The organism is Geotalea sp. SG265 (assembly GCF_022808985.1).
In the GTDB taxonomy this organism is placed as follows: Bacteria; Desulfobacterota; Desulfuromonadia; order Geobacterales; family Geobacteraceae; genus Geotalea.
Genome location: NZ_JAKZFT010000016.1, coordinates 1 through 56,262, shown reverse-complemented (window position 1 = coordinate 56,262; position 56,262 = coordinate 1). Strand labels below are relative to the sequence as shown.

General features: G+C 55.2%; 56 protein-coding genes (1 of these 56 only partly in view). 22 read left to right on the top strand and 34 right to left on the bottom strand.

Annotated features, from left to right (window positions below; genetic code table 11):
* The 6 genes from ML541_RS15900 to ML541_RS15875 all read right to left on the bottom strand — a co-directional run.
* Positions 1-1,799, bottom strand: the 5' portion of a protein-coding gene (locus tag ML541_RS15900; RefSeq protein ID WP_243374360.1) for a tetratricopeptide repeat protein. It extends 337 nt beyond the left edge of the window; 1,799 of the gene's 2,136 nt are visible here — the first part of the coding sequence; its start codon is at positions 1,797-1,799; its stop codon lies beyond the left edge, outside the window.
* Positions 1,800-1,973: 174 nt separating this feature from the next.
* Positions 1,974-3,002: a response regulator gene (locus ML541_RS15895; protein ID WP_243374357.1), complete on the bottom strand. Its 1,029-nt coding sequence runs from the start codon at positions 3,000-3,002 to the stop codon at positions 1,974-1,976.
* 11 nt (positions 3,003-3,013) lie between these two features.
* On the bottom strand, positions 3,014-3,520 hold the full coding sequence (locus ML541_RS15890) for a chemotaxis protein CheX (protein ID WP_243374355.1): 507 nt from the start codon (positions 3,518-3,520) through the stop codon (positions 3,014-3,016).
* Positions 3,517-3,882 (bottom strand): response regulator, encoded by a 366-nt coding sequence (locus tag ML541_RS15885; RefSeq protein WP_243374353.1) that lies wholly within the window; start codon positions 3,880-3,882, stop codon positions 3,517-3,519. Before ML541_RS15885 ends, ML541_RS15890 begins: the two co-directional genes overlap by 4 nt.
* 72 nt (positions 3,883-3,954) lie before the next feature.
* A complete protein-coding gene (locus ML541_RS15880) occupies positions 3,955-4,362 on the bottom strand; it encodes a bacteriohemerythrin (protein ID WP_243374350.1) in 408 nt (135 codons plus the stop codon).
* 91 nt (positions 4,363-4,453) lie between these two features.
* The gene (locus tag ML541_RS15875) at positions 4,454-5,485 is read right to left on the bottom strand and encodes an ATP-binding protein (protein WP_243374348.1); all 1,032 of its coding nucleotides are present in this window, start codon (positions 5,483-5,485) and stop codon (positions 4,454-4,456) included.
* Positions 5,486-5,651: 166 nt separating this feature from the next.
* Between ML541_RS15875 and ML541_RS15870 the strand changes: the two genes are divergently transcribed.
* Positions 5,652-7,349: a methyl-accepting chemotaxis protein gene (locus ML541_RS15870; RefSeq protein WP_243374346.1), complete on the top strand. Its 1,698-nt coding sequence runs from the start codon at positions 5,652-5,654 to the stop codon at positions 7,347-7,349.
* Here the strand turns inward: ML541_RS15870 and ML541_RS15865 are convergent.
* From ML541_RS15865 to ML541_RS15760, 22 genes are all read right to left on the bottom strand, one after another.
* Positions 7,285-7,590 carry a metalloregulator ArsR/SmtB family transcription factor gene (locus tag ML541_RS15865; RefSeq protein WP_243374344.1) on the bottom strand — a complete coding sequence of 102 codons (306 nt, stop codon included), beginning with the start codon at positions 7,588-7,590 and terminating at the stop codon, positions 7,285-7,287. The two genes, ML541_RS15870 and ML541_RS15865, sit on opposite strands and share 65 nt — an antisense overlap.
* A 29-nt stretch (positions 7,591-7,619) precedes the next feature.
* Positions 7,620-7,997 (bottom strand): rhodanese-like domain-containing protein, encoded by a 378-nt coding sequence (locus ML541_RS15860; protein WP_243374342.1) that lies wholly within the window; start codon positions 7,995-7,997, stop codon positions 7,620-7,622.
* A 23-nt stretch (positions 7,998-8,020) separates the two neighbouring features.
* The gene (locus ML541_RS15855) at positions 8,021-8,851 is read right to left on the bottom strand and encodes an MBL fold metallo-hydrolase (protein ID WP_243374340.1); all 831 of its coding nucleotides are present in this window, start codon (positions 8,849-8,851) and stop codon (positions 8,021-8,023) included.
* Positions 8,848-9,060 (bottom strand): DUF2892 domain-containing protein, encoded by a 213-nt coding sequence (locus tag ML541_RS15850; RefSeq protein ID WP_243374338.1) that lies wholly within the window; start codon positions 9,058-9,060, stop codon positions 8,848-8,850. Before ML541_RS15850 ends, ML541_RS15855 begins: the two co-directional genes overlap by 4 nt.
* A 41-nt stretch (positions 9,061-9,101) precedes the next feature.
* Positions 9,102-9,536, bottom strand: coding sequence for a C-GCAxxG-C-C family protein (locus ML541_RS15845; protein WP_243374335.1), 435 nt, complete (start codon positions 9,534-9,536; stop codon positions 9,102-9,104).
* Between the two features lie 34 nt (positions 9,537-9,570).
* Positions 9,571-12,777, bottom strand: a complete 3,207-nt coding sequence (locus ML541_RS15840; protein WP_243374332.1) for an efflux RND transporter permease subunit — start codon at positions 12,775-12,777, stop codon at positions 9,571-9,573.
* Positions 12,778-12,828: 51 nt separating this feature from the next.
* Entirely contained in the window at positions 12,829-13,959 is a 1,131-nt protein-coding gene (locus tag ML541_RS15835; protein ID WP_243374330.1) for an efflux RND transporter periplasmic adaptor subunit, read from the bottom strand.
* A complete protein-coding gene (locus ML541_RS15830) occupies positions 13,956-15,293 on the bottom strand; it encodes a TolC family protein (protein ID WP_243374328.1) in 1,338 nt (445 codons plus the stop codon). Before ML541_RS15830 ends, ML541_RS15835 begins: the two co-directional genes overlap by 4 nt.
* 383 nt (positions 15,294-15,676) lie before the next feature.
* Positions 15,677-17,140 (bottom strand): NADH-quinone oxidoreductase subunit N, encoded by a 1,464-nt coding sequence (locus ML541_RS15825; RefSeq protein ID WP_243374327.1) that lies wholly within the window; start codon positions 17,138-17,140, stop codon positions 15,677-15,679.
* Positions 17,141-17,172: 32 nt separating this feature from the next.
* Positions 17,173-18,759 (bottom strand): NADH-quinone oxidoreductase subunit M, encoded by a 1,587-nt coding sequence (locus ML541_RS15820; RefSeq protein WP_243374325.1) that lies wholly within the window; start codon positions 18,757-18,759, stop codon positions 17,173-17,175.
* Between the two features lie 45 nt (positions 18,760-18,804).
* Positions 18,805-20,811 (bottom strand): NADH-quinone oxidoreductase subunit L, encoded by a 2,007-nt coding sequence (gene nuoL, locus ML541_RS15815; protein ID WP_243374324.1) that lies wholly within the window; start codon positions 20,809-20,811, stop codon positions 18,805-18,807.
* Between the two features lie 45 nt (positions 20,812-20,856).
* The gene (gene nuoK, locus ML541_RS15810) at positions 20,857-21,159 is read right to left on the bottom strand and encodes an NADH-quinone oxidoreductase subunit NuoK (RefSeq protein WP_243374322.1); all 303 of its coding nucleotides are present in this window, start codon (positions 21,157-21,159) and stop codon (positions 20,857-20,859) included.
* Between the two features lie 18 nt (positions 21,160-21,177).
* A complete protein-coding gene (locus tag ML541_RS15805) occupies positions 21,178-21,684 on the bottom strand; it encodes an NADH-quinone oxidoreductase subunit J (RefSeq protein ID WP_243374320.1) in 507 nt (168 codons plus the stop codon).
* Positions 21,685-21,695: 11 nt separating this feature from the next.
* Positions 21,696-22,094, bottom strand: a complete 399-nt coding sequence (gene nuoI / locus ML541_RS15800) for an NADH-quinone oxidoreductase subunit NuoI (RefSeq protein ID WP_243374319.1) — start codon at positions 22,092-22,094, stop codon at positions 21,696-21,698.
* Positions 22,095-22,121: 27 nt separating this feature from the next.
* Complete coding sequence (gene nuoH / locus ML541_RS15795; protein ID WP_243374317.1) at positions 22,122-23,168, bottom strand: NADH-quinone oxidoreductase subunit NuoH; 1,047 nt, start codon at positions 23,166-23,168, stop codon at positions 22,122-22,124.
* Between the two features lie 43 nt (positions 23,169-23,211).
* Positions 23,212-25,689 (bottom strand): molybdopterin-dependent oxidoreductase, encoded by a 2,478-nt coding sequence (locus ML541_RS15790; protein ID WP_243374316.1) that lies wholly within the window; start codon positions 25,687-25,689, stop codon positions 23,212-23,214.
* A gap of 41 nt (positions 25,690-25,730) precedes the next feature.
* A complete protein-coding gene (nuoF, locus tag ML541_RS15785; protein ID WP_243374315.1) occupies positions 25,731-27,512 on the bottom strand; it encodes an NADH-quinone oxidoreductase subunit NuoF in 1,782 nt (593 codons plus the stop codon).
* Between the two features lie 36 nt (positions 27,513-27,548).
* Positions 27,549-28,055 (bottom strand): NAD(P)H-dependent oxidoreductase subunit E, encoded by a 507-nt coding sequence (locus tag ML541_RS15780; protein ID WP_243374314.1) that lies wholly within the window; start codon positions 28,053-28,055, stop codon positions 27,549-27,551.
* Positions 28,056-28,082: 27 nt separating this feature from the next.
* Entirely contained in the window at positions 28,083-29,255 is a 1,173-nt protein-coding gene (gene nuoD / locus ML541_RS15775) for an NADH dehydrogenase (quinone) subunit D (protein WP_243374313.1), read from the bottom strand.
* Positions 29,256-29,297: 42 nt separating this feature from the next.
* Positions 29,298-29,783: an NADH-quinone oxidoreductase subunit C gene (locus ML541_RS15770; RefSeq protein ID WP_243374393.1), complete on the bottom strand. Its 486-nt coding sequence runs from the start codon at positions 29,781-29,783 to the stop codon at positions 29,298-29,300.
* A 39-nt stretch (positions 29,784-29,822) separates the two neighbouring features.
* Positions 29,823-30,335 (bottom strand): NADH-quinone oxidoreductase subunit B, encoded by a 513-nt coding sequence (locus tag ML541_RS15765; RefSeq protein WP_243374311.1) that lies wholly within the window; start codon positions 30,333-30,335, stop codon positions 29,823-29,825.
* Positions 30,326-30,682, bottom strand: coding sequence for an NADH-quinone oxidoreductase subunit A (locus tag ML541_RS15760; protein ID WP_243374391.1), 357 nt, complete (start codon positions 30,680-30,682; stop codon positions 30,326-30,328). The genes ML541_RS15765 and ML541_RS15760 overlap by 10 nt, the downstream gene beginning before the upstream one ends.
* A gap of 297 nt (positions 30,683-30,979) precedes the next feature.
* Here ML541_RS15760 and hemL point away from each other — a divergent pair, with 297 nt between their 5' ends.
* The 6 genes from hemL (at position 30,980) to ML541_RS15730 (ending at position 34,916) form a co-directional block, all read left to right on the top strand.
* Complete coding sequence (gene hemL, locus ML541_RS15755; RefSeq protein ID WP_243374310.1) at positions 30,980-32,263, top strand: glutamate-1-semialdehyde 2,1-aminomutase; 1,284 nt, start codon at positions 30,980-30,982, stop codon at positions 32,261-32,263.
* A 119-nt stretch (positions 32,264-32,382) separates the two neighbouring features.
* Positions 32,383-32,622, top strand: coding sequence for an AtpZ/AtpI family protein (locus tag ML541_RS15750; protein ID WP_243374309.1), 240 nt, complete (start codon positions 32,383-32,385; stop codon positions 32,620-32,622).
* Positions 32,600-32,983, top strand: a complete 384-nt coding sequence (locus ML541_RS15745) for an ATP synthase subunit I (RefSeq protein ID WP_243374308.1) — start codon at positions 32,600-32,602, stop codon at positions 32,981-32,983. The genes ML541_RS15750 and ML541_RS15745 overlap by 23 nt, the downstream gene beginning before the upstream one ends.
* A gap of 5 nt (positions 32,984-32,988) precedes the next feature.
* Complete coding sequence (gene atpB, locus ML541_RS15740; RefSeq protein WP_243374305.1) at positions 32,989-33,678, top strand: F0F1 ATP synthase subunit A; 690 nt, start codon at positions 32,989-32,991, stop codon at positions 33,676-33,678.
* Positions 33,679-33,749: 71 nt separating this feature from the next.
* Positions 33,750-34,025 (top strand): ATP synthase F0 subunit C, encoded by a 276-nt coding sequence (gene atpE, locus ML541_RS15735; RefSeq protein WP_214173850.1) that lies wholly within the window; start codon positions 33,750-33,752, stop codon positions 34,023-34,025.
* 174 nt (positions 34,026-34,199) lie between these two features.
* Positions 34,200-34,916: a phosphatase gene (locus ML541_RS15730; protein ID WP_243374303.1), complete on the top strand. Its 717-nt coding sequence runs from the start codon at positions 34,200-34,202 to the stop codon at positions 34,914-34,916.
* 12 nt (positions 34,917-34,928) lie between these two features.
* Here the strand turns inward: ML541_RS15730 and ML541_RS15725 are convergent, their stop codons facing one another.
* Positions 34,929-36,146, bottom strand: coding sequence for a DUF3365 domain-containing protein (locus ML541_RS15725; RefSeq protein ID WP_243374301.1), 1,218 nt, complete (start codon positions 36,144-36,146; stop codon positions 34,929-34,931).
* A gap of 317 nt (positions 36,147-36,463) precedes the next feature.
* Here ML541_RS15725 and ML541_RS15720 point away from each other — a divergent pair, with 317 nt between their 5' ends.
* From ML541_RS15720 to ML541_RS15680, 9 genes are all read left to right on the top strand, one after another.
* On the top strand, positions 36,464-37,237 hold the full coding sequence (locus ML541_RS15720; protein WP_243374299.1) for an AAA family ATPase: 774 nt from the start codon (positions 36,464-36,466) through the stop codon (positions 37,235-37,237).
* Positions 37,230-38,066, top strand: coding sequence for a ParB/RepB/Spo0J family partition protein (locus ML541_RS15715; protein WP_243374297.1), 837 nt, complete (start codon positions 37,230-37,232; stop codon positions 38,064-38,066). The genes ML541_RS15720 and ML541_RS15715 overlap by 8 nt, the downstream gene beginning before the upstream one ends.
* A 159-nt stretch (positions 38,067-38,225) precedes the next feature.
* The gene (locus ML541_RS15710; RefSeq protein ID WP_243374294.1) at positions 38,226-38,651 is read left to right on the top strand and encodes an ATP synthase F0 subunit B; all 426 of its coding nucleotides are present in this window, start codon (positions 38,226-38,228) and stop codon (positions 38,649-38,651) included.
* The gene (locus ML541_RS15705; RefSeq protein ID WP_243374293.1) at positions 38,652-39,269 is read left to right on the top strand and encodes an ATP synthase F0 subunit B; all 618 of its coding nucleotides are present in this window, start codon (positions 38,652-38,654) and stop codon (positions 39,267-39,269) included. It begins immediately after the preceding gene.
* Positions 39,266-39,808 carry an ATP synthase F1 subunit delta gene (gene atpH / locus ML541_RS15700; RefSeq protein ID WP_243374290.1) on the top strand — a complete coding sequence of 181 codons (543 nt, stop codon included), beginning with the start codon at positions 39,266-39,268 and terminating at the stop codon, positions 39,806-39,808. The genes ML541_RS15705 and atpH overlap by 4 nt, the downstream gene beginning before the upstream one ends.
* 9 nt (positions 39,809-39,817) lie before the next feature.
* A complete protein-coding gene (atpA, locus tag ML541_RS15695) occupies positions 39,818-41,326 on the top strand; it encodes a F0F1 ATP synthase subunit alpha (RefSeq protein WP_243374288.1) in 1,509 nt (502 codons plus the stop codon).
* Between the two features lie 18 nt (positions 41,327-41,344).
* Positions 41,345-42,208: an ATP synthase F1 subunit gamma gene (atpG, locus tag ML541_RS15690; RefSeq protein WP_243374286.1), complete on the top strand. Its 864-nt coding sequence runs from the start codon at positions 41,345-41,347 to the stop codon at positions 42,206-42,208.
* A 54-nt stretch (positions 42,209-42,262) separates the two neighbouring features.
* Positions 42,263-43,675, top strand: a complete 1,413-nt coding sequence (atpD, locus tag ML541_RS15685; protein WP_243374285.1) for a F0F1 ATP synthase subunit beta — start codon at positions 42,263-42,265, stop codon at positions 43,673-43,675.
* Positions 43,676-43,715: 40 nt separating this feature from the next.
* Complete coding sequence (locus ML541_RS15680; protein ID WP_243374284.1) at positions 43,716-44,132, top strand: F0F1 ATP synthase subunit epsilon; 417 nt, start codon at positions 43,716-43,718, stop codon at positions 44,130-44,132.
* 109 nt (positions 44,133-44,241) lie between these two features.
* Here the strand turns inward: ML541_RS15680 and ML541_RS15675 are convergent, their stop codons facing one another.
* The gene (locus ML541_RS15675) at positions 44,242-44,763 is read right to left on the bottom strand and encodes a YkgJ family cysteine cluster protein (RefSeq protein ID WP_243374283.1); all 522 of its coding nucleotides are present in this window, start codon (positions 44,761-44,763) and stop codon (positions 44,242-44,244) included.
* 141 nt (positions 44,764-44,904) lie between these two features.
* Here ML541_RS15675 and ML541_RS15670 point away from each other — a divergent pair, with 141 nt between their 5' ends.
* Genes ML541_RS15670 through ML541_RS15660 form a run of 3 tightly spaced genes read left to right on the top strand, consistent with a single transcriptional unit; the run spans position 44,905 to position 47,323 of the window.
* Entirely contained in the window at positions 44,905-45,291 is a 387-nt protein-coding gene (locus ML541_RS15670; RefSeq protein WP_243374282.1) for a hypothetical protein, read from the top strand.
* Positions 45,292-45,332: 41 nt separating this feature from the next.
* Positions 45,333-46,349, top strand: a complete 1,017-nt coding sequence (pdxA, locus tag ML541_RS15665) for a 4-hydroxythreonine-4-phosphate dehydrogenase PdxA (RefSeq protein WP_243374281.1) — start codon at positions 45,333-45,335, stop codon at positions 46,347-46,349.
* Positions 46,346-47,323, top strand: coding sequence for a biosynthetic peptidoglycan transglycosylase (locus ML541_RS15660; protein ID WP_243374280.1), 978 nt, complete (start codon positions 46,346-46,348; stop codon positions 47,321-47,323). The genes pdxA and ML541_RS15660 overlap by 4 nt, the downstream gene beginning before the upstream one ends.
* 5 nt (positions 47,324-47,328) lie before the next feature.
* Here the strand turns inward: ML541_RS15660 and ML541_RS15655 are convergent, their stop codons facing one another.
* A complete protein-coding gene (locus ML541_RS15655) occupies positions 47,329-48,336 on the bottom strand; it encodes a hypothetical protein (RefSeq protein ID WP_243374279.1) in 1,008 nt (335 codons plus the stop codon).
* A 182-nt stretch (positions 48,337-48,518) separates the two neighbouring features.
* Here ML541_RS15655 and ML541_RS15650 point away from each other — a divergent pair, with 182 nt between their 5' ends.
* The gene (locus tag ML541_RS15650) at positions 48,519-50,174 is read left to right on the top strand and encodes a pilus assembly protein PilB (RefSeq protein WP_243374278.1); all 1,656 of its coding nucleotides are present in this window, start codon (positions 48,519-48,521) and stop codon (positions 50,172-50,174) included.
* A gap of 19 nt (positions 50,175-50,193) precedes the next feature.
* Positions 50,194-51,264, top strand: a complete 1,071-nt coding sequence (locus ML541_RS15645; protein WP_243374277.1) for a type IV pilus twitching motility protein PilT — start codon at positions 50,194-50,196, stop codon at positions 51,262-51,264.
* Between the two features lie 282 nt (positions 51,265-51,546).
* On the opposite strand, the gene ML541_RS15640 is transcribed toward ML541_RS15645, so the two are convergent.
* The 3 genes from ML541_RS15640 to ML541_RS15630 form a co-directional block, all read right to left on the bottom strand.
* The gene (locus ML541_RS15640; protein WP_243374276.1) at positions 51,547-51,975 is read right to left on the bottom strand and encodes an SseB family protein; all 429 of its coding nucleotides are present in this window, start codon (positions 51,973-51,975) and stop codon (positions 51,547-51,549) included.
* A 25-nt stretch (positions 51,976-52,000) separates the two neighbouring features.
* Positions 52,001-53,638, bottom strand: a complete 1,638-nt coding sequence (locus ML541_RS15635; RefSeq protein WP_243374275.1) for an ATP-binding cassette domain-containing protein — start codon at positions 53,636-53,638, stop codon at positions 52,001-52,003.
* Between the two features lie 150 nt (positions 53,639-53,788).
* Positions 53,789-55,726: a tetratricopeptide repeat protein gene (locus ML541_RS15630; RefSeq protein WP_243374274.1), complete on the bottom strand. Its 1,938-nt coding sequence runs from the start codon at positions 55,724-55,726 to the stop codon at positions 53,789-53,791.
* Positions 55,727-55,963: 237 nt separating this feature from the next.
* Between ML541_RS15630 and ML541_RS15625 the strand changes: the two genes are divergently transcribed.
* A partial coding sequence (locus ML541_RS15625; RefSeq protein WP_243374273.1) for a helix-turn-helix domain-containing protein occupies positions 55,964-56,262 on the top strand: 299 nt, incomplete at its 3' end.

Here is a 56,262-nt window from a genome sequence, read left to right as displayed (position 1 = left end):
ACATAGCGGCCCAGCGCCCAGGCGCCCCTTTTATAATCCTTCTGCCCCGTCAGCGCTTTGCCCAGGTAATAGTAACTGCTCAGCCTGCCCGCTTCTTCCCGGGGCTTCAGCAGCCAGGAGAGCTCCGCCACCGCCCCCGGCATATCCTTCTTCATAAAGGCGATCTCCCCCCGGTGTTCCAGCATATGTCGGCAATCGGGGTGGCGGGGAAACCGGCGCAGGAAATTGGCCGCGGTCAGATCCGCCATGGCCGGATTCCCCATGGCCAGAGAGGTATCGACAATTTCCCCGTAGAGAAACGGAGCCGCGGCGGCGGCCCAGTCGCGATCCACAAGCTGATTGAAGAGCTCCACCTTTCCCGCCGGCCGTCCTGTGGCAGAGAAGGCTGCGGCAAGCCGGTGGGCAAAGATCTCGTCGGAGAAACAGCGGGCCAGATAGTCCAGGTTCTGTTGGGCAATGGCGATCAGCCCTCCATTATCCCCGGCCTGGTACAGCTCACGGTAGACCAGCAGCAGCAGCTCCTGGTGAATGCTCCGGGCGATGGCAACGAAAATTCCCTGGGGATACTGCTTCTCATATTGGATCATCGCGGCCAGCGCCGCAGCAGGCTTTCCATAGAGGGATTCGGTCAGTGCCCCCTTGAAGGCGCTATCGTCGCGCAGGGATACTTCACCGGCGGTGCAGTATATGGCGCGGTACTGGTCGGCCAGCGGCAGATAGGTATCCGGGGTGAGGCTGAAGAGCCGCCGGTCGGCCAGCTTCAACTGGGCATGGACGGCAGCCTCGGTTCTCGGAAAATGTTCGACAACTGTCCGATAGATGGCCAGGGCCTCTTTTTCCCGCCCCTTCCGGGCCAGGACATCCGCTAACCGGTCAAGGAGCAGGGGTGCGTAGGTTTTGTCAGCCAGGCGGGCAATGAGGCCGGCGAGCATCTTGCGGCCGCCGTCCGGATCACCCGTCCGGGCAACGGTGTCGGCAAAATAAAAGGCAGTGGCCGGATTAAGAATCAGGTAGGCGGGCCAGCGCCGCTCCCCTTCGCGGAAGGCCTTGAGGGCGTCGTCATACTTGCCCAGGAGGTACAGGGCCTCCCCCTGGCGATACCAGGCGAGAGGGCGCAGCGGCGTTTCCCTGCCGGTAAACCAGGCAAAGATTTCCGCGGCCTCGGCCCCCATTTCCTTGTAGAGAAAGCTCTCTCCCCGCTGAAAAAGCCTCACCTCCCCGTCAACGGCCACCTTCTGCAGCTGCCCCGCATCGGTCGGGACAAAAGGAATCACGGCATTCAGGGGTGGATCGAAGTCGGCAACCACCCTAGCCGCCCCCGCCAGTATCGGCTCCCGCCCCGGGGCGATCTCCGGTGCCGCCTGGCTTCTCCCTCTGCCCACGGTTACGGTAAGGATGCCCGCCGCCGGCCCAATGACCCGCAGGGAAGGGGCTGCTTCCCTGGTGCCGATTACGACCTGCAGATCACTGCCCCGCTGTAAAAAGCGGATGCCGACGACATGAACATCGCCATACCTCGTAAGCCTTCTGTAGAGAGGACAGTCGGTATCCTTGAGGGTCAGTCGGAGCCCGCTGCCTGTTTGCAGCACCCTCCAGGCAACTTCCCGGTCCAGCTTCAGATCGATGCGGGTCGAGGCGGTCTGCTGCCGGACCTCCACCCGCTGCAGGCGGGCAAGGTCCCTGGCAGCTGCATCAGTTGGATTCATCAGGCAAAAAAGGATCAGGCCAACGCCTGCTGCGGCCAGGAAGCGGCAAAAGAGAGAAAGAGGAATATGTTCGAAGGGACCGGCTCGTTTCATCGGCAAGGTTACCCGGCTGGGAAGAATGAATGACAGCCAACACTGGCAAAAGGCATGCCGTCCGCGGACAGGCTGCCGGACGCTTGCCTGCAGCAGAACGGGAAGGGCTCCAGATGATGGATTTGGGACAGGAGGTCAAAAAAAACTACGACAGCAGGGATTTCTTGACGCCTTTCACGCCGCATGCAGGTATTTCTGCACCTTTGCCATGAGCTCCTCGGCATCGAACGGTTTCACGAGGATGTCGCTTGCCCCGTAGGTGAGGGCCTTGAGCACGGCGGTCCGGGTCCACTGCCCGGCACATACGATGATGGGAAGGGAAGTCTTGCTGCTCTGGGCACAGACCTTGTTGCATACGGCCAGGTCCCGCTCTCCCGTCTCGTTCACCTCGATTACCGCCATCCTCACTTCCTTTTCCTTGAGCAGATCATGGAGATCCGCCCCGAGCCGGGCATCGACCAGTTCCAGGCCGGTTGCAGCCAGATATTCCCTTACCGTCTGCCGCTCGCCGTCATCTTCGCAGAGGATGAGGATGGATGGGGAATGGGGGGAATCTCCTGCGCCGACATCCCCCCCTGCCGTCGCGGCAGCTTCCGCCGGAGCTGCTGACGATTCCTCCACCGGCTGGGGATCGAAGAGATTGGCCAGACCGGGAGGCACCATGATATCCAGGTAGTGCATCTCCTGCCCTTCGATCTCCAGGGGTGCCCGGTACATCAGGTAATCCCCCTCGGGAAGCGGCTCCTCATCGGAAATCAGGTCTACTTCGGGCACGTATTTCTTTGGTGGCGGCAGTAGCTTCAGGTGCACCTTCTGGGGCAGTTTTGGCTGAAAAATGGAATTGAATGAACCGATGAACTGATTGGCGATCTCACCAAAGGCGTCGATATCGTCCGCCTCCATGATGCACAGCCTGCGTTTTTCGGAAACACGGGGAGCGGGGATTCCCAATAGGACGCTGCTCATGACGATGGCATCCCCCAGGGAGAAGATCAGGTAGAAACGCCCCGGATATTCCTCCTTGGATTCCACCGCCACGACGAAGATGCCATCCTCCATGTCGGCAAAATAGCTTTTGCGGTTGGTGTTGAGTATGTCCGAACCGCCTGCGGAAAGGGTCGAACCTAAGAGCATGCTGCTCTCTTCCCCCGCCTGCTTCAATGCGGCATCTAGCATCTCCTGCAATTTCCCGAATCCTGCCATAGTAAACTGCCTTATCCTTCCTTGCGCAGCTTCAGCGCCACCAGGAACCGTTCCCCTTCGTTGGTGAAGGGGATGATGACGCAATTGTCGTCGGACATGGAATTGACCGTGTACTCTTCACCGGAAATAACCGTCGGAATGGAGAGATTGATGTCCAGCCCCCCCTTGGAGAGGATCTGCTTCACATATCCCCCCAGCATGTTGGCGATTTCACCCAGGGCATCGTTCACATCCGCACCCACTTCCGATATGTCCATCCCCAGCATGTTGGAGGTGATGCGCAAGGCAAAGGTCCGGGGGCAATGGATGGAGAGAATGCCGGTGTAGGTGCCGGCCAGGCCGACCATGCCGGTGACGCTGCAATGGAAGGTGGTAACCGGCTCCCGCAGGGGATAGGAGTCCTCCAGGTCAAGCATGACCATGGTGTTGAACACTTCCTTGGTGGCATGGATGACATAACCTGCCAGGTCTTCTTCCTGCATGTTGACCGCCTTGGACACAGCATTGTTCAATGTCATTGGAGCAGACCTCCCAGTTTTTCGTTGAGCTGTTCCGGAGTGAAGGGCTTCTTGATGCTGTCGCTGGCGCCGCTGGACATGGCATCCTTGAGCACATCCTCTCCCCCCTCGGTGGTGATCATGACGATCGGCACCTGCTTGCCGCTTGCCCGCACCTGCTTGATGAACTCCAGGCCGTCCATGTTCGGCATGTTGATATCGGAGAGGATCAGATCCACCTTCTTCTCTCCCAGTACGCTCAGCCCCTCGATGCCGTCACCCGCCTCGAAAATGTCATCGACCACCAGGCCAGCCTGTCGCAACGAACGGGAGATGATTTTCCTCATGGTTGAGGAATCGTCCACAATCAGTATATTTGCCATACCCCATCCTCCTCTGCTTGATACGATAAATGTTTCTGTCAATTTTTTGAAAACTAAAAGAACGCCCTATCGTCATGAAATACCTTTGCCGTTAAAAAAGGGGCTGTATTTCCGGTCTTCACCCTGGATATGCGTGGAAAGCCAATCCTTGAGGAACAGCATCACTGTCTGGGTCAGTACCGGTGCGCCTTCATTCAGCTTCTTCTGGATGTCGGCCACCTGCATGACCAGCAGATTGTGCTCCTTCTTGTGTTTTTCGTACCCTTCATAGCCATGGCGCTGCATGAGGAGCTCTTCCGCTGCGAAATGGCTCTTGGTGTAGCTCACCAGCGACTGCAGGATATCTCCCAGTACATCCTTTCCCTTGCCCGTTTTCATGGCGTCGTGGAGCGTATTGATGAGGTCGATCAGCTTTTTGTGCTGGTCGTCGAATTGTTTGACACTGACACTGAGGCCTTGATTCCAGGAAATAAGGGACATAATTCCTCCATCCATAGTTGATGATTGTTATATTCGGCGCCGATACGGCAAAACTTTAGTTAGGCAAAAAAGAACCGTTTCCGGATGGAAACTAGTTAGTGCACGGAAGAACGATGGTAAAGGTGCTCCCTTCGCCAAGGGTGCTCTCGACGGTAATCGATCCGCCGTGAGCTTCAACAATGGCCTTGCTGATGGTTAGGCCGAGTCCCGTTCCCTTGAAACCGTTGGCATTGCCGGAACGGAAATATTTATTGAAGATGCGCGGCAGGTCCTGCTCTGGAATGCCGATCCCCGTGTCCTTTACCGTTACGTGGAGCCGGCCGTCCCGTTGCCATGCATCGACCATAACTTCCCCCCTGCGCCGGGTAAACTTCACCCCATTGCCGATGAGGTTGGCAAATACACGGGACAGCTGCTTCCCATCCACATTCAGCGCCGGTATATCGCGATTCAGATGATAGGTTAACCGCACCCCTCGCAAGGAAGCCTCGCGGGCCATGTCCAGGCAGCATCCCTCCAGAATGGCAGCCAGATCGCACCAGCTGCGGGTCGTCTGCAACAAGCCCACTTCCAGGCGGTACGCATCCAGCACGTCATCGATCATGTCGAGCAGTTTCAGGGCGCTTCGTTCCATTTCATCCAGGCACGGCAGCAGCGAGACATGGACCTTCGCCTCCCCCTCGCTGCGTAGCGTTTGAATGTACCCCATGAGCACGGTCAGTGGCGACTTGAGGTCATGGGTCGTCATGGCGACGATTTCCTCCCGTTGGCGCTTCTCCTTCTTTTCTTCGGTCACGTCGAAAAGTTCGTATATTTCCCCCGACTGCTCTCCAGAGGCCTGCCGGCGCTCACGCGAGCGCACCCTCAAAACAGCCCCGTTGACACTGATTTCCACAGGCGCCTCGCGGCTGTTTTCGCTCAGTACCCGGTAGACCGGCGTGCGCAGCGGCAGCATGTCGATTCTTTTGCCGGTAACATGGCTCGCCGAGGTATGCAGCATTGCCTCTGCCCTGGTATTCATCAGGGCGATCCTGCCGCTGCCGTCCAGATAGATGATGCCGATGGCAAGGCCGGCAATGATATCTTCTGCAACAGAGATCGTATCCGGGACCGTCTTTTTCATGGTAGAACTTATCGGGATAAAGGGGGGGAGCTTGAATTTTTAATGGCAAGCGAGCAGAGGGAGGGTAATGGCCTCCGCTATTTCGTTTGACAGCCTTTCCCATGGTAGGTATCATTCTAGCTTCATATATTGCTGAAAAACCTTGATAAAAATACTGGTGGTCCTAATGTTCCTAAAGAAATATCTCTCCTCCATGAAAAGCACCTGCATTTTCATGCTCTGTTTCGGCCTCTTCATGGGCATTATCTTTCCGTTCTATTCCTTCATTTTCTTCGGCGGAAAGGCATTCACCCCCATGTATATCATCGGCTGCATGCTTGCCGGCATCGCCGTGGGCACATTCTGCTATTACATCATCAAGCAGGTGATGAAAATTCACGTGGAAAACCAGTGGCGCGTCCTCAGTGCCATTGCCGGCCGGGAGGAGCTGGAACGGATCGGTAAGGGGGGGGATGAGCTGAAGCTGCTCCTGGAGTGCCACGATCTGCTGATCGGCAAAGTGCTGAAGATGGTGGAAAAGGTGGCCGGGCTATCCCTGGATATCAATTCCTTTCACCGGGGGATCGGCGATCAGTCCAGGAGAATAGTCCAAAGCAGCGATAAGCAGGTGGCCAAAGAAAAGGAAACCCTGCAGGCGGTGCAGGACATGAACGGTTTTTTCAAGGATCTGCTGCTGGAGATCGAGGACATCTCCCGCAGAACGGATGAGCGTGCCTCCATCACCACGGAAATGAGTGCGACGACCGACATGATCGCCGGCAACATCCAGGATTTTTCCGCCTCGGTACTGGAAACATCCGCCTCCATAGAGGAAATGGCCGCCAGCATCAATCAGACGGCGACGAATATCGAGGCACTGGCGCTCTCCACGGAACAGACCTCCAGTTCCATCAATGAGATCAGCGCCGTAACCGCAAATGTCCGCGACAATGCCCAGAGGACCAGCGAGTGCGCCGAAGACATCCGCAAGAAGGCCACGGAGGGGATGCATTCCATGTCCGCCACCCTCAAGGCGATGAGGGAGATAGAAAAGAGCAATGCCGATTCATTTGCCGCCATCAACCGCCTCTCGGTCCATTCGGCGCGCATCGGCGAATTCCTCAACGTCATCAAGGAGGTGGTGGACCAGACCAATCTCCTCTCCCTCAATGCCTCCATCATCGCTGCCCAGGCCGGCGAACAGGGCAAATCGTTCAGTGTTGTCGCCGAAGAGGTACGGTCACTGGCCCAGAGAACCGCCCTTTCGGCAAAGGAAATCCAGGAGCTGGTCGGCAATATCCAGAAGGAAACGGCCGAAGTGCAGCTAACCATCTCCCAGGGGAAAGACCGGATCAGGGATGGGGTGAAGATCTCTGCACTGGCCAACACTGCCCTGGAAAAAATTACCCAGGGAACCGCCGAAGCATCCCAGATGGTGCAGAAAATAGCCACATCTACCGTCGAACAGGCAGCCGCCAGCAAACTGATTACGGAAGAAGCCGATAAAAACCTGGAACGGGTCAAGCAGTTTACCGGCGCCATCCACGAGCAGAAACAAGGAATCGGGCTGATCGTCAAGGCACTGGAGAAGATGCGTTCCTTCTCCAGCCTCATCTCCAATTCCACCCAGGAACAGTCCCGGGGCAATCGCCTCTATCTGAGAAGTGTCATGGAAGACAACGACCGGGTCAAGCAGCTTAAGGAAACGGCCGTGCGGCAGATTATGATGGGGGATGTCCTGCTGAACTACGTGACCGAGGCAGGGTCGCTCAATGAGACGAACAGCGCACTGGCCAAGGATATGATGCAGAAGATCGAGGTCATTGCCGGGCTGACGGATCGGCTGCACAGGGAGCTGGCCCCCTTTGCGGGGAAAGAAGGCTGACCAGCTCCGCCATCAGTTCCGTCTGTACTGAATAGCAGACACGGGTCCCCTCCCTTCGGGCGGTAACGATGCCGCAATCCTTCAGGATTTTCAGATGCTGGGATACGACTGCCTGGGGCAGGCAGAGATGCTGCCACATCTCCTTGACGCAGACACACCGGTCAGCCAGCCCGGTAACGATCCGCAGCCGCACCGGGTGGCCAAGTATTCTCAGCAGCAGGGCCTTTTCTTCTACTGTCATGGCGCACCTCACCCCTTCCGGCTCCACGCTCAGCGCTCGATGGAAAACCCGCTACGATACCAGCCGACAATGCCGTCGCTCATATTGTAGACATTGCCGTATCCTTTTCCCGCAAGATATCCCGCAACCGTTCCCGAACGAGAACCGACCGCGCAGTAAACCACCACCGGCCGGTTTTTCGGCACTTCGCGCAGGCGGCGCTCGATCTCGTTCATTGGAATCAGTACCGCCCCCCGGAGATGGGCCTGGCGATACTCATCCGGGGTCCGCACATCCAGGAGAAAGACGCTTTTAACACTGCCCAGCAGCGCCTTCGCCTCCCGTGCGCCGATGTTCCGGTATCCTGCGGCAAAAACCGCCGTTGCCAGAAAAATGATCATTACACCTGCCACTGCCGTTACTCTCATACCAATAACTCCTCGCTTTTTTGTCACACTTCCAGCGTATAGCCCACCTGTGCCGGATGGAACCGCCCCGGAAACTCCTTCATCAGCCGGGCCGAAGGGGCGAAACCGGCACAATGGCTGCCGCAGATCTTCTGAATGTCGTAGCCGCGCAGTTTTTTCACCGTCTCGTTGAGCTGCATCTGGGAGGAGAAGCCCAGGTGATTGCCGCCGACAACGGCGTAGATCCTGGTCTCGCCGGTCTGCTCCCTGGCCAGTTCCAGGGTATTGATCAGCCCTGCATGGCAGCAGCCCAGGACCAGCACCAGTCCCCGGGCCGTTTTCAGCACCAGCGACTGGTCGTCGGCAACGGGATCGGGGATACAGCCTGCGGCATCGCAGAAAAGCCCGCTATCACCCTCTTCGAAGGGCTGCCTGCGCGGCACCTCCCCTGAGAGGAAAATATCCGGCGCTATTTCCCTGAAGGAGCTGTCCAGATCGAAGCCGGCCCCCTGCCCTTCGAGAAACTCCCTGCTGTAGGGCATGCCTATGGAACGCCCCTTTTCCCCATCCCTGATGGCATAACGGCCGGCGAAGATGCCCGGATGTGCACAGACCCGTTTCGCCCCGCACCACTGGAGCAGCGGCCAAAGCCCTCCCGTATGGTCATAATGACCGTGGGAAAGGGCGACGATTCCCACCTTCCGCAGGTCCCTTTGCATGCGCTGGGCATTGTGGAGCAGGGTCGCCCCCTGCCCCGTATCGAAAAGGAGGGAACCGGCAGCGGTCTCCACCAGGGCGGCAAAGCCGTGCTCCCCCAGTGTGCCGGCCAAGGGGCCGACGCCGTTATCGCAGAGGACGGTAATGCGCCCTTTCATTTACAGCCACAGCCGGGAGGCAGTTTGGGTACCCCCGCCTTTGCCAGAATGGTCATCATTGGGCACCAGTTGGTGAATGCCGATTGGAAGAGGTTGAGCCCGACAAAGGCGGTGAACCATAGCCAGTTGGGGCTGTGGAAATGGGCCAGCGCCACCGAAAGCATGACGAAAAAACCGGCTATGAGCCTGAGCATTCGATCGATATACATTTTCTGTTCTCCTTCTTGTCCGGTCCATACCACCGGACTTTTTATTTCAGGGTGACGGTGAGCATTTCCGCTACCTTGCCCGCCACATTGCCGGTCAAAAGCGGGCAACCCTCTTTCCCCTTCTGGGTCACCACTTTGCAGCAGGTTGCCCGGTACTGATCCTTGAACCACTTGTGCAGCTCCTTGGTCAGGGCAGCGATCTGCTTCTTATCCTCCTGCAGCACGAGGGCAAGGGCAATGGTCCCCCCGGCAACAGCGCCGCAGACACAACCGGAACCGGAACCGCCGCCGAAGCCAGAAGCCATCCTTACTACTTCTGCCGGGACCTGGGGGGCGAAATTATTGCGGATTGCTGCCAATACTGCCTCGGCGCAATGCATCTTCCCGGACCGGTACAATCCCTCGGCTTCTGCAGCCACCTTACCCGCCATACCCTCAATCTCCGCTTCATCTTTCTTTTGCTTTGTCCAGAACATCGCTCCTCCAGCATCTTTGGTTATGATTTTTTCTTCAGGCCGCTGAACGTTGCTGCCTTTTCTCCTTCCACGACTGCACCATGAAGTACAGGATGGGGATCGTCACCCGGGACAGGGCGGTGGAGGCAATCTCACCGCACATCATGGCCAGGGCCAACCCCTGGAAGATGGGATCGAAGACAATGACGAAGCTGCCGATAACCACCGCCGCCGCAGTCAGCAGCATCGGCCGGAAACGCACCGCTCCCGCATCGATGATCGCCTCGTCGAGGGCCATCCCCTCCCGCCGCCGCAGTTCCGCGAAGTCGATGAGGATGATTGAATTTCTGACGATGATCCCCGCCAGGGCAATGAAGCCGATCATGCTGGTGGCGGTGAAAAAAGCCCCCATTATGGCGTGTCCCGGCAAAATACCGATCAGGGTCAGGGGTATCGGGGCCATGATGACCAGCGGGGTGGTGAAGTCCCGGAACCAGGCCACCACCAGCACATAAATGAGGATCATCACCGCGGCAAAGGCCAACCCCAGATCACGGAACACTTCGTAGGTAATGTGCCACTCCCCGTCCCACTTGAGCCCCGGCCTGAGCTCGCTCCAGGGCTGGCTCGCCGCCCGCTGCTCAATCTTGTAGCCCCCGGGAAGCTGTATTTTATCGATTTCCTTCTGCATCTTCAAGATGGCGTAAACCGGCGCCTCAATTACCCCTGCCACATCGCCGGTCACATAGACGACATTTTTCAGGTTCTTGCGGTAACGGGATTTTTCCTCCTGCCCCTTTTTCACCCGGATCAGTTCCGTAAGAGGCACGTTGCTCCGTGGGCCGGCAACATGGACCGAAGAAAGGTCTGCTACTGAACTGCGCTGAGCTACGGGGAGCCTCAGATTGATGCCGACCGGCTCCTTTTCGTTGGGCAGGTGGGCGATCCCTGCGTTCATGCCGTCAAGGGCAATCTGCAGAGTCTTTGCCACGTCTTCGGTGGCAATGCCTGAGAGGGCGGCCTTCTCCTTGTCCACCTCGAAATTGACCTTCTCCTGGTCATCCTCCACGTACCAGTCCGTATCGACGACACCGGCGGTCCCGGCAAAGATCCTCTTGACCTGGGCAGCAATCTTTAGCCGGGTCTCCTGGTCCGGCCCATAGATTTCCGCTACCAGCGTGGAAATCACCGGTGGACCGGGGGGGATCTCGGCCACCTTCAGGCGTGCCGAATAGCGGTCGGCAATCTTCTTCAGCATCGGCCTGATCCGCTTGGCAATATCGTGCGACTGCTCGCTCCGTTCCGATTTCGGCAGCAGGTTGACCTGAATGTCCCCCACGTTCGGTCCTTTGCGCAGGTAGTAATGGCGCACCAGGCCGTTGAAATTGAAGGGAGAGTTGACCCCGGCATAGGTCTGAAAATTGACCACCTCAGGGACGGTGCGCAGGACATCCCCCATCTCCGCCAGCATGCGCGCCGTTTCCTCCAGGGCCGTGCCGTCGGGTGCATCGATGATCACCTGCAGCTCGTTCTTGTTGTCGAACGGCAGCATCTTGACTGTCACCAGCCTGAAATAGATCAGCGAGCAGGAAGCAAGCAGCAGTACGACCACGCCGACAAGAAAGCCGTATCGCACAGGTTTCCTGTGGAGCAGTGCTCCCATGAACCGCCGGTAAAACCGAGTCAGGCGGGACTCTTGTGCCTCCTCCTCACTGCCGAAGTGTGACTCACCCTTCATGAAGCGGTAGGCAAAATAGGGGGTGACGATGAAGGCGATGAGCAGCGAAAAAAGCATGGCCATGCTGGCGCCCACCGGGATGGGACGCATGTAGGGGCCCATCAGCCCGCCGACGAACCCCATGGGGAGAATGGAGGCAATGACGGCGAAGGTGGCCAGGATGGTCGGGTTGCCGATCTCGTCAACGGCCTTGATGGCCGCTTCCAGGGGGGCGAACCTGGTGGTGGTGAAGTAGCGATGGATATTTTCCACGACAACGATGGCATCGTCCACCAGAATTCCGATGGAAAAGATCAGGGCAAAAAGGGTAATGCGGTTCAGAGTATAGCCGATCAAGTTGAAGATCAGCATGGTCAACGCCAGGGTCACCGGTATGGCGATGGCCGCCACAGCTCCCGCCCGCCAGCCCATGAAGACGGCAATGAGGATCGTCACCGAAAACGCCGCCAGGAACATATGGAAGAGCAGCTCGTTGTTTTTCTCGCTGGCCGTTTCGCCGTAATTGCGCGTCACCGTCACCTGTACATCGGAAGGGATCAGTTTCCCCTTGAGCAGCTCCGTTTTCTTGAGCAGGTCTTCCGCCACCCATGTGGCATTTGCCCCCTTGCGTTTGGCAAAGGAAATGGTCACCGCCGGGTAGCGCCCGGCAGCAACGATCCCCTTGACCGCCGCCCCGTTTCCCAATCCATGAAAGACATAGTCCCGAGCCTCCTCCGGACCGTCCTCCACCGTGGCCACATCTTCCACATAAACCGGTCTTCCGTTGACGACGGCGACAACGACCCGCCGCACCGTATCCGCCCCGTCGAGGAAAGTACCGGTCTCAACGAGAAAATCCCGGTTCATGCCGGAGAACGCCCCCGACCGGATGCTGCTGTTTTCCTTCTGCAGCGCGCCCATCACCTGCAATGGCGACAGTCCCAAGGCCGCCATCTTGCCACCATCCAGCCGGACCTTTATCTGCCGCGATTGCCCCCCCTTGATATCGCTTTCCGCCACGTTCGCCGACTTTTTCAGCTCATCGCACAATTCACGGGCAACCCTGCGCAGGGTATAATGATCATAACGCTCCGACCAGAGCGTCAGTGTCAAAATGGGAACGTCGTCGATGGATTTCGGCGCCACCTGCGGCTCACCGGCACCGGGGGGAAGCGTGGCCCTGCTGCCCATGACCTTGTTGTAGAGCTTCACCAGGGAGTTTTCCATATCCTCGCCGACCTTATACCTGACGGTGACGATGCCCATCCCCGGCCTGCTGGTGCTGTATATGTACTCGACCCCCTTGATCTCCCACATGCGGGCTTCCATCGGTTTGACGACCCGCTCTTCCACCTCCCGGGGGGTCGCACCCGGCATGGGGAGATAGATGTCGATCATGGGCACGACAATCTGCGGCTCTTCCTCACGGGGAGTGACAAGTACCGCATACAAACCCAGCAGGAGCGAGGCGCCGACGATCAGCGGCGTCAGCTTCGAATCGATAAAGGCACGGGCTATTCTGCCGGCAAAGCCAAGACCGCTCATCAATCAGTTCCCCCATTATTGAGATGTTCTCCACCGTTTGCCGCTTGTACCTTACTGCTGACCAGATTTATCTGCAACGCGCGCCCCCTCCACAATCTTTTCCACCCCCGATGTCACAACCGCTTCGCCCGGTGCCAGCCCAGCCAGTATTTCCACCTTGTCTCCGACCTGCTTGCCTGTTTTGACAATGCGCATCCGGACGACGGCATCCCGGCCGACGACCCAGACCGAGGTCAAGGCCCCTTGCGTGATCACCGCATTTCTGGCAACGAGAAGCCCTTCACGGCTCCCCAGCGTGAAGCGCGCATTCCCGTAAGAACCGGAACGAAGCCCCTTGTCGGCAACCCCGATCTTGACGATAAAGGTCCGGGTCGCCCGGTCCACTGCAGGTACCACTTCTTCCACCACACCGCTTTTCACTGCCGGGGCACCTTCCAAGGTAACGGGAATTCTGTCTCCGGCCTTTATTTTGCCCAGTAACGATTCCGGAGCGGCAACCTCCAGGCGATATGCGCCCTGCTCTTCAATGGTCAGGAGCTGCATGCCGGGGAAAACCGTCATCCCCACATCGGCGGCCTTATTGACAACGACGCCGCTGATGGGGGCCTGTATCCGCCCGTAACCGGCCAGGCTTGATGCCCCTCGCGCCCCTTCCCGTGCTGCGACAAGCGCAGCTTCGGCCCGAGCCAGAGAACGTCCGGCCACTTCCTTTTCAGCCAGCCGGCCGTCGTATTCCTGGCGGGTTACCGCCTCTTCCTGCAACAACTTCCGGTATCTGTCAAAGGTCACGTCGGCAAACTGCTTCCGCGAGCGCGCTTCTTCCACCCCCTGCAGCGCCTGTTCGACAGCAGCCCGTGCGCCGGCTGCATTTGCCGCTGTTTCCGCCGATGCCAACGTCACGAGGAGCATTCCCTTGCTGACCCGATCACCCTCCCGTATCTTCATTGAAGTCACCGTACCCGCTATGCGCGCGGCGATCTGAGCGGTATTCCTCGGGCGAACTGCGCCGACCGCCTCCAGCTGATCCGGGACTACCGTCGTGACTATTTTTTCAACGGTAAGCCCTGAGACAACCGGACCCGGTCCCTCTTTCGCGGCTTCCTTCTCCTTGCTGCATCCCGAAGCAAGCATCATCACCAGTGCGGTGCAGGCAGCAAAACGGCCTGCTATCCCTGTCATCATTTAAGAACCTCCTTGAGAAACACTCCTGCAGACTGCCAGATCCTCGCCACTGCCAGGGCCTGGCCGTTCTCCATTTCCACCTGTACAGCGCGGGCCCTATTAAGGGCAGTCTGGGCATCAAGCAGCTCGACCATGGTGGAAAGAGAATTCTGATAGCGTTTGCCGATCAGGCGGACGCTTTCCTCGGCATCGGCAACCGCCTGCCGGGCAAGGTCAAGCTTCTTCCCAGCCTCTTCATAGCGTAGATAGCTTTCGCTGACCTGGTAGCCTATGGTGTTGCGATAATCCTGCTGATATTCCTTTGCCGCATGTTCCATGGCTTGGGATTTGGCTACTTCATTTGCCGTTTTCATCCCTGAAAAAAGATCCCAGCGCAGACTGAGACCTGCCTGCCAGGAATCATTATCGTGGCCGAAGGGAACACTGTAGTCATTCATCTGGAAGGAGGCATTGGCATAGAGCGTGGGATAATAGGCCGCTCGCGCCAGAGCAATGGCAGCCGCCGCTTTTTCAGTCTCCTTGCCTATGGCTTTCAAATCCTGACGGTTTTCCACCGCCAACTGCTGCAGCTCTTTCAAGTTCAAGGGCATCCCGTCAACCGTAATGCCGTCATCGATATCCAGTTCCTCACCGGAACTGCCGCCAGTAACCAGAGACAACTGCATTCTGGCCAGCGTAACGTTGTTCTTTGCAGAGATCAGCTGCTGTTCAACGTCGAAGAGAAAGGTTCGTGCCCGTAAATCCTCAGATTTCAAGCCGGTGCCGACTCCGACCCGCACCCCAGCCAGCCGCAAATGCTCCCGGGCTTCCGCCATCGCCTGCTCGGCTATCCCCAGATATGCCTTGGCCCGTCTGACCTCAAGCCATGCTGCATAGACCTGCAGCGCCACAACCTGGCGTTTTTGCCCCATGGCAAGCCTCCTGCTTTCGGCAACGGTCTCGGCCATCGCCGACGACCGGGTGATTACCAGATCGAACAGCGGCTGTTCCAGATTCAAGGCGGTCTTGAAATCGTGATAAGAGCTGGGATTATTAAGCCGAGCCGGTTCGAAATCGCTTGCAGCAAATCTGCCCTGATCCAGCTTCATCATGAAGACGCGCGTCGGAGAATTGGAAGCGGCTGCGTTTTCCTCCAGGGAAATCCTCGGGAAGTACCGGCTACGGCTGATGATTGCCTCTTTTTCAACGGCGGTTAGCTCATGGCCGGTCGCCTGCAGCTGATGGTTCTTTGCCAATGCCATGACGATGGCCTGTCGGGGGCTGACTTTCTCGGCGGCAACACCAGCAAGGGGAAAGGCCAGCAAAAAGCAGAAGACAAAGTATAGGGTTCGCACGTGAACCTCCGACTTATTACCACACCAATATATAGTATTTTTTATATATATGATGGCCACAGTATTGTCAAGCCAATTATAACGTTGTAAATACTGTTGGCAAAAATAGGGAACCGATTTGCTTGTGAGGCTGAGCCAAGTTGCAGAGTACGGTTGAATTCGTAACGGCCGGAACCGTCGACGGGATTGTGGAGACGGAACAATCAGGAGAGATTGCAGGCGCAGTACCTGCAGCATGAAAACAACACCTGCGATGCGGCCAGATTATCTCCTGGATAGCGGCCTCGGCACCAGGAGCGCTTGACTGAATTGCACAATCGGAATGAAAAAGCCCCGCCGGAGATCCAGGCGGGGCTTGGGAATTGACACGAATGGGAGCAGCTTTAGAAAAGCACCGCCTTCTGGGCCAGTTGCAGCAGGTAACCGGGGACAACACCGGGAATCATGACTCCGGCAACTGAAATAAGCAGACTCAGGGCAATGGCAGGGGTAACCTTGACCCAGTCGAATTCCTCGACGGGATCCTTCATGTACATGTAAACCATCACCCGCAGATAATAATAGACGGAAGCGGCACTGTTCAGCACGCCGATAATGGCAAGCCAGATGAAGCCCGACTTTATGGCGGCGGAGAAGAGGTAGAATTTACCGACAAAGCCGACCATGGGAGGAATCCCAGCCAGGGAGAAGAGGAAGATAGCCATCAAAAGGGCAAGTACAGGCCGTCTGAAACCAAGACCTGCGAAATCGGCGATGTTGTTGTTGGCTTCCCCCTTCTTGCCGATGAGAACGATGATAGCGAAGGCACCGATGTTCATGAAGGCATAGGAGAGCATGTAGAAGAGAATACCAGCGGCGCCTTCCGCATTGCCGGCGGCAAAACCGACCAGCGCATAGCCTGCGTGGGCAATGGAAGAGTAGGCAAGCATTCTTTTTATATTGTCCTGGCTCAGCGCAATGATGTTACCGACGGTCATGGTGAGCACAGCGAGGATCCAGAGAAGATCGGACCAATCTGCTTTGAGGGTGGGGAAGGCAAAGATCATCACCCGGATAAAGGCGGCAAAACCGGCTGCCTTGGGCCCGGCAGACATGAAAGCAGTGATCGGCGTGGGAGCACCCTCATAGACATCAGGAGTCCACATATGGAACGGCGCTGCAGCAATTTTGAAGGAGAAGCCAACTGCCATGAGCAGCATGCCCACAAGGAACAGAGGATTAGCGGTAACGGCAGCATTCTGTGCTACGAAGGAGGCAATACTGCCAATTTTGGTCGATCCAGTCGCACCGTAGGTGAGGGCCATGCCGTAGAGAAGGAAGCCGGTGGAAAAAGCACCGAGCAGAAAGTATTTCAGACCTGCTTCGTTCGACTTGACGTTATCCCTGTTGAAGCCTGCCAGAACGTAGAGTGATACGGACAGCACTTCAAGGCCGAGGAAAATTGTCATCAGGTCTGTTCCTGATGCCATAAGCATCATGCCGGCGGTTGAGAGCAGAATCAGCGGGTATATCTCGCCGTGGTTGCAGTTTTCCCGATTCAGGTACTGGTCGCTGATAAGCAGGGTCAGGGCCGCGGAAACGAGGAAGATCCCTTTGAAGAAGAGGGAGAAGTTATCCTGCAGAACTGAACCATTGAACCCTTCCCTGAGTGCAAGCGGGGCATCCCAGGCATTGAATACGCTGACACCGGCAGCAATGATGCCGATAAGACTCAGATAGGCGAGGTAAGCCTTCTGTTTGCCAGGGACAAAGACATTGACCAGCAGAAGCACCATGGCGAATACCGATAGTATCGTTTCAGGCATCACCGCAGCGAAGTTTATGGCTGGCATAGGGATTGTTTCCATCTAATTTCCTCCGGTAACTATTCTAAACTTGTCTATTTCACTTCTGCTGGGGTTGCTGCCTGGGGCAATGGGACCGGTGCGGCTTGGACGGCCTGGGCGGGCACGCTTTGTGCCACAGGCTGGTTGGCTGCCGCCTGCTTGGTCTTGACATGCTGCACCAAATTTTCGATGGAAGGAGTCATCTTGTCGATGAACGGACGGGGATAGACGCCCATGAAGAATATCAGCACCAGCAGAGGCAGCATGATGGCAACTTCCCTGGCATTGAGGTCCTTGAGCACCTGGTTCTTCGGATTGCTGAGTTCACCGAACATGACCCGTTGAAACATCCACAGCATGTAAACTGCCGAAAGGATGACACCACTGGTGGCAATCACCGAGTACCATCTGATGGAGCTCTCAAAGGAGCCGATCAGAACCAGGAATTCACCAACGAAGCCATTGGTGCCGGGAAGGCCGATGGAAGACAGGGTGACGATCATGAAAATGGTGGCGAAGACGGGCATCTGTTTGGAGAGACCGCCGAAATCGGTAATGAGCCGCGTATGGCGACGTTCATAGATAAAGCCGACGATAAGGAACAGTGCGCCGGTGGAAACGCCGTGGTTGAGCATCTGCAACATACCACCGGCAATGCCCTGCTGGTTGATGGCAAAGACCCCGAGCATGACGAAACCCAGGTGGGCCACTGAGGAGTAGGCAACAAGCTTCTTGACGTCTTCCTGGACCATGGCAACCAATGCGGCATAGATGATGCCGATGACCGACAGAGTGGCGATAAGTGGCGTGAACTGTGCGGTTGCCAGAGGGAAGAGCGGCATGGCAAAGCGCACGAAACCATATGTACCCATCTTCAGAAGCACTGCCGCGAGTATTACCGAACCGGCTGTCGGCGCTTCGGTGTGGGCATCGGGCAACCAGGTATGCAGGGGGAACATGGGCACCTTGATGGCAAAGGCCAAGGCAAATGCCAGGAACATCCAGGTCTGGGTGCCCGGATCAAGGGACAGCTGGTAGAATTTGAGCAGGTTGAAATCCCCGCCGCCGGCCTTGAAATAGAGGGCAATCAGTGCAACCAGCATGAGCAGCGAACCGACCATGGTGTAGATGAAGAACTTCATTGCAGCATACAGCTTGTTTTTGCCCCCCCAGATACCGATGATGAAGTACATGGGGATGAGCATTACTTCCCAGAAGATGTAGAAGAGGAAAAGATCGAGGGCAATGAAGGCACCGATCATCCCCACTTCCAGGAGCAGGAGGCAGATCATGTATTCCTTGACCTTCTCTTCCACCGCAGTCCAAGTGGAGAGAATGGCAATTGGCATGATGAAGGTGGTAAGAATAACAAGCCAGAGACTGATGCCGTCAATACCTACGTGATAGTTCATCTGGAAAGGGCCTGCTGTTATCCAGGGCACCAATTCAACGAACTGGAACTCGGCGTTGTTCTGAAAACCGGTGATCAGCGGGATCGATACGAGAAAGACTATCAGAGAAACGCCAAGGGCGATACCTCTCGCCACTGCATGACTGTTTTTGTTGACAAACAGCAGGAGTATGGCTCCCAACAGCGGCAGGAATGTTATTATGCTCAGTAACGCAGGCATCTGGTTCATTTACTCTGCTCCTTTAAATCTGGCAAAAATTATCTGAATTAATTCTTAACGGAAGAGGTAGAAACCGACGATAACGACCATACCCAGTGCCATGGTCAGTGCATAGTTGTGCACAAACCCCGACTGAACGTGCCTGAGCACGCCGCTGAAGCCCATGGTAACCTTGGCTACGCCGTTGACGATGCCGTCGACTATGACCACATCGAAGCCTTTCCAGAGGAAGCGGCCCAATGCCTTGCAAGGATTAACGAAGAGCAGGTCGTAGAGCTCGTCGATATACCATTTGTTGTATACTGCCCGGTGCAGCCCAGGGAAAGCAGCAGTGAATTTTGCAGGAATCGACGGTGACACAATATAGAGCGCATAGGCGATGCTGATGCCGACGACAGCAATCAGTACCGAGGTCCCCATCAGGCCCCACTCCAGGGCAGCGCTATGGTGAGCCGTCACCTGGACATGCTCCTTGGCGAATTCTTCAGAGATTCTGAAAACCGGCTCAAGATAGTGCTCGAAGAGATTGGGAATACCACCGAAGACCTCGCCAATCACCTTGGGGATGCCCACGTAACCGCCGACCACGGCCAGGAAGCCGAGCACCATCAGCGGCAGGGTGATGACGAAAGGTGACTCGTGAAGATGGTCCTTTGCCTTGGGGGTAATGCGGCACTCGCCAAAGAAAGTCATGAAAACCAGGCGGAACATGTAGAATGCGGTAAAGCCAGCTGCAACTGCACCGATACCCCAGAGAACATAGTTGAGGCTACCGTGGTAAGGGTTGGCAAACGCCTGCCAGAGGATTTCGTCCTTGGAGAAGAATCCGGAAAAACCAGGTATACCGGCAATGGCGATGGTTGAAACGAGGAAAGTAATGAAGGTGATCGGCATCTTTGATTTCAAGCCGCCCATGTGACGCATGTCCTGCGGATCGTCGTGGGAGTGGGCATGGTGCAGCGCATGATGCATGGAGTGGATAACGGAACCGGACCCAAGGAACAGACAGGCCTTGAAGAACGCGTGGGTCATGAGGTGGAAAACGCCGGCCGCAAAGGCGCCGACCCCCATGGCCAGGAACATGAAGCCGAGCTGGGAAACCGTCGAATAGGCAAGAACCCTCTTGATGTCGTTCTGGGCGGTACCGATCGTCGCAGCGAAAATAGCGGTTGCCGCACCGATGCAGGCGATGACCAGCATGGTTTCGGGAGCCTTGATGAAGATGAAGTTCATGCGGCCTATCATGTAAACACCGGCGGTAACCATGGTAGCGGCATGGATGAGGGCGGATACCGGTGTCGGGCCCTCCATGGCATCAGGAAGCCAGGTATAGAGCGGTATCTGTGCCGATTTACCGGTTGCTCCCAGGAAGAAACAGAGGGTAATGATGGTAACGATGCCACCCACCGGTAAAAGGTGGGATGCCTTGCTCAATTCAACAAAGTTGATGGTCCAGATGTTGTAGTTCTGGCCAAGGAACCAAAACAGGGTGAACACGCCCAGGAGGAAACCAAAGTCCCCCACCCGGTTCATGACGAATGCTTTTTTGCCTGCATCGCCGGCGGACTTCTTGTGGAAATAGTAGCCGATGAGAAGATAGGAGCAGAGGCCGACACCTTCCCAACCGACGAACATAAGCAGCAGGTTGTTGCCGAGAACCAGCAGCAGCATGGAAAAAGTAAAGAGGTTCAGGTAGGTGAAGTAGCGGTAGAAGCCCTCCTCACCATGCATATAGCCGATGGAGTACAGATGAATCAGAAAGCCGACGCCGGTAACGACCATGATCATGAGTGCCGAGAGGGGATCAATGAGGAAACCGATATCGGCCTTGAAAGTACCCGATTGAATCCAGGTGAAGACGTTCAGTTCGTAAAGACGTTCCTCACTGGGAAGAGACAGCAGTCTGAACAGTATGCTGCAGGCAACCAGGAAAGAACCAAAGACCATTAACGATCCGATCCCGCCTATAATCTTCTCATTCTTTATTGATTTGCCGAATAGGCCGTTGATTACCACCCCGATGAGTGGGAACAGTGGGATCAACCATACGTATTCAAACATTCCTGACTCCTTTATCTGATAATTTCCGTAAGTTTACTTGACCGACTACCACTTCATGACATTGATGTCTTCAACGTCGATTGATTCCCTGTTCTTGAAGAAAGCGATCATCAGTGCGAGACCGACGGCCGCCTCGGCAGCTGCAACGGTCATGACGAAAAAGACGAAGATCTGCCCGTCGATATTGCCCAGATATTTGGAGAAGGCGATAAAGGTGAGGTTGACCGCATTCAGCATCATCTCCACGCACATGAATATTACGATGGCGTTTCTTCTGACGAGCACCCCGATGGTGCCTATCGAAAACAGAATTGCGCTTATTATGAGATAGTTGTTTAAGGCCAGCATGTCTTCACCCCGATAAGTTTAAATTTTTCTTTTAGAAAGGATGACCGCCCCAATGATCGCGACCAGCAAGAGAAGAGAGGTGATCTCAAAGGGAAGCAGGAAGTCGGTATACAACGCCTTGCCAATCAGCTCAACATGGCCGACCTTCTCGACCAGCGCTGTATCCATAGCCCCCTTGGTACCAGTAAGAGTGCCTTTGGTAAGAAAATAGCAGGTCTGAAAAAGGACGAAGAGGCCGATAATGCTGCCCGCCAATATCGCATGGGTTGTCTTCCTGCCGGTCTCGGTTCTGATATTGAGCAGCATAATGACGAATACGATCAAAACCATGATTGCACCGGCGTAGACGATTACCTGTATGGCCGCCATAAAGGGAGCATCAAGCATCACATAGAAGGTGGCAAGACAGAAGAACGTCATGACCAGTGAAAGGGCACTGTTGATCGGGTTCTTGCAGGTAATCACCAGAATGCTGGATATGACAGCCACCGCTGCCACTATGAGGAAGAATAACGACTCTAGCATTGACTGCTCCTTTATTTCTTTTCTAAAAGTCTGTCTTTGGTGAACACGAAATCCGCGCGCTTGTAGTTGGCAAGCTCAAAAGTCTGGGTCATGCGGACAGCATCCACGGGACACGCTTCAACGCAGTAGCCGCAGAAAATGCAGCGCAGCATATCGATTTCATATTCTGCAGCATATTTATTGTGATTCTCGTCTTCTCCCGCCTCCACCTTGATGCATTTGGCCGGGCAGACAGTGGGACATAAGTAGCAGGCAACACATTTAGCCTTGTCATGGGAGATGTTCAGGGCATGCAGCCCCCTGAAACGGGGCGCGACTTCAGGCATCTCGTCCGGGTACTGAAGGGTGACCGGCTTCTTGAAAAGATGTGAGAGGGTAATTCCTAAACCTTTAAGCAACGGCATTATCATTGGTGATACCTCGCCTGTAAATTTGAACTATTTTAAAAGCGTGACGACGATTCCCGTAGCTACCACGTTGAGCAGGGTAAGCGGCAGGAAGAACTTCCAGCCCAAGCGCATCAACTGGTCGTAGCGATATCGTGGATAGGTGGCCCTGATCCACATACAGACGAAGATCAGGAAGTAAACCTTGATGATGAACCATATCCAACCGGGCAGGAATGCGGGGCCATGCCATCCGCCAAGGAACAGGGTAGTCGTCACGGCACATACGGTGACCATATTGGCATATTCAGCCATGAAGAACATGGCGTATTTCATACTTGAATATTCGGTGCAGAAGCCGGATACGAGTTCCGTCTCGGCTTCGGGAAGGTCGAAAGGGGTACGGTTGATCTCGGCCAAGGAACAGATGAAGAAGACAATGAAGGCAACGGGCTGCTTGAAGGCATACCATGCAAAGCCGGCCTGATCGGCGACGATCTTCTGCAGGGAGAGGGATTCGGAAAGCATGAATACGGAAACGATGGCCAGTCCAGCTGCAAGCTCGTAGGAGACCATCTGCGCGGAAGACCTGAGACCTCCCAGGAGGGAATATTTGCTGTTGGACGACCAGCCTGCCAGAACGATGCCGTATACGCCAAGGGAAGCCATACCCAGGATGTAGAGCACGCCTACATTCACGTCCAGCACCCTGTCTCCGGCGGGATCATAAACTGCGGCAATCTGCAGGGGAATCTGGTAACCGCCGATGGTAATCGTCTCACCGAAAGGTATTACAGCGAAAGAGATGAAAGCAGGGATCAAGGCAACCAGCGGAGCAACCAGGAAAGCGAACTTGCTCGACTGGGCCGGAATGATCTCTTCCTTGAAAAAGAGTTTCAGACCGTCAGCGATGGGCTGCAGCAGTCCGTGCCAGCCGGTCCTCATGGGTCCGAGCCGTACCTGCATGTGACCGATGATCTTCCTTTCGGCGTAAGTGGCATAGGCAACAGTCAATAATACAAAGACAAAGGCCACGAGCACCTTGGCAATCATTGCTATGTAGTACGCAACTGGCAGTCCTAAGATTAGCGTATCCATCTGATTGTCTTCCCCTCTTTAGTTAAATTAGCTCTGATGCGAATTATTTGCTGACGGCGACCCAGGTGACCGGTGAGCCGTCGGTTATGTTATTGATGGACTCTTCGCCGAAGTGGTAGGGTGCAAAAACCACCCCTTTCGGCATCCTCATGTTGACTTTTGCCTTGAGGTTGATTTCGGCGCCGGCAGAAGTGAGCTTGACCAGGTCGTTATCCTGGATTTTCAGTACTGCGGCATCCTCACGGCTGAATTCCGCATACCCCTCGGGACAGACATGCATCGGCCCTTGGCCGAAACGGGACATGGTGCCGCAGTGGTACAAGGCGCTTCCGGTAACCAGTGCATATTTACCCGCCTCTGCCTTGACAGGCGACGCAGCAACGGGAACGAACCTGCCTTTGACGGCAACTGGAACAAGTGCCCCCTCATCGCCAAGCTTGTCATAGGTCAGACCGTTGTAGCCGGCAACTTCCCGGGCGATTTCCACAAAAACCTGGCTGGAGTCTGCAAAAGAGGCTCCTCCCAGTCTGCTGCTCAGTTCGTTCAGAATGTCGAAGTCGCTGCGGCTAGCTCCGATGGGTTTGATGGCCTTCCTGACCCGCTGCACCATTCTTCCGACACTGGTAAAGGTTCCGTCCTTTTCGGCAAAGGAACATGCCGGCAGAACGACATGAGCCTTTTCGGCGGTCTCGGTCAGGAAAAGATCCTGCACCACGAGGAAGCCGACTTTGTCTAGGGCATCGGCGACTTTCTTCCGGTTGGGGTAGGAAACAACCGGGTTCTCGCCCACCACGTACAATGCTTTTGTGGCACCCGCAGCGCAGGAAGCGATGATATCCGTTGCACCCTTTCCGTTGCCGGCAGGATAAACGCCCATATCGACGGCACCCTGGCTGTTGTTCTTCTCTCCCATGATCAGGACGCCCGACCCTTCCTTGCCGATCTTTCCGGCAACGAGTGCCAGATTGATCAACGCCTGAGCAAGGGCCTTGTCATGCCCGGGATAGCCGAGACCCAGGGGAAGCAGGATCAGGGCCTTGTCAGCCTTGGCATAATCCGTAGCCAAGCCGATTATCTCTTCGGCGGCGATGCCGCATACCTCAGCAGCCTGCGCCGGACTGTAGCCCTCCAGGGATTTATTGTACTCTTCAAGACCGGCGACGCCCATTGCTGAGGGGTCCGTCAGGTTGTTATCCACAATGACCTTTGCAAGGGCATTTACCAGGAGTATCTCGTTCCCAGGCTTGTAGACGTAAGTCTTTGCCTTGGGCAGCCGGGAGAGTTTGCCTTTTTTATCGGAAATGACTCGCAGATCGACCCCTTTGCGTTTGACGCCGAGATTGATCTCAAAACCGAGTACCGGGTGAGTCTCGTAGGCATCGGTCTTCACCACCAGCAGCAGGTCGCTTTTCTGAATGTCGGTCACGGTGGAAGGGGAAGCAGCAAAACCCAGGCTCTCCATGGCTCCGTGACTGAGAGCGCTGTGGGCATACCCTGCGGAGTGGTCAAGGTTGTTCGACCCGAGAACGTCTTTGAAGAGCTTTCGTGCCAGGTAGAGTTCCTCATTGGTGAGACGCGGAGATACCAAGCCAGCCACAGCATCGCTACCTGCCGACTTCAGCCCTTCAGCAACGGCAGCCAGAGCCTCATCCCATGTTGCCGGCTCCAACCTGCCATTCTTTCTCACCAGAGGAGTCGAAAGACGTTTGTCGCTGTTGACGAACTGGTAACCGAAGCGGCCACGGGTGCAAAGCTGGCCGTTGTGAAAACCCTGATTTTCATCGTAAACGGTTGTGAGGACCTTGTTGCCTTTAACACCCAAGGTGAGCTGGCAGCCGGTCCCGCAGTATGAGCAAACGGATTTGACTTTGTTAAGGGACCACCAGCGGGCCTTGAATTTGAAGGGACGCGACACTAGAGCACCAACGGGACAGACTGAAACACAGGAACCGCAGAACTCACAGTTAAGGGGACCGTCAAATTCGGTGCCCATCTTGGCTTCGATACCTCGGTTTATAAAGGTATAAGCGCCAAAGGAAACGATTTCGTCGCAGATTCGGGCACATTTACCGCAATGGATACAGCGGTTCATGTCACGTTCGATAAGCGGATTTTCGTAATCTATCTTGTGATTGAACTTTTCATCCGTGAACTGGTTGGTGTTGACCTTGTATTCATAGGTAAGATTCTGCAGATCACAGTCACCTGCGGCATCACAAACCGGACAGTCCACCGGATGTTTAAGCAGGAGCAGCTCCAGGACTAGCTTTCTGGCGTTGATGATCTCAGGTGTGGTGGTTTTGACGATCATCCCTTCCGTAACCGGCGTGGTGCAGGCAGGTATGAGCCTACCTTTCATCTGCTCTACTTCGACAAGACACATCCTGCAGCCGCCGAACGGATGCAGCTTCTTATCGTGACAAAGTATCGGAATTCTTATACCGGCTGATTTGGCCGCATCATAAATGGTAGCGTCTTTAGGTACAGTTACCTTTTTATCATCGATTGTAAGATTAACCATCTCGACCCTCTGTTCTCCCTCGGATGTATACTGATGATCAGCTACTCAATGGCCATGAAACGGCAGGCGTCATAGCAGGACTTGCACTTGGTGCACTTTTCCTTGTCAAGGAAAGCGATCTGGCCTTTTTCCCAGACAATGGCATTGGAAGGACAGGCTTTGAAACACGCTCCACATTTAACGCATTTTTCTTCAACCACCTGCCACAGGAGAAGTTCCTTGCAGCAGTTGGACGGGCACCGTTTGTCATTGATGTGGGCTTCATACTCATGGCGGAAGTATTTGATCGTGGACAGAATCGGGTTTGGCGCCGTCTGCCCCAGGCCGCACAGCGAAGCTTTCTTGATGGTGGCTCCCATCTCAAGGAGCGTGTCGATGTCTGAAGCCTGGCCACGTCCCTCAGTGATACGCTCCAAAATGTCAAGCATTGCCTTCAGTCCGATACGGCAAGGCACGCATTTACCGCAGGATTCCATCCTGGTGAAGGTCAGGAAGAAACGGGCAACGTCTACCATGCAGGTCGTTTCGTCCATGACGACCAGACCACCGGAGCCCATCATGGCGCCTGCCTTTATGAGCGAGTCGTAGTCAACGGGTGTATCCAGCACCTCGGCAGGGATGCAGCCGCCGGAAGGCCCACCGGCCTGAACGGCTTTGAATTTCCTGTTGTTGGCAATACCGCCGCAGACATCGTAGATAACCTGGCGTACGCTCATACCGGCGGGAACTTCCACAAGACCGGTGTGCTTCACTTTACCGGTTACGGCAAAGATCTTGGTGCCCTTGGTGGTATCGGTGCCGAGGGAAGCATACCAATCGGCCCCTTTGTTGATGATATGACGGACGTTGGCAAAGGTCTCGACGTTGTTGATGTTGGTCGGTTTGCCCCAAAGTCCCTTGACTGCGGGGAAGGGAGGACGGGGGCGGGGCATGCCGCGCTCGCCTTCGATGGAGGCCATGAGTGCCGTTTCCTCGCCGCAGACGAAAGCACCGGCTCCCATCTTGATGCGCATGTCGAAATCGAAGCCCCAGCCTTGGATATTTTTCCCGAGCCAGCCTTTTTCGTAACAGATATCGATGGCATGCTGCAGGCGCTGGATGGCGAGAGGATACTCAGCACGGACGTAGACATAACCGTAGTAGCAGCCAATGGCGTAGGCGGCAACCATCATGCCCTCGATGATGCAGAATGGGTCACCTTCCAGAACGGAACGGTCCATGAACGCGCCTGGGTCGCCCTCGTCGGCGTTGCAAATGAGGTATTTTTTGTCACCCGGAGAAGCGGCACAAAAGGACCATTTCATTCCGGTGGGAAAGCCCCCGCCCCCACGGCCACGCAGACCGGCTTTCTTGACTTCGTCGATAACCTCGGCCGGCTTCATGGTCTTGATACATTTCTCAATGGCCTTGAAACCGTCTTCGTCAAGGTAGGCCTGCAGGCTGTCAGGGTCGATCTGGCCGCAACCGGACATGACGATACGCATCTGCTGGTCAACGAAGGTGTTGTAATAGGGCTTGGCTTTTTTCTTTTCTATGGGGGTGCGATTGACGATGTGCTCGTCGATAATGGCCGCCACATCCTCTGGAACGACGAAGTCATAGGTGACCCTGCCGTTTTCGGGAGTGATGACGTCCACAAGGACATCGTTGGCGCAGAGGCCGCGACAGCCGGTTTTGATGATGTCGCACCGCTTGCCGATGACGGCATTGATCCCCTTTTCTTCTATTAATCGGGTAAATTCCGCCTCTACCTTTTTTGCACCGGCCGAGATACCGCCGGTACCTTGACAGATCAGAATCTTTATTGCTTCATTTTCGCTCATAAAAAATGATCCCCTGCTGGAAATTATAGAGCTACTCTATTTCATTGGCCTTTGGCCGTAGTCGGCGACTATCTCTTCAACCTTTTGCACGGTCATCTTGCCGAAGGTATCATCGTTGACCATGGCAAGAGGCGCCATACCGCAGGCACCCAGGCAGGCAACCTTTTCAAAGGTGAAGCGAAGATCCGGGGTAGTCTCGGCATGGCCGATGTGAAGCTTGTCGAAAAAGGTCTCGACAATACGCTCAGCCCCCTGGACGTGACAGGCGGTCCCGACGCAAACCCTGATAATGAACTTGCCGCGGGGTTTCAAATGGAACTGGGCGTAGAAGGTAAGAACGCCGTATATCTGGCTTGGGTAGACATTCAGCCGCTCGGCCACAAGGTCTATGGTCGGCTTCGGCACATAGCCGTATTCTTCCTGTATCCCCTGCAGCACGGGCATAAGATTCCCTGGCAGGGTAAGGAATTTGTCGATCACCTGATTGGCGGCGGTCAGGTCTATTTCTTGCGTTTGCAGTTCTTCGGCTGGAGCGTTACTCATTTACTCCATCTCCTTTATTAGTGGGAGTTACCTGTCGATTTCACCAAGGACTATGTCGAGAGTTCCGATAATGGCAACCAGGTCAGCGATCATGGCGCCTTTTGCCATTTTTTCGATAGCCCCGAGATTGACGAATGATGGCGGACGGATTCTCATACGGTAAGGCCGGGTGCCCCCATCGCTGACGATGTAGTAGCCCAGCTCGCCCTTGGGAGCCTCCACCGATTGGTAGACCTCGCCTTCAGGGACAGGAAAGCCCTCGCTGGCAATCTTGAAGTGATGGATCAGCCCCTCGATGGTGTTGTAGACGTTTTCCTTCGGGGGATAGCAGACCTGCGGTGCATCGGCCAGGATCGGCCCGGGCTTAAGCGAATCCAGCGCCTGCTTGATGATCTTGACCGCCTCGCGCATTTCGGTCATGCGCACCTTGTAACGGTCAAAGGTGTCGCAATTCTGCCCAACCGGCACCTGAAACTTATATTTTTCATAGCCACTGTATGGATTGTCCCTTCTCAAGTCCCAATCCACGCCGGATCCGCGCAGAGCCGGACCGGTTATCCCGTAGTCGATGGCATCTTCAGCGGAAATGACGCCGTTGCCGATGGTACGCTGCAGCCAGATGGTGTTCTTGGTCAACAGTCCTTCGTAGGTATCGAAGTGTCCGGGAAAGGTGTCGACAATCTCCCTGACATCCTTCTCAAAGCCGTCATACACCTCCCTGGAGAGGCCGCCGACCCGGAAATAACTGGAAGTCATACGGGCACCGGAAATTTTCTCGTAAAGATCCATGACCTTTTCACGCTCGCGAAAGGCATAGAGAAATACGGTCATTGCACCGATATCGAGAGCGTGGGTAGCAATCCATACCAAATGGGATTTCAGCCTGGTCAGTTCCGCCAGGATCACCCTAATGGTCTGTGCCCTCTCGGGAACCTCGATACCCAGAAGCTTTTCCACAGCAAGGACATAGCCCAGGTTGTTGCTAAGCGGAGCCAGGTAGTCAAGCCGGTCTGTAAGCGGAATGGTCTGATGATAGGTACGATGCTCCGAAAGCTTTTCCACACCGCGGTGCAGATAGCCTATATGGGGTGTCACTTTCTGCACAATTTCACCGTCTAGTTCGACAACCAGCCGCAAAACCCCGTGGGTACTCGGATGCTGCGGACCCATGTTTACTGTCATTATCTCTGTACTAGCCATTGTTCGCCTCTATGATGAGATAGATACTGATCTTGTGTTAAACTAGGACAGCCGACCCTTGTAAGGTTCACGGTCAGGCCCTTGCAGTGGATAGTCCTTGCGCAGCGGGTGCCCAACCCAGTCATCCGTCATCAAAATTCTGCGAAGATCAGGGTGATTGTTAAAGGTGATGCCCATGAGATCGTAGACTTCCCGCTCAAGCCAGTTGGCGGTACTCCAGACACCGCATACGGTGTCGATCGTGCAGTCGCCGTCGGCAACCGGTGCCTTGACCCTGAGGCGATCCTTATTGGGGATGGAATAAAGATTATAGACAACCATGAAGCGGGGCTCGGCGCCGAGATAGTCAACCGCCGTCACATCGGTCAGCAGATTGTAGCGCTGGTCCTGTTTCAGAAAATTGCAGATGGCAACGATATCCTCTTTCTTTACCGTAACGGTCACTTCACCCCTGAATTCCTTGACATCCAGAATGGAGGAAGCAAATTTTTCCCGTAGCTTGATTACTGCTCGATTGTTTTCTGCCATATCAGACATACCTTTTCCTTTGGTATTGTGATAATTACCTTAAGCGGCAGGCTCCAGTCTTTCACCGAGCCCGATTGCAGAACCGAAGGTGTTCCGCTCCTTGCCGATTTTCTCCTGAAGCTTCATGATCCCGTAGAGCAGCGCTTCAGGCCGCGGCGGACAGCCGGGAACATAGACATCTACGGGCAGCGCCTCATCTATACCCTGAACGACACTGTAGGTATCGAAGACCCCACCCGAGCAGGCACAGGCGCCCATGGCGATAACCCATTTCGGCTCAGGCATCTGCTCATAGACCGTCTTGATGACGGGCAGCATCTTTTTGGTTACCGTGCCGGCAATAATGATACAGTCGGACTGCCGCGGCGAAGCGCGGAAGATTATGCCGAAGCGGTCCAGGTCATGCTTTGCCGCACCAGCAGCCATCATTTCGATGGCGCAGCAGGCAAGTCCAAAGGTCATAGGCCAGATGGAGGACTTTCTTGCCCAGTTGACGAGGCCGTCCAAGGAAGCGGTAACAATATTATCTCCCAATGGTTGATCTACTCCCATTCCAAGGCTCCTTTTTTCCAGACATAAATATAACCGACAAAGAGAATTACTATAAAGACTCCCATCTCCATAAGGCCGAACATCCCCAGCCTCTTGAACAGCACCGCCCAGGGATAAAGAAATACAGCCTCTATATCGAACAGGATGAACAGCATCGCTATAATATAGAATTTGATGGAGAAGCGCTCCCGCGCGCTGCCGACCGGATCACAACCACATTCATACGGCGACATCTTTACATCAGAAGGCTTTTTTTGCCCAATGAGCGACGACAGGATTATGGACCCCAGACCAAAGGCCGCCGCCACAGCAACCAGAACAATTATCGGTAGATAGGCACCTAGCATTTTCAACTATCCTCCTGGATTGACGTTATTCTCATTAAGAAGGCTACAACACCCTATCGGCTGCAGATAGGCTTCTTTCTTAGCTGTACAGTGTTTACAAAGGTATACTGTATACAGCACGCGGAATTTAAGGTATTTCCCATTCTTTGTCAAGGAAAAAAATGTGCCGGTCTCCCCATCTTTTTTGCCTCTTCCGCCTATATAAACCGGCAATTAATTCCCTTGACACGGCGTGGACATTCATGGTACGAACCTCAGCGATTAAGCATTAAAAACCAATATGTTAGGGGATTTCACATGAATTTCGGCCAGTCTTCCAAACTATTCAATGAAGCACAGAACGCCATTCCCGGCGGGGTAAACAGTCCGGTTCGCGCCTTTAAGTCAGTCGGCACCGACCCTCTTTTCATTAGAAAAGCATCAGGATGTTTCATCGAAGATGTAGACGGCAACAGCTTCATCGATTATGTTGGCTCATGGGGCCCGATGATTCTCGGTCACTGCCACCCCCAGGTCGTTTGTGCCGTCAAGGCCGCTGTAGATCATGGCTGCAGCTTCGGCGCCCCCACCGAGCTGGAAATAACCCTCGCAGAAATGGTGATCAAGGCCGTACCGTCAATCGAGATGGTCAGAATGGTCAGCTCCGGCACCGAGGCCACCATGAGCGCCATACGCCTGGCACGTGGTTATACCGGCCGCGACAAGATCCTCAAGTTCTCCGGATGCTACCACGGCCATTCCGACTCCCTTCTTGTGAAGGCTGGCTCCGGTGCAGCAACCTTCGGAGTGCCCGACTCTCCGGGCGTGCCCCAGGATTTCGCCCGCCATACGCTCACCGCCGAATATAATAATCTTGAGTCGGTAAAGACTCTCATCTCAGAAAACAAGGGACAGGTCGCGTGCATTATCGTGGAGCCGGTTGCCGGAAACATGGGCACGGTACCGCCGCGGGAAGGCTTTCTTGAGGGATTGCGCAGCCTCTGCACCGAGGAAGGGATCGTTCTCATTTTTGACGAGGTGATGTCCGGCTTCAGGGTCGCTTACGGCGGCGCCCAGGAGCTTTACGGCATTACCCCAGATATGACCACGTTGGGCAAGATTATCGGTGGCGGATTGCCAGTAGGTGCCTTCGGCGGCAAGAAGGAAATCATGGCCCTGCTTTCACCCGCCGGTGGAGTCTATCAGGCAGGAACGCTGTCGGGCAACCCGTTGGCGATGACAGCAGGCATTGAAACGCTGAAACTGCTGCAGACACCGGATTTTTACAGGAAGCTTGAGGAGAAGAGTTCTTATGTCGCGGCCGGCATCGCAAAGGCTGCCGAAAAAGCAGGATTCCCCATCTACTCCACCAGAGTCGGCAGCATGTTCTGTGCCTTCTTCTCCAGGGAACCGGTTTACGACTGGACAACTGCAGCCAAATGCGACACCAAGGCGTTCGCCAGATACTTCCGCCTGATGCTCGAAGAAGGCATTTACCTGGCACCGTCGCAATTTGAAACCGCCTTCGTCTCCATGGCCCATGGGGCCGAGGAGCTGGACCGGACCATTGCTGCTGCAGAGAAATCTTTCAAGGCCCTTTAGGTTGTCGCACCCTGTTCCGCGGCCCATAACAAATGCCGCTAAATGTGATTGACAACTTCGTCTTCAATGTGCTATCAAGCCTTGTTTTGATGTAGCCCGGAAAAACGGCACCGGTCAATATGGACGAAGAAAAGAAAAGGCTGATCAAAACCCTGGGGATGATTTCCACCATGGGTATCTCCATGGCAGTGGCAATTGCCCTTGGTGTGTACATCGGCCGGGCACTGGACAACTGGCTGCACACCACGCCATGGTTCTTCTTTATCTTCCTGTTTTTTGGCATCGTCGCCGGGTTTCGTAATATATTTATCATTGCCGGAAGAGAAATAAAAAAAGATGACGTGGGTAAAGATAAGTGAAAATAATTTCTTTACCCTGCTTACCCGCGCCAGCATCGCCCTGACCATTCTGTTGGCGCTCATCGCATCTTCGTTCTCCACACTTCGTTTTACCGCCGGCGTTCTGGCTGGCGGCCTGTTGGCCGTCGCCAATTTCTACTGGCTGCGAAGCATTCTGCAAAGGGCCCTTCAGTTACGGGTCCAGGAGGCGCCGCGGTTTGCGGTCCTGCGCTATATGGTCAGGCTGGCGCTTTTTGCCGGCGCGGTCTACGTGTTAGTAGTATGTGCCAGTATCGACGTTTTTGGCCTGCTGATCGGCCTGTCGGTACTTGTCATAAATATTGTCGCTTTATCCATCTATCAGTCCCTCAAAGGAGGCTAGCATCAATGGTTCATCCGTTTCTTTTCCTGCAGTTCTTTAGACATCTCCTGGCTCCGCTAGGCATAGCGGAAGGAGGAGCCGATGCCATTGCCTATACTTGGCTCATCATTGCGCTTCTGCTCATTGTCTCCATACTGGCGACAAAAGGTTTGAAAGCAGTTCCTGGCAAATTGCAGAATTTCATGGAAGTCATTATCGGCGGCATCGAAAACATGGTGGTCGAAACCATGGGAGAACACGGCAAACCATTCTTTCCCCTGATTGCGACCCTCGCCCTGTTCATCCTGGTGTCCAACCTCATCGGCCTCATTCCCGGCTTCTTCCCGCCGACGGCCAACATCAACACCACTGCGGCATGTGCAGTGATCGTTTTCGTCACCACCCACATCGTCGGCATCAAGGAACACGGGGTAAAGTACATCAAGCATTTCCTCGGCCCCATCCTTTGGCTGGCTCCCATGATGTTCTTCATCGAAGTCATCGGCCACTTCAGCCGCGTCATCTCCCTTACCCTCCGTCTCTTCGGCAACATGAACGGTCATGAGCTGGTGCTTATGATCTTCTTCGGCCTCGCTCCATTCCTGGTGCCCCTGCCGATGATGCTGATGGGGGTGCTGGTATCTTTCATCCAGGCATTCGTTTTCATGCTGTTGGCCATGATCTACATCCAGGGTTCCCTGGAAGAAGGGCACTGATTCACGAGATAAACATTTAAGCATTATTCCTATACTATTTAGGAAATATTCAAAACAAAGGAGAAGGAAAAATGAGCTTTTTTACAATGTGTGTTCTCGCAGCAGGTATTGGTATGGCACTCGGCACCCTCGGGACCGGTATCGGCCAGGGTCTGGCAGTCAAGAGTGCTGTTGAAGGCGTTTCCAGAAACCCCGGCGCTTCCGGCAAAATCCTCACCACCATGATGATCGGTCTGGCCATGATCGAGTCTCTGGCCATCTACGCCCTGGTTGTCTGCTTGATCATCCTCTTCGCCAACCCCTACAAGGATATCGCCCTCAAGCTGGCTGAGACCGTTGCCAAGTAATTGAACTCACCAAGAGACAAAAAAAGGGTGTGCCGCCGGCACACCCTTTTTTTGTTCATCTCCAACAGTGCTGAATGCTTGAAAGCTTTCTTCCTCTGATAATGCAGCCCGTGCACCTGGATCGACCTCGCCGCGCCGGTTGACTTTCATGGATGGGTATGGAATAGTCTGGCTATGAAACTGATTGCCGACATGCACACCCACACCATCGCGTCCGGTCACGCGTATTCCACCGTGAATGAGCTCGCCGAAGCGGCCGCGCGCAAGGGGCTCAAGGCTCTCGCCTTAACCGATCACGGGCCGGCAATGCCTGGTGGACCACATCTTTACCACTTCGGCGCAATACGGTTCATCCCCAGGGGAATAGCCGGTGTACGCATTCTGTGCGGCGTTGAAGCGAATATTCTCAATACACGGGGTGAGATAGATCTGCCTGATCGTTACCAGGAGCGCCTTGATTTCATCATGGCAGGACTGCACGAAGGGTGCGGCTTTGATGACCAAGGATTACGAAACAACACTCAGGCTGTGATCAACGCCATGGCTAATCCCCACATTCACGCCGTGTCGCATCCGGGAAATCCACTTTTCCCGACTGATTATGAAGAAGTAGTCAAAGCGGCACTGCATACAGGTACCGCTTTGGAAATAAACAATGCATCCCTAGGGATCAGTCGTGAGGGGAGCAGACCCAACTGCAGGAAACTCGCCGACCTTATTGCCCGCTACGGAGCCCCTGTTGTAGTCGGCAGCGATGCCCATATCTCCCAAGGAGTCGGCGTTTTCGACGATGCACTGCAGCTTTTAGCTGAAACCGGCATTAACGAGACCCAGGTCGTTAATTCCTCCCTGGAGAGGCTTCTCATCTTCCTCCGGCTGCAACCGCTCTGAGTGTGGGGTTGTTCATCGCTGCTCACCGTTATGCAGGATTGCGGTTATCATTGGCTGCTGATCGGTCTGCGTTGCTGAAAGACCCACTTCGACCCGGTGTTCGCCACCGTCGGCACTACGCACCACATGAAAGGTCGTCGCGGCCGGACGTCTCCCTTTCCTGATCTCTTCCAGGAAAGCATTCACCTCCACTTTCAGCCGTTCCCCTTCCAGAAAAAAATCATAGATATTTTCGCCCAGGAGTTCCAGCCTGGTAGCCCCGATTAATTCCTCCGCCTTCTGATTGGTAATGACGATCTTGCCGTCTGTCATGAAGGTGATGACGGCCGACCTGGCAACCTCGATGAATTCCCGGTAGCGTTGCTCGGATTCACGGCTTTGCGCCCTCTTGCGCCCTAATTCATCCATCATGTCGTTAAAGGCGGCGATCAGCTTGCCTATTTCGTCATCCGATGTCCTTGGCAAAGGGGTGAAGGTGTCCGTCCTGGTGACATTGCTGATGCTTTCGGAAAGCATTCTTACCGGATGAATGATGATCCGCCGTACCAGTGCCGCCATGATCGCGATGATGATGAAGAAAACCACTCCCCGGTAGGCGAGGTCCAGCTTCAGGTTAGTGCCGATGTCCCGGTAGAGTTCCGCCATGGGTACGGTAACTGAAACGGCACCAATCACCTCGCCGAGCTTGTAGTCATAGGAATAATGGCCTCGGGGAAAGCGCTGACGAATAAACAGCGGGGCATTATCGTAGCTGCCGTGACAGGCTAGACAGGACTTTTCGGCAACCATTGACTGCATGTACCTGAATGCATCCCCTCCTTCCGATTGCACGACCCGATAATTCTCCCGAACCACCCTACCCGAGAAACGCTGCAGTTGTTCCGTTTCATATTCATCGGGACGGTTGCCTGGATTCCGATAACGCAGCGATACCTGCCTGACGTAAAATTTCGTATCCCTTGTCATGCGGGCGGCAATTTGCGTGGCGACCACCTGGGGGACCAGGGCATAATTGTGTGCTGCTTCACCGTGTTCCACCGAGGAGATGTAATCCCGCGTCTCGATGATCTGGCGGGCGATGTTGCGGGCGTTGTCCACAGCCACTTTAAGGATCAGGTTGCGCTGGCGCTGGTATATGAGAAAAGAGGCGGAAATAAACAGAACGATCAACAGGCAGGACATGATCAGGTTGAACTTGGTATTGATACTCATGGAACTGAAGCGTGCCATGGTCCCTCCCTGGCGAAAAGTCTCAACCAAGTATACCCTGCACATTAAAGGAAGCAAGCAGGGGCAGCATGACGCAAATGCTCACCCACAGGGTTCTGCCTGACGCAGCTTGACCGGGCAGACATGCGCTGCAATGATCGTCGGATGCGCACCAATCATGGACCATGACGAAGCGGGCTCTTCACTGGCCAGAATGGGTACTATTTAAAAAAAACTTTGCATCCAGGCATCGATGTGATAGTTTTCTTCCGCTTCAGCGGCTTCCATCCTCCACATCCCCGTTGACTTGTTCACACAACACCATTGGAAAACTTACTATGGGAAAGATCATCTGCATAGCCAACCAAAAAGGTGGCGTCGGCAAAACGACGACCTCGGTAAACCTCGCCGCCTCACTGGCGGTTGCCGAAAAACGTACCCTCCTCGTGGATATGGATCCACAAGGCAATGCCGGAAGCGGCGTGGGTATCGACAAGGCCAAACTGCAGGCATCGGTCTACGATGTGCTCATCGATGATGTGGAGCCGGAAAAAGCGATCCTGAAAACCAGCTTCCCCTTTCTGGACATCCTGCCATCTAACGGCGACCTTGCAGGAGCCGAACTGGAGCTTGTCTCCATCATCGGCAGGGAACTTAAACTCAAGCATGCCCTTGCCCCCCTTGCAGAAGCCTATGATTATATTCTTATCGATTGCCCTCCCTCGCTGGGACTTTTGACCGTCAATTCCATGACCGCGGCAGAATCGGTGCTGATACCCCTCCAGTGTGAGTTTTATGCCATGGAAGGGCTCTCCCACATTCTGAAAACCATAACCCTCGTACAAAAAGGGCTCAATCCCGCCCTCAGGATCGAGGGAATTCTCCTGACCATGTTCGATGCCAGGAATAATCTCTCCCATCAGGTAAGGGAAGAAATACAGAACCACTTCAAAAAGGAAACGTTCCAGACTATCGTGCCCCGTAACGTCCGGCTCTCCGAGGCACCAAGCCACGGCAAGCCCATCATTCTCTACGATATCACGTCACGGGGAGCTACCAGCTACATGGACCTTGCCAAGGAAATAATCAGCCGGGAGGCGCATCATGGTTAAAAAAACCGGCCTGGGCAGAGGAATGGCGGCACTGCTTCCCGTAGTAGAGGAAGAAGGCCGGCGGTTCTTCAGCTGCCCCATAGAGGAAATTCGTCCCAACAAAGACCAGCCCCGAAAGACATTTGCCCATGACAAGCTTGAGGAACTGGCGGCATCCATCCGCGAAAAAGGAATCATTCAGCCGCTGGTAGTGGTGGCAAAGGGAAGCCACTACGAGCTGATCGCCGGCGAACGGCGTTGGCGTGCCGCACAGAAAGCGGGACTCCGCGAAGTCCCTGTCGTCATCCAGGATGTATCCGAGGATACCGCCCTGGAGATGGCACTCATAGAAAACATCCAGCGTGAAGATCTCAATGCCGTGGAAGAGGCCGAGGCTTATCATTCGCTACTGGAACGGTTCGCACTCTCCCAGGAGGAACTGGCAAAGAGGGTGGGCAAGGATCGTTCCACTGTGGCCAACTCCATACGGCTTCTGCGGCTCCCTGCCGAAATAAAGCTCGACGTCATTGAAGAGCGACTTTCCATGGGGCACGCCAGGGCACTGCTGACCCTCGATACCGTTGATCAGATGAAAGAAGCGAGAGAGACGGTGATCAGAAAGAAACTGACGGTGCGGGCTACGGAAGCCCTGGTGAAGAACCTCAAAGCTAACAAGCAGCCAAAAGCCAAGAAACAACCAGACCCGCACCTGGCCGATCTCGTTGAGCGCATGCAACGTCACTTCAAAACTAAAATCAACTTCCGCCCGAGCGGTAAGGGGGGAAAGATCGAGATCAGCTATCACGACCAGAAGGAACTTATCCGCCTCATCGAACTGCTCAATCTCTAGGGCATTCTCATTTTTCGAAAACTGCCGTTTTTTTGGACAAAACACTTGACTTATAGCAGGTGGTATGATAGCTATCACGTGCTTTACCCCTGGGTTCTCTGCAGCAGTGTAAATAAAATTATCCTTATTTAAATTCACGATACAGTAAGAGGTGGTTGGGTGATCAGTTTAGACTTTTCCTTTGTATTCCAGCTTGTCAATTTCCTGCTCCTGATGCTTATTCTCAACATCTTCCTGTTCAAGCCCATCAGAAAGGTGCTTTCCGAAAGAAATGCCGAGATCAGCGGCGCGAAGGCGAAGTCTGCCTCCGTTGACCAGGAGGTCCAGGAAAAACAGGCCCTTTACGAAACCCGTATGCGCGAGATCAAATCCCGTGCGACCGATGAGCGTTCAGGCCTCCGTAAAGAGGCTCAGGCTGAAGAAGCGGCCATTCTCGACAAAGCCAGAAAAGACGCTGCCGACACCCTTTCCGCCATCAAATCCAGGGTGGCAAAAGAATCAGCCGATGCCAGACAACTCCTTAAAGAGCAAGCGCTGAACCTTTCCTCTGAAATCTGCGAAAAAGTTCTTGGGAGGAGTATCTAAATGAGAAGTATGCGTACCTTTCTCGCACCCACACCGGTAAAAGTGAGTCTCGCGGTCTGTGTCCTGCTGGTTGCCCTTGCGGCTTTTGGCTTTGCAGCCGAGGGAGCTGAAGGGGCCCATCATGTGGACACCGGCAAGCAGATGAAGGATTTCGCCTGGCGTTGCCTCGATTTTGCCGCATTGTTCGCCCTGCTCGCTTGGGCCTTAAAGAAGGCAAACGTCAAGGGAGCCTTGGCAGACCGTCGCGCCGGTATCGAAAAGATGCTGCAGGAGGCCGTTGAAGCAAAGGCACAGGCGGAAAAGAAGTTTGCCGAGTACAGCGATAAGCTGGAGCAGGCAAACAGGGAAATCGAGGGAATCTCTGCTGCCATGAAGCAGGAAGGTGAACTGGAAAAAGCCCGCATCATCGCCGAGGCCAAGGCCGCTGCCGAGAAAATCAAGGAGCAGGCAGAGCAGACGGCACAGCAGGAAGTGCTGAAGGCAAGAGCCGAGCTCAGGGAAGAAGCCGCCCGTCTCGCTGTTGCAATAGCCGAGCAGAAACTCAAGGAAAACATCAATAAAGGTGACCAGGACAAGCTGGTTGGCAACTATATCTCCAAGGTGGTGACGCTACATTGAGTACTAATGCGATCGCAAAACGTTATGCCAAGGCACTGGTGCAGATCGGCGCCGAGGAAGGACTTATTGACAAATTCAGCAGTGAGCTGAGCCGGTTCACCGGCGTCCTGACCGAAAATGCCGGTCTGACTGCCGTTCTCGGTAATCCGGCTTACGGCATCGAAGCAAAGCGGGAAATTCTCCAAGGCATTATAGCCAAATTGGGGCTTTCCCCGAATGTCGCCAATTTCCTCCAGCTGCTGCTCGACAGGAACAGGCTCCCTTTCCTGCCGCAGATCGTCGAGAGCTTCAATAGCTTCGCCGATGACCTTTCCGGCGTCATCCGCCCGACACTCACATCCGGTCTGCCGTTGGAACAGAGCCAGATCGACGAGATCAAGGCCTCGCTGACCAAGGCCACCGGCAAGAAAGTCGTGCTCAAGGTGGAGGTCGACCCTGCACTGATCGGTGGTGTCGTGACGCAAATCGGCGACAAGGTATTTGACGGAAGCATAAAGACGCAGTTAGCGAAAATTCAGGATATATTACAGAAGGGGTGAGACGTTTCTATGGAAATCAGAGCGGAAGAAATCAGCGAGATTATCAGAAAGCAAATCAAGGAATACGGTACCGAAGTTGAGGTTGCCGAAACCGGCACCATCATCTCCATCGGTGACGGTATTGCGCGTATTCACGGCTTGGACAAGTGCATGGCCGGTGAGCTTCTGGAGTTCCCGGGCGGCATCTCCGGCATGGCCCTCAACCTGGAGGAAGACAACGTCGGTGCTGCCATCCTTGGTGAATTCAGCGAAATCAAAGAAGGGGACACCGTCAAAAGGACCAACCGCATCGTTGAGGTTCCCGTCGGCGAAGCGCTGATCGGCCGCGTCGTCAACGCCATCGGCCAGCCCATCGACGGCAAAGGCCCCATCAACACCGATAAATACGGCAAGGTGGAAGTCAAAGCCCCCGGTATCGTCAAGCGTAAGTCGGTGCATCAGCCGATGCAGACCGGCCTTAAAGCTATTGACTCCATGGTTCCAATCGGGCGTGGTCAGCGTGAACTTATCATCGGCGACCGTCAGACCGGTAAGACCGCTGTAGCTATCGACACCATCATCAACCAGAAAGGTGGCGATGTTGTCTGTATTTATGTCGCTATCGGTCAGAAGCGTTCCACCGTTGCCCAGGTTGTCAGCAAGCTGCAGGAGCACGGCGCCATGGATTACACCATTATCGTCGCTGCTACCGCTTCCGAGCCGGCACCGCTTCAGTTCATCTCCCCTTACACCGGCGTTACCATGGGCGAGTACTTCCGCGACAACGGCAAACATGCCCTGATCATCTATGACGACCTTTCCAAACAGGCCGTTGCTTATCGCCAGCTTTCCTTGCTCCTTCGTCGTCCTCCCGGACGTGAAGCATATCCCGGTGACGTATTCTACTTGCACAGCCGTCTGCTTGAGCGTGCATGCAAAGTGTCCGACGCTTGCGGCGCCGGTTCCCTAACTGCTCTGCCGATCATCGAGACCCAGGCAGGTGACGTGTCCGCTTACATCCCGACCAACGTCATCTCCATTACCGACGGCCAGATATACCTGGAATCGGACCTTTTCTACTCGGGCGTTCGTCCTGCCATCAACGTCGGCCTCTCCGTATCCCGTGTCGGTGGTTCTGCTCAGGTAAAAGCCATGAAACAGGTTGCCGGTACTCTCCGTCTCAGCTTGGCTCAATATCGTGAGATGGCTGCCTTTGCCCAGTTCGGCTCCGATCTTGATAAGGCAACCCAGATGCAGCTCGCCCGCGGTGAGCGTCTCGTCGAAGTTCTCAAACAGCCCCAATACCGACCGATCCCCAATGAGAAACAGGTTTTGATCATCTTTGCCGCCAATAACGGATACATTGATGAGTACCCGGTTGCCGCACTGCGCCGGTATGAGACGGAACTGTACGGTTTCTTCGACGCCAGAAAGAGTGATATCCTCGCCGAACTGCGGGACAAGAAAGCCATTGACGACGACATCAAGGCTAAAATTGTTTCCGCACTGGAAGAATTCAAAAAAGAATTTACTGCGTAATAAGGATGGTTTCGACCCATGGCGAGTCTTAAGAGTATAAAAAAGCGCATTGTCTCCGTCAAAAATACGGGACAAATCACCAAAGCCATGAAAATGGTTTCAGCTGCAAAGCTGCGCCGCGCCCAGGAAAACGTTGTTGCTGCACGTCCCTACGCAGCGAAGCTCGGCGAAGTGTTGGGTAGGCTGTCCAAGAACCAGGACGCAGATGCCAGCCCCCTGCTGGTAAAGCGCACCACAGGAAAGGCGCTGCTGATCGTTGTTACTTCTGATCGCGGTTTGTGCGGCGGCTTCAACGCCAACCTTTGCAAGGCGGCAGAACGCTTTATCAAAGAACGTCGGGCCGATTTCACCGATCTTTCACTGATGACCATCGGGCGAAAAGGCTACGAGTTTTTGAAAAACCGGCAGAAAGTCCGCAAAAACTTTGGCACCGTCTTCTCCAACCTCAACTATCAGACAGCTGCCCTCCTGGCGCAAGAGGTTATTCAGGGCTACCTGGATGAAGAATTCGATGAAGTCTTCATCATCTACAATGCATTTCGCAGCGTTATGTCCCAGGACATCACACTGGAGCAACTTCTGCCAATTACTCCTCCTGAGACCGCTGAAGAGGAATACGCACCGGAATACATCTATGAGCCGTCCAAGGCAGAACTCCTCGGTGAGTTGCTGCCGAAGCACATCGAGGTCCAGCTCTTCAAGTCTCTGCTCGAATCAGTTGCTTCCGAGCATGGCGCCCGGATGACCGCCATGGACAGCGCTTCGAAAAATGCTTCCGAAATGATCGGCAAGCTGACCCTGCAGTACAACCGAGCCCGTCAGGCCGCCATCACCACCGAGCTGATGGAGATCATTTCCGGGGCAGAATCCATCAAAGGATAACGCTTTACGCATACAAAATAGAGGCCTGCACAGGCCGCAGGAGGAAGAGGTTACATGAGTCAGAACATCGGAAAAATATCGCAGGTCATCGGCGCGGTTATCGACGTTGAGTTCGAGCCGGGCAAGTTGCCTCCTATCTACAATGCTCTCCGGGTAACCAATCCGGCGATCGACGACAAAGAGAACAACCTGGTGCTCGAAGTCGCCCAGCATCTGGGTGAGAACTCCGTCAGAACCATCGCCATGGATTCCACCGACGGTCTGGTCCGCGGTCAGGCCGTTCTCGATACCGGCAAACAGATCTCCGTTCCGGTCGGCAAGAAGACCCTGGGCCGTATTCTCAACGTTATCGGTGAGCCGGTTGATGAAATGGGCCCGGTGGGTAATGACAAAGAATATGGTATTCATCGTGAGGCACCTGAATTCGTCAACCAGTCGACCAAGGTTGAAGCCTTTACCACCGGCATCAAGGTTGTCGACCTCCTCGCTCCCTATGCAAGGGGTGGTAAAATCGGCCTCTTCGGCGGCGCCGGCGTCGGCAAAACCGTTCTCATCATGGAATTGATCAACAACATCGCCAAACAGCACGGCGGTTTCTCCGTTTTCGCCGGTGTTGGCGAGCGTACCCGTGAAGGAAACGACCTCTGGATGGAAATGAAGGAGTCCGGCGTTCTTGATAAGGCTGCTCTGGTATACGGCCAGATGAATGAGCCTCCAGGAGCCCGTGCTCGTGTTGCCCTTTCCGCCCTTTCCATCGCTGAATACTTCCGTGACGAAGAAGGCCAGGACGTGCTTCTCTTCATCGACAACATCTTCCGCTTCACCCAGGCGGGTTCCGAGGTTTCCGCCCTTCTCGGCCGTATCCCTTCCGCCGTTGGTTACCAGCCGACCCTGGCCACCGAAATGGGCGAGCTGCAGGAGCGTATTACCTCCACCAACAAGGGTTCCATCACGTCGGTTCAGGCGATCTACGTTCCGGCTGACGACTTGACCGACCCTGCGCCGGCCACCGCCTTCGCCCATCTGGATGCAACGACCGTTCTTTCCCGTCAGATCGCCGAGCTCGGTATCTACCCTGCCGTTGACCCGCTCGACTCCACCTCCAGGATTCTTGATCCGCAGGTAATCGGCGAAGAGCATTATGCCATTGCCCGTCAGGTCCAGTATGTTCTCCAGAAATACAAGGATCTGCAGGATATCATCGCCATTCTCGGTATGGACGAACTCTCCGAGGAAGACAAATTGGTTGTTGCCCGCGCGAGAAAGATCCAGCGTTTCCTCTCCCAGCCATTCCATGTCGCCGAGGCCTTCACCGGTTCCCCAGGCAAATACGTAGAGCTCAAAGACACCATCAAAGGCTTCAAGGAAATCGTTGAAGGCAAGCATGATGATATCCCCGAGCAGGCATTCTACATGGTTGGTACCATTGAAGAAGCCCTTGAAAAGGCCAAGAAACTGGCAGTGTAATGTAGTGCCGTAACGACTCCTGAAAAAAGGATAACGATAGATGGCTGAAAAACTTAAAGTAGAACTGGTAACTCCCTACAAGAAGGTCCTCACCGAAGAGGTTGATGAAATCACGGCCACCGGCGCACTGGGAGAATTCGGCATTCTGCCCGGCCACGCACCTTTCCTCACTTCCCTTAAAATCGGCGAGCTCTCCTACAAAAAGGAGGGTGTAGTCTCCCATCTGGCCCTCAACTGGGGTTACTTCGAGGTGGAGAGTGACAAGGTGACCGTACTGGTGGAGACCGCCGAAAGGGCAGACGAAATCGATCTGGAACGCGCCAAAGCTGCTCTGGGCAGAGCCGAGGAAGCCCTGAAAAAGCTGACTCCTGAAGACAAAAACTTCAGGGTTTACGAGTCAGCACTGGAGCGGGCACTGATCAGGGTACAAGTTGCCGGTAAAAGCGGCAGAAGGTAAGTAAAAACAAAAAGAGCGGCCCAGCCGCTCTTTTTTATGGCTTTTGACGAAAGAGGCATGTGAATCACATGCCTCTTTTCCATTGCTACCAACTAATTCCCGATCATATTTAGAGAAGCAATGCCTCGGCCAGGGAGAGGCGCTCCTTTCCGACAATTTTCCTCTCCCAGCATTCGGTGACGAAGAGCTTGTTCACCGCAGCGAGCAGGGTATTCAGCTTCTCCAGATCGACCACCGCATCGCCGGAAAGGGATTCAGCATTGGTGAAATTAAGTGGGCAGAAATCCAGGCGCTGCCCCCCCTCCTCGGTTACCAGGACCGGCAGCCCGTGCGTCCGGCAGATGATGGGGCGATGGGCATAAAGGGCACATTCGCCATTCTCCAGAAGCGGACAAGGCCCATCAGCAGTCGCCGATCGTGCTTTGGCACGTATGAAGAGGGCGCGGTCGGCGGAAAGAGACCGGAAAGCCACTGCCAGGGCCACACCCTCCACTGGAAAAAGGGACAGATGACGGCAACACCGGTCACAACCCTTGCGACAGGCAATGTCAGCCGCATGTGCAGCGCTTATCCCTGTGGTCATTTCATCTATTTTGGCCAGCAGGGTGCGATAATTGTTTAATCCTTCCATACCTTAACCGTCCTTTCCGGCTGCAAGCATACCGCCATCAGCAATGGCTGGTCAAGTGCCGAGCCGCACTGTTTTTATTGCCAAGGGGCTGCATATTCTGCTAAAAAACCTAGCTACCATGAACCCGGAGGGAGCACGAACATGTCCGACAAAAAGAATGAACTGAAATTCAAATATGTCTTCGATAACGCGTATAACCCCGTCTATGTCAACGGCGCCCACGGCGGAGTTACTCCCAGGGGGGAGCTGGTCGTCAATTTTTACCTTGAGCGGCAGCCGCTGCCCAATTCCATCAGCCACGAGATTGCCCCCAACGGCAGCATCGGCAGGGAATCTGCCGTGGAGCCAGCTGATCTGCACCATAGCTTTGTCAGATACATATCGTCGGGCGTCGTACTGAGCCATCAGACGGCAGAAGAGATCCATTTCTGGCTGGGAGAGAAATTGAAGGAGATGGAGGCCATCGAAAAAGCAAAAAGTGCGATGGACAGCGCCGCCATTTCCGACAAGTCCCGGTTCACCCATTGAGACCGTTCAGTCCCCTTCCCTGCCAAAGCAAAGGACTTCGTATGGAAAGTAACACTAAACCTGTTATTGCCGTCACCATGGGAGATCCGGCCGGTATCGGCCCTGAAATAATCGTCAAAGCTCTTGTCCGGCCGGAGATTTCCGCCGTTTGCCGTCCCGTGGTGCTGGGTGATCGCTCCGCCATGGAGCGTGCAGTCCAGCTTGTGGGAGCCGATTTCCGCATCGAAGTGATTGACACCCCATCGACCTGCACCCCTGCAACAGAGGGCATCTGTCTGAAGCCCCTGACTGATCTGGCCTTGTGCGACATGGAATACGGCAAACCGACAGCCGCCGGAGGAGATGCGGTCTTCCGCTATATCACCGAGGCCGCCCGCCTCTGCCTGAGCGGCCATGTTGATGCCATGGCAACGGCCCCCATCAACAAGGAAGCCATGAATGCCGCTGGCCATCACTATCCCGGGCATACGGAGTTATTGGCAGAATTGACAGGGACCAAAGACTTCGTCATGATGCTGGCGGGGAGCAAGCTACGGGTGAGCCTCGTCACCATCCATGAAGCCCTGGCTGAAGTGCCGCGCCTGGTGACCTTCGACAAGGTGCTGGCTACCATCCGCACCACCCACAGGGACATGGTCCGCTACTTTATGCCCCGCCCCCGCCTTGCCGTGCTCGCCCTCAATCCACATTGCGGCGAAGGGGGCATGTTCGGCAAGGAAGACGAGCAGATCATCCGTCCGGCTGTGGAGGCAGCCCGGGAGGAGGGCATAGACGCAATAGGTCCCCTCTCGGCAGATACCCTATTTCACCTGGCCATCAAGGGGGATTACGATGCCGTGGTCTGCATGTACCACGATCAGGGGCTGATCCCCCTAAAACTCCTCCATTTCGACGACGGCGTCAACGTCACTCTGGGGCTCCCCATCATCCGCACCTCGGTTGATCACGGCACGGCCTACAACCTTGCCGGCAAAGGGGTCGCCTCGGCAGACAGCATGGTTGCCGCAATCACCATGGCTGCCGGAATGGCGGTAGTCAGACGGGCAGGAAAAGCATGAAGAAGATCCTCCTGATTCTACTGGGACTGGCCGTCCTCTACGCTTTATATATCGCCGTTTCCCTGATGTCGCTCCCCTCCGTAGCAGATTTGCAGAAGCGCAAGGCCAACATGACCATCCAGGTCAGGGACTGGCACGGTACCTATCATCCCCTTGTCGTAGGGCCCAGGAACCGTTACTGGACCCCTGGCGGCAGCATTCCGCCGGAAATGAAGTGGGCGGTAATCCTGGCTGAGGACGATAACTTTTACACCCATGAAGGGATCGACATCAAGGCGATCAAGAACGCTATCATCTATGACCTGGAAAAGAAGAGTTTTGCCCGTGGGGCTTCGACAATTACCCAGCAGGTGGCAAAGAACCTGTTCCTATCACGGGAAAAGACCATCACCAGAAAAATAAAGGAGGTGGTCCTGGCCAGGCGCATGGAGCAGGAACTGACCAAGGGGAGAATCATCGAGCTCTATCTGAATGTGGTGGAACTGGGGCCGATGGTCTACGGCATTGGCCATGCCGCCCATTACTATTTCGGCAAACCGGCCTCAGCTCTGACTCCGCGTGAATGCGCCATCTTTGCAGCCATGCTCCCGGGTCCGCGGGTGGCGTATAATCCGTACCGGAATATGGACAAGGTCCTGAAGCGTTCCAATATGATCCTGCGCCTGCTACGGAACAAGGGAGTGCTGTCCCAGGCCGAGTACCGGCAGGCAATAGCTGAGGCCCCCAATATCGGCCGCCTGCAGAAGAAGGTCGATGAGAGCATCAAGAAGGAAGAACTGGTGCTGCCCAACTTGAGCAGCGCAAGGCAGCCGGAGGATGGCACCGTGGCACCGGCACTTCCTGAGGATGGTGCGAACGTGGCTCCGCAGCCGGAAACGAACGAAAAGAGCCGGCAGGAAAACCTGCCGGCTGCAGAGGGACAAAGCCAAGCCGACGGCGGGGCCCCGGCTGAGCAGCAGGCCCCGGGTCGATGACTGGATCAGCCGATGCGCAGGCTTTCGACGGTGGATTCGCTGTATTCGTTCAGCACCTTCAGCTGCTTTTCACTTCCGTCTACGATCGCTTTTATGGTACATTCCAACCCCGGTTCCGCCTTGGTGTAACGCAACAGAATCTTCGCCGCCTTTTCCAGCAGAGCTTCATCCTGCCTGCCCGTGACAACGGTCAGGGGGCTCCCCCCCTCCTCCCAGCGCAGTGTTGCTTCCCCTGCCTGTGCGGCCGATTCGAGCAGGTTGTTTTCCGCCTCGTTGCGCCCGACGATAACCTTGGTCCTGTCGCCGATGCGGAAGTGACGCCCCAGCTTGATCAGCCGGAAATCCCGCAAATTTAAGGAGTCGGAATGCTCGAAAACGTCCCTGACCTTGGGCACGAAGGAGGTCTCCGTCAGTAGACACCCCCCCGCCGGGCAGGGGTAGTTCTTCACATCCAGTTCCTCGGCCAGGTGCATCTGCTCCTTTCGCGAGCGCCCCTGAATGGCCAGAAGCCGTTCTCGATCAACCCACCCTTCTTTTTCGGGGATGGTAGGATCGAAATGTTTTGCCGACAGGGGCCGCAGCAGCAGCCCTTCCAGGCCGCTCTCCCGCTCGATCACCCGCAGGGTGTCGCGGCGCTGGCTCATGGGGCGCTGGCCCAGGACCTCGCCGGTAATGATGAAATCGGCGCCGCTTTCCTTCATGTATTCCCGAGCCTTGGTGAGGAGGAAGATGCGACAATCGATACAGGGGTTCATTCCCTTGCCGTAACCGTGCCGGGGCTTGCGGACAATCTCCAGGTAATCGGGCCCCTTGTGCATGACCTTGATGGGGATGCCGAATTCCTCGGCGACCCGGATGGCCTCGGATTTGCAACCGGCATTTTTGCTCGTGCAGGTGCAGAAGGGGGAGGTAAAGTTGAGTGCCTCGATGGCAATACCTTGCTCGAGCATGACCTTGACTGCCAGGGTAGAGTCGAGTCCTCCGGAAAGAAGGGCAAGTGCTTTTCTTTGCATGGTGTCTCCTGTGGTCCCATGGATGCGACCGCTTCGCCGCATCACGGAGCCGTTTTTTTCTGACTGCTCATGGCAGACTGGCAAGGCTACCACAGAGGAGCGAAAAAAGTAAAGCATCACCATTTGATTTCTAATTAATCTGCTGCCGATGTCGATAAGCATTGTGACCAGGGAGGTAGCTCATGGATATACTAGTAAAAGAGGGGTCGCTGGGATCGATCCTGCTCCGTTCGCAGATCATCACGGAACAGGAGCTGCTGTCGGCACTTGAAGAACAGAAGGCGTCCGGCGTCCGCATCGGCGAGGCCTTGATAAAACTCGGCATCGTCACCCAGGAGGACATCGACTGGGCTCTGTCCAACCAGCTGAACATCCCCTACGTGCGCCTGAAGAAAGATAACATCGGCAGTGAGGCAGTGGAGTGCGTACCAGGAGAGCTTGCTCGCCGCTACAACCTGATGCCGATCTTCCTGAGCGGCAACGACCTGAGCATTGCCATGGCCGATCCCCTCAACAAGGAGGCCATCAGGGAACTGGAGAGTACCACCGGCTGCATGGTCACCGTCTCTGTCGGTCTGATCCGCGAGATCAGGGAGATGCAGGAGCTCTTCTACGGTGCCGAAATGGTGCCTGTCTCCTTCGGTTTCAGCTCGATCATCTTCCCACCCCGGATCATCGACAGTATCAATGCCGATCTGAGCGGTGCCAAACTCCTGGATTACCTGCTACTCTCCATCGTCAAAAACCGGCTTTCGTCCGTGTCGCTCCAGCCCCTCGGGGATACCATTCTCGTCGTGGGACGCTCAGCAAGGGCAACAAAGGAATTGGGAAGAATCGAGCCCGGCCATTACCCCGAACTGCTGCTTCATCTGCGCCGGCTGGCCAGGATCAACGGTTCCAATGATACCTCCGCCAGGGGCGTGCTGGCTTTCCGCCTGAAGGGCAGGACCCTCCATTACCAGGTATGCATGCTCAGGGGAGAGGGAGGGGACTACGTCACCATCAAGCTCCATCTTTCCTCCGCTTTCCCCGGCACCATAGGAGAAATCGGTCTCGGCAGCGAAAAGGAAGCGGCATACCGTGCAATGGCCACCCTCGACAAAGGGCTGGTCCTCTTTTCCATGCGGGATGCAGACGAACGTTGCCGGCTCATGGACCTCTACCTTGATGAACGGGAGACGGAGGGAAAAACGGTGCTCATACTCGGGGACAACGTGGGGCGAGGAAGGAAGAAATTTCCCCGCATCCCCGTATCACGCAATATTAACGAACTGAGCGCCGTCATCATGGCCACATTTGATCACGACCCCGACATCATCGTCATTGAGGACGCCACCGACGCCTATGCCTTCATCGCCTCCGGCAAGGCGGCCATGCACGGCAAACTGGTCATGGCGGGAGTCTCCTTCGGCGATGTCCCGGCCACCTTCAAAAACCTTATCCATTACTGGCAGAAGAACTATTTCATCCCCACCTTCCTCAAGGGGGTTATTTCCCTCAAGGGGCTCCTTACCCTCTGCCCCAACTGCAAGGAACGTTACACCCCCTCCCGGGAGGAGACTGCCGCGCTGCGCATCGAAATGCCCATTGCCGATTGTTATCGCCCCAAAGGCTGCCCGGTCTGCGATCACACAGGCTATGCAGGTCGAAAATACCTGATGGGGCTGATTCCCTTCGACAGCCCAATGCTGGAAGCCTTCGAGAAAGCCCGTGACAGTGCAGAGATTGTGAAATACCTGGGGGGCAGAGGCTATCGGGGCATCGGCGAAGAAGCTCTCGAATTGCTCATTGCCGGAGATATCTCTCCGGAGGAATATGCAGTCTCGATCATATATTAATTTGCAGGGAGCATGACCTATGGCACGAATTGACGCACTCTTCAAGATGATGAACGAGCAGGGAGCTTCCGACCTTCACCTCTCAACCGGCTCCCCCCCCATTTTCCGCCTCAATGGCGAAATGGAGCGTCTCAACTTCAAGAGCCTCGGGCACGAGGACCTGAAATCGATCCTCTACGAGATATTGACCGAGACCCAAATAGCCGACTTCGAAAAGCGCAAGGATCTGGATTTCGCCTACTCGGTTCCCGGCATTGCCAGATTCCGGGGAAACATGCTCATGCAGCACCGGGGCATTGCCGCCGTTTTCCGTATCATCCCCAGCAAGATCCTCACCGCAGACCAGCTGAACCTGCCGGAAGGGGTGCGCAAGCTGACCGCCCTGAAAAAAGGGCTGGTGCTGGTGACGGGCCCTACCGGCTCGGGAAAATCCACTACCCTGGCGGCCATGATCGACCTGATCAACTCCACCCGCCGTGAGCACATCCTGACCCTGGAAGATCCTCTGGAATTCATCCACGAAAACAAGATGTCGCTCTTCAACCAGCGGCAGATCGGCGAACATTCCGAGAGTTTTGCCGCCGCCCTGCGCGCTGCCCTGCGCGAGGACCCGGATGTAATCCTCGTCGGCGAGATGCGCGACCTGGAAACAATCAGCCTGGCCATGAGCGCGGCCGAGACCGGCCACCTGGTCTTCGGCACCCTCCATACCAGCTCCGCCGCCAAGACCGTCGATCGGATCATCGACGTCTTCCCCAAGGACGCCCAGGAACAGGTGCGGGCCATGCTCTCCGAATCCCTGAAGGGGGTCATCAGCCAGCAACTCCTGCGCAACGCCGACGGCAAGGGAAGGTCGGCGGCCCTGGAGATCATGATGGGCACCCCAGCCATCGGCAACCTGATCCGCGAAGGGAAGACCTTTCAAATCCCCTCCATCATGCAGACGGCGAAGAAGGACGGCATGCAGCTCATGGACCAGCATATCCTCGACCTGCTGAAGACGAAGAAGGTCTCCCCGGAGGAGGCCTACCGCTGCGCCGCCGATAAGAAACAGTTCGAGCAGTACCTGCCGGAAAAGCCGCAACAGTAGCGTAGCGCTTCCGGCGTTTCAGGTAAAGCAAGGCAGTCGCGACGTCGTCCTTTCGCTCTGTCGCCACAGCTGCGGACCTTGCGGTGCCGCCCACATAATACCGCATGATGCTTGAATGGCTGCACCCTCTTCGATCCACATACGGCGGGTGTCCGCTCGCCGCTGCGGCTCGTCGCTCACTCCCGACGCCCCGACTGCCTTCCCCAGCAAATTCCCGTACAACTGAAAAAAGCCCCGGATAACCCAGGGCTTTTTCTCTACTCCTCAGCGAAACGAGTAATCTCAATCCCCCTGAGTTTTCTCTTCCTTTGCCGCTTCAGCATTGCAGTGCTCTACCACCTCCCGCAACCAGGCGATTTCATCGGGAAGAAACTGCTTGGAGAACTCCGTTCCCACATTCAGTGCCCAATGCAAAGGGGGTTGTGACATGGCGGCCAGCACATGACCGGGGACCTCCACGCTGGGAATCTCCTTGCCTGTCCAGGCAAGAAGCCGTTCCCTGCTGTCGAAGAGCATCAAGTAGTCGTTGCCTTCGGATTCCATCACCAGCGGTAGCGCCTGTCCCTGTTCTTCCCCATCGTCTTCCCCCTCCTCCCGAAACGTCGGTACATGGAAGGAGGCATTTAGGAATAGATCGTAAAACCTGGACTGGTTTTTCGGGTCATTCATATTTTGCCGCAGGGTTTCCAGCGCTTGATCCAGATCGGTCATTTCTTTCTCCTTTTATTGTTCACCATCAGAGGGTGAGATCGGCATGGCCATGGTAGAGCTGGTCCCGCTCCGCCGCCACATCGGCGCTCTCCAGGTAATCGTCGAAGTTCATGACCCGGTCAATGATGCCGCCGGGGGTGATCTCGATGATTCGATTGGCGATGGTGGAAACGAATTCGTGGTCGTGGGAGGCGAAGAGCACCACCTCGCTGAAGGCTATGAGCCCGTCGTTGAGTGCTGTGATCGACTCCAAGTCCAAGTGGTTGGTCGGCTCGTCGAGGATGAGCGCGTTCGCCCCGGAAAGCATCATGCGGGCCAGCATGCAGCGCACCTTCTCGCCACCGGAGAGAACGCCGGTCTTCTTAGTCGCCTCGTCGCCGGAGAAGAGCATCCTCCCCAGATAGCCCCGGGCGAAGGTCTCCCCCTCGTTGGGGGGGCCGTACTGGCCAAGCCATTGGATAAGGTTGAGATCGTTATCGAAGTAGGCACTGTGCTCCTTGGGAAAATAGCTGTGGCTGATGGTCACCCCCCAGCGGTACGAGCCGCCCTCTGCTTCCAGTTCACCGGCCAAAATCTGGAAGAGCGTCGTCCGCGCCAAACTGTTGCCGCCGACGAAGGCAACCTTGTCTCCGTTCCGCACCTGCAAATCCAGATTGTCCAGCACCTGCACACCATCAATGGTCTTGGACAGCCCCTTGACCTCCAGGATGATATCGCCGCAGGGTCGATCGGGCTTGAACATGATGTGGGGATACTTGCGGTTGGAGACCGGCATGTCCTCTAGGGTCAGCTTCTCAAGGAGTTTCTTCCGTGACGTGGCCTGCTTTGCCTTGGAAGCATTGGAGGAAAAGCGCTGGATAAATTCCTTCAGTTCGGCCGCCTTTTCCGCCACCTTGCGGTTCTCGTTCTGTTTCTGCTTGAGCGTCAGCTGGCTGGCGTGGTACCAGAAGTCATAGTTGCCCACGTAGACCTGGATGCGACCGAAGTCGATGTCGGCAGTATGGGTGCAGACTTGGTTCAGGAAGTGGCGGTCGTGGGAAACGACGATGACCGTATTGGCAAAGCGGGAGAGGAAATCCTCCAGCCAGGTAATGGATTTGAGATCCAGGTTGTTGGTGGGCTCGTCCAGGAGGAGCACGTCCGGGTTGCCGAAGAGGGCCTGGGCCAGGAGCACCCGCACCTTATCCCCCCCTTCCAGCTCCTTCATCTTCTTCTGGCGCAATTCCTCGGGAATACCGAGGCCGTTCAGGAGCACCGCCGCCTCCGACTCCGCCTCGTAGCCGTTCATCTCGGCAAATTCCGCCTCAAGTTCCGCCGAGCGAACCCCATCCGCCTCGGTGAAATCGGCCTTGGAATAGATCGCCTCCCGCTCCATCATCACTTTGTAGAGGTGCTCATGTCCCATGATGACCGTATTGAAAACCGTCTCCTCATCAAAGACGAAGTGGTCCTGGCGCAAGACCGCAACCCGCTCCCGGGGGCCGATGTTGACTTCTCCCTTGTCAGGCGAAATCTCGCCGGAGAGAATCTTGAGAAAGGTGGACTTGCCCGCGCCGTTGGCACCAATCAGGCCGTAACAGTTGCCCGGGGTGAATTTTATGTTGACGTCCTTGAAAAGGACCCGCTTGCCGTAACCCAGTGTAATATTTGTTGTCGTTATCATATCTACAACTCCTTCCTTTTCCGTAAAGCGGCCTGCCGGCAAAAAAAAACCACAGGTGGTCCCTGTGGTGCAGAAACGCCATTAAGATAGCATCTTATGACGGGTGCAGCAATGGCTAAGTTGCCAGATTGGAACCAATTGTCGGCATGCCTAGCGTTTCTCCTTCAGTTGGCGGATCTGCTTCAGTAATCCCTCGTCCGGATACCTTTGGTAGGCCTTTTCCAATTCAGCAATGGCTGCGGCAGTATCACCCTCTTTGGCGTGGAGCTTTCCAAGTCGCACATGACCCTCAGGATGCAGCGGATCAGCTGCTATGGCTGCAGCATAAGCTTCCCTCGCCAGATCCAGCTCCCCCTTTTTTTCGTGCAGCTCGCCCATGAAGATATGGGGTATGGAGCTTTCCGGGTTCAACTGTACCGCCGTCAAGAGTTCTGTGCTCGCCTCATCATACTGCCCCAGGTCGGTCAATGATTTCCCCAGTTGAACATGGGCCAGCAGATAATCGGGCCGCAGCCGTATGGCTGTGCGCAGTTCATCGATTGCCGCTTCAATGCCTTTGCGGGACGCAAGGGTGCCGCCCTGAGACGATCTCTGTTCCAGCAACGCACTTCCCAATCCGTAGTGCACCCTGGCCTTGTTTGGACTCTTGGCGGCAATGTCCTTCCAGAAGCTTACCTTATCCTTCCAGACCATGTTGCGGACGATTCCACCTATGGACAGAGTGACGATAATGAGCGCCAGCACCAGGTTGGTCCCCTTGCTGGCAAAGATGGATCGCTTGTACCGGCGGCTGTAGAGAGCGACGGCCAGTGCCAGGAAAGAGAGAAAAAAGCCGATGGAAGGAAGATAGGCCCGGTGTTCGAAGATCAGGTCGTCGATGGGGATGATGCTCGATTCCATGGCGAGGGCGAGAAAGAACCAGAAAATGCCGAATGCGGCCAGCCGGTACAGGGGGGCTTGGGGTTGCTCTGGCCTCCTTGAGCGGAAGCAGAGGTAGATGCCTGCCCCGATGATGAAAAGAAGAAGGATAAGGGGAAGCAACACGGCGGGGCTGAAGAAGTCCGTCTGCAGACGGTAGTCGTAATCGAAATTCTGCCTGATGGGCAGGACAAGCAGGCGCAGATAGGTGACAATGACGCCGAACTGGGTCATGAGATAATGCCATGAAGAGACGCCGCTGAAGTTGACCATGTTTATGGAGTCTCGAATGACGCCCGCTTCCACCGGTTTTGTCACGGCAGGTAGTTGGGAAAGCCGGATGGGGATAATCACCAGTGTCGACAGGAAAGGAATCAAGCCCAGCAGCCTTTTTCCCACTGCACCGGAAAAGAACATAAATTCCAGAAGAACGAGCGCCAGGGGTAGAGTGAAGGCGTTTTCCTTGGTCCCCATGGCAAAAACCGCGGCGACAAGGGCAAGAAAATACCACCATGCCTGGCCGGATCTGGACGGAGACAACCTGCTCTTCGCGTACATCACCACTGCGGTCAGGTAGAAAAGGGCGACGAGGGAGGTAAAACGCTGAATGATGTAGGTTACCGCCTGGGTCTGCAAGGGGTGGCAGACAAAGAGCAAGGCGCAGGCCAAGGGAAACAGGGCTTTGAAGTAGGTTTCAGTAAGGATCTCATTCCTGCTCTCAGCGGTCATCGTCGCTGCCTGCAGCAGCAACCCTACCAGGAGATAAACAAGTAGACCATTGCCGATATGAATAATGAGATTGGTGAGGTGGTAGCCCCTGACGTCAAGGCCATGGATAGCATAGTTCACGGCATAGGTGAAATAAGAAACAGGCCTGAGGACAAAATTGTTTTTTACATCGGGAAGAATGCCCAGTTTAAAGATCCGGTCACTGTCGGTGAAAAAGCTGAAATCCTTAACGGCCGGGTTACTGACCAGGTAGGTTATGTCATCAAAGAGAAAGGGGGTGGCGATGGTATTGAAATAGACGGTGAAGGCGACGATGATGATAAGAAAGACATGGACGAAGGGTTCATGCCAGAGGCAGATCTGGTCCGAATCGACCGGCAATGAAATGCCTTCCTTTGCAACAGGCATTTTCTTTTTCGTGGTAGCGGAACGTTTTTTCACTATGTCTCTCCAGCGGAATGATGCCGCCAGCAGGGGTGGGCGTTCTGTCCTGCTTTTCTATACCTGACGCAGATTAATTTCAAGAGCTAAAGCCACAACAAAGGAGCAGGAGGTATATTCCGGTGAAAAGGGGTAGATTCTATTCGTAAGTGCACCACGTGATAAAAAAGCAGGACATGATGGTTTTCTGGTAGTGTGTGAAGCGCGACCAACACTCACTCCAGAAAGGAACCCACCATGTCCTACAGCCATTTTACTGAAAAAGAACGATATGTCATCAGCCATTTGCGGTTGGCGAAATTCAGCCTACGGGAGATAGCCCGCCGAATAGGGCGGCATCACACGAGCATTAGCCGTGAAATTAAGCGTAACGGCCCTAAATATGCGCCTGATGCTGTTTACTGGTACTACGGGATTCAGCCAGTTGTAGAGAAGCGCCGGCATAAGGCCCGGAGTCATCGTCGCCAGAATTACCAGCCCCTCGTCGAGTATGTAGAGGATAGACTGAGAATGGACTGGCCACCAGAGGTTATAGC

Excerpts from the sequence above, each read along its gene's own strand:
- nuoF (WP_243374315.1), bottom strand. The coding sequence starts at position 27,512 with ATGAGCGAAAATGAAGCAATAAAGATTCTGATCTGTCAAGGTACCGGC.
- atpA (WP_243374288.1), top strand. The coding sequence starts at position 39,818 with ATGGAAATCAGAGCGGAAGAAATCAGCGAGATTATCAGAAAGCAAATC.
- ML541_RS15655 (WP_243374279.1), bottom strand. The coding sequence starts at position 48,336 with ATGCAAAGAAAAGCACTTGCCCTTCTTTCCGGAGGACTCGACTCTACC.
- ML541_RS15845 (WP_243374335.1), bottom strand. The coding sequence starts at position 9,536 with ATGTTCTGGACAAAGCAAAAGAAAGATGAAGCGGAGATTGAGGGTATG.
- nuoI (WP_243374319.1), bottom strand. The coding sequence starts at position 22,094 with ATGATAATGCCGTTGCTTAAAGGTTTAGGAATTACCCTCTCACATCTT.
- atpD (WP_243374285.1), top strand. The coding sequence starts at position 42,263 with ATGAGTCAGAACATCGGAAAAATATCGCAGGTCATCGGCGCGGTTATC.
- ML541_RS15890 (WP_243374355.1), bottom strand. The coding sequence starts at position 3,520 with ATGACATTGAACAATGCTGTGTCCAAGGCGGTCAACATGCAGGAAGAA.
- nuoK (WP_243374322.1), bottom strand. The coding sequence starts at position 21,159 with ATGCTGGCCTTAAACAACTATCTCATAATAAGCGCAATTCTGTTTTCG.
- ML541_RS15870 (WP_243374346.1), top strand. The coding sequence starts at position 5,652 with ATGTTCCTAAAGAAATATCTCTCCTCCATGAAAAGCACCTGCATTTTC.
- ML541_RS15885 (WP_243374353.1), bottom strand. The coding sequence starts at position 3,882 with ATGGCAAATATACTGATTGTGGACGATTCCTCAACCATGAGGAAAATC.
- ML541_RS15650 (WP_243374278.1), top strand. The coding sequence starts at position 48,519 with ATGGATATACTAGTAAAAGAGGGGTCGCTGGGATCGATCCTGCTCCGT.
- ML541_RS15835 (WP_243374330.1), bottom strand. The coding sequence starts at position 13,959 with ATGATGACAGGGATAGCAGGCCGTTTTGCTGCCTGCACCGCACTGGTG.
- ML541_RS15880 (WP_243374350.1), bottom strand. The coding sequence starts at position 4,362 with ATGTCCCTTATTTCCTGGAATCAAGGCCTCAGTGTCAGTGTCAAACAA.
- ML541_RS15875 (WP_243374348.1), bottom strand. The coding sequence starts at position 5,485 with ATGAAAAAGACGGTCCCGGATACGATCTCTGTTGCAGAAGATATCATT.
- ML541_RS15675 (WP_243374283.1), bottom strand. The coding sequence starts at position 44,763 with ATGGAAGGATTAAACAATTATCGCACCCTGCTGGCCAAAATAGATGAA.
- ML541_RS15820 (WP_243374325.1), bottom strand. The coding sequence starts at position 18,759 with ATGAACCAGATGCCTGCGTTACTGAGCATAATAACATTCCTGCCGCTG.
- ML541_RS15680 (WP_243374284.1), top strand. The coding sequence starts at position 43,716 with ATGGCTGAAAAACTTAAAGTAGAACTGGTAACTCCCTACAAGAAGGTC.
- nuoL (WP_243374324.1), bottom strand. The coding sequence starts at position 20,811 with ATGTTTGAATACGTATGGTTGATCCCACTGTTCCCACTCATCGGGGTG.
- nuoH (WP_243374317.1), bottom strand. The coding sequence starts at position 23,168 with ATGGATACGCTAATCTTAGGACTGCCAGTTGCGTACTACATAGCAATG.
- ML541_RS15855 (WP_243374340.1), bottom strand. The coding sequence starts at position 8,851 with ATGAAAGGGCGCATTACCGTCCTCTGCGATAACGGCGTCGGCCCCTTG.
- ML541_RS15730 (WP_243374303.1), top strand. The coding sequence starts at position 34,200 with ATGAAACTGATTGCCGACATGCACACCCACACCATCGCGTCCGGTCAC.
- ML541_RS15790 (WP_243374316.1), bottom strand. The coding sequence starts at position 25,689 with ATGGTTAATCTTACAATCGATGATAAAAAGGTAACTGTACCTAAAGAC.
- nuoD (WP_243374313.1), bottom strand. The coding sequence starts at position 29,255 with ATGGCTAGTACAGAGATAATGACAGTAAACATGGGTCCGCAGCATCCG.
- ML541_RS15765 (WP_243374311.1), bottom strand. The coding sequence starts at position 30,335 with ATGGGAGTAGATCAACCATTGGGAGATAATATTGTTACCGCTTCCTTG.
- ML541_RS15725 (WP_243374301.1), bottom strand. The coding sequence starts at position 36,146 with ATGGCACGCTTCAGTTCCATGAGTATCAATACCAAGTTCAACCTGATC.
- ML541_RS15750 (WP_243374309.1), top strand. The coding sequence starts at position 32,383 with ATGGACGAAGAAAAGAAAAGGCTGATCAAAACCCTGGGGATGATTTCC.
- ML541_RS15760 (WP_243374391.1), bottom strand. The coding sequence starts at position 30,682 with ATGCTAGGTGCCTATCTACCGATAATTGTTCTGGTTGCTGTGGCGGCG.
- ML541_RS15640 (WP_243374276.1), bottom strand. The coding sequence starts at position 51,975 with ATGACCGATCTGGATCAAGCGCTGGAAACCCTGCGGCAAAATATGAAT.
- ML541_RS15705 (WP_243374293.1), top strand. The coding sequence starts at position 38,652 with ATGAGAAGTATGCGTACCTTTCTCGCACCCACACCGGTAAAAGTGAGT.
- pdxA (WP_243374281.1), top strand. The coding sequence starts at position 45,333 with ATGGAAAGTAACACTAAACCTGTTATTGCCGTCACCATGGGAGATCCG.
- ML541_RS15895 (WP_243374357.1), bottom strand. The coding sequence starts at position 3,002 with ATGGCAGGATTCGGGAAATTGCAGGAGATGCTAGATGCCGCATTGAAG.
- atpE (WP_214173850.1), top strand. The coding sequence starts at position 33,750 with ATGAGCTTTTTTACAATGTGTGTTCTCGCAGCAGGTATTGGTATGGCA.
- ML541_RS15825 (WP_243374327.1), bottom strand. The coding sequence starts at position 17,140 with ATGGAAACAATCCCTATGCCAGCCATAAACTTCGCTGCGGTGATGCCT.
- hemL (WP_243374310.1), top strand. The coding sequence starts at position 30,980 with ATGAATTTCGGCCAGTCTTCCAAACTATTCAATGAAGCACAGAACGCC.
- ML541_RS15645 (WP_243374277.1), top strand. The coding sequence starts at position 50,194 with ATGGCACGAATTGACGCACTCTTCAAGATGATGAACGAGCAGGGAGCT.
- atpG (WP_243374286.1), top strand. The coding sequence starts at position 41,345 with ATGGCGAGTCTTAAGAGTATAAAAAAGCGCATTGTCTCCGTCAAAAAT.
- ML541_RS15670 (WP_243374282.1), top strand. The coding sequence starts at position 44,905 with ATGTCCGACAAAAAGAATGAACTGAAATTCAAATATGTCTTCGATAAC.
- ML541_RS15635 (WP_243374275.1), bottom strand. The coding sequence starts at position 53,638 with ATGATAACGACAACAAATATTACACTGGGTTACGGCAAGCGGGTCCTT.
- ML541_RS15780 (WP_243374314.1), bottom strand. The coding sequence starts at position 28,055 with ATGAGTAACGCTCCAGCCGAAGAACTGCAAACGCAAGAAATAGACCTG.
- ML541_RS15860 (WP_243374342.1), bottom strand. The coding sequence starts at position 7,997 with ATGAGAGTAACGGCAGTGGCAGGTGTAATGATCATTTTTCTGGCAACG.
- ML541_RS15865 (WP_243374344.1), bottom strand. The coding sequence starts at position 7,590 with ATGACAGTAGAAGAAAAGGCCCTGCTGCTGAGAATACTTGGCCACCCG.
- ML541_RS15745 (WP_243374308.1), top strand. The coding sequence starts at position 32,600 with ATGACGTGGGTAAAGATAAGTGAAAATAATTTCTTTACCCTGCTTACC.
- ML541_RS15805 (WP_243374320.1), bottom strand. The coding sequence starts at position 21,684 with ATGCTAGAGTCGTTATTCTTCCTCATAGTGGCAGCGGTGGCTGTCATA.
- ML541_RS15840 (WP_243374332.1), bottom strand. The coding sequence starts at position 12,777 with ATGAGCGGTCTTGGCTTTGCCGGCAGAATAGCCCGTGCCTTTATCGAT.
- ML541_RS15770 (WP_243374393.1), bottom strand. The coding sequence starts at position 29,783 with ATGGCAGAAAACAATCGAGCAGTAATCAAGCTACGGGAAAAATTTGCT.
- ML541_RS15850 (WP_243374338.1), bottom strand. The coding sequence starts at position 9,060 with ATGTATATCGATCGAATGCTCAGGCTCATAGCCGGTTTTTTCGTCATG.
- ML541_RS15715 (WP_243374297.1), top strand. The coding sequence starts at position 37,230 with ATGGTTAAAAAAACCGGCCTGGGCAGAGGAATGGCGGCACTGCTTCCC.
- atpB (WP_243374305.1), top strand. The coding sequence starts at position 32,989 with ATGGTTCATCCGTTTCTTTTCCTGCAGTTCTTTAGACATCTCCTGGCT.
- ML541_RS15720 (WP_243374299.1), top strand. The coding sequence starts at position 36,464 with ATGGGAAAGATCATCTGCATAGCCAACCAAAAAGGTGGCGTCGGCAAA.
- ML541_RS15660 (WP_243374280.1), top strand. The coding sequence starts at position 46,346 with ATGAAGAAGATCCTCCTGATTCTACTGGGACTGGCCGTCCTCTACGCT.